This is a genomic window from Nocardiopsis sp. FR4, from assembly GCF_009830945.1.
Lineage (GTDB): Bacteria > Actinomycetota > Actinomycetes > Streptosporangiales > Streptosporangiaceae > Nocardiopsis.
This window is the reverse complement of the sequence record NZ_VWVV01000034.1, coordinates 1-57671: the sequence shown is the minus strand read 5'-3', so window position 1 is coordinate 57671 and position 57671 is coordinate 1. Positions and strand designations below refer to the sequence as shown.

48 protein-coding genes, 1 pseudogene and 1 riboswitch (1 of these 50 running past the window's edge) are annotated in these 57671 nt (G+C 73.2%); of the genes and pseudogenes, 15 read left to right on the top strand and 34 right to left on the bottom strand.

Annotation, left to right across the window (positions count from 1 at the left end):
- A protein-coding gene (gene ppgK, locus FYW95_RS24005; RefSeq protein ID WP_159942447.1) for a polyphosphate--glucose phosphotransferase crosses the window boundary here: on the top strand, nt 1–241 show its 3' portion. Its footprint begins 524 nt before the window's first position; the window shows 241 of its 765 coding nt (coding positions 525–765); the start codon falls outside the window, past its left edge; it ends in the stop codon at nt 239–241.
- A gap of 36 nt (nt 242–277) precedes the next feature.
- Here the strand turns inward: ppgK and FYW95_RS24000 are convergent, their stop codons facing one another.
- Nucleotides 278–688, bottom strand: coding sequence for a DUF2000 domain-containing protein (locus FYW95_RS24000; protein WP_159942446.1), 411 nt, complete (start codon nt 686–688; stop codon nt 278–280).
- Nucleotides 689–769: 81 nt separating this feature from the next.
- Here FYW95_RS24000 and FYW95_RS23995 point away from each other — a divergent pair, with 81 nt between their 5' ends.
- Nucleotides 770–1600 carry an AraC family transcriptional regulator gene (locus FYW95_RS23995; RefSeq protein WP_236567760.1) on the top strand — a complete coding sequence of 277 codons (831 nt, stop codon included), beginning with the start codon at nt 770–772 and terminating at the stop codon, nt 1598–1600.
- A gap of 81 nt (nt 1601–1681) precedes the next feature.
- Here FYW95_RS23995 and FYW95_RS23990 read toward each other — a convergent pair whose 3' ends face one another.
- On the bottom strand, nt 1682–2044 hold the full coding sequence (locus FYW95_RS23990; protein WP_159942445.1) for a hypothetical protein: 363 nt from the start codon (nt 2042–2044) through the stop codon (nt 1682–1684).
- Between the two features lie 202 nt (nt 2045–2246).
- Between FYW95_RS23990 and FYW95_RS23985 the strand changes: the two genes are divergently transcribed.
- The gene (locus FYW95_RS23985; RefSeq protein WP_159942492.1) at nt 2247–3521 is read left to right on the top strand and encodes a helix-turn-helix domain-containing protein; all 1275 of its coding nucleotides are present in this window, start codon (nt 2247–2249) and stop codon (nt 3519–3521) included.
- A 29-nt stretch (nt 3522–3550) separates the two neighbouring features.
- On the top strand, nt 3551–4024 hold the full coding sequence (locus FYW95_RS23980; RefSeq protein ID WP_159942444.1) for a DNA-processing protein DprA: 474 nt from the start codon (nt 3551–3553) through the stop codon (nt 4022–4024).
- A gap of 53 nt (nt 4025–4077) precedes the next feature.
- On the opposite strand, the gene FYW95_RS23975 is transcribed toward FYW95_RS23980, so the two are convergent.
- Nucleotides 4078–5169, bottom strand: coding sequence for a site-2 protease family protein (locus FYW95_RS23975; RefSeq protein ID WP_236567770.1), 1092 nt, complete (start codon nt 5167–5169; stop codon nt 4078–4080).
- Nucleotides 5170–5326: 157 nt separating this feature from the next.
- Here FYW95_RS23975 and FYW95_RS23970 point away from each other — a divergent pair, with 157 nt between their 5' ends.
- The 4 genes from FYW95_RS23970 (at nt 5327) to FYW95_RS23955 (ending at nt 8889) form a co-directional block, all read left to right on the top strand.
- Nucleotides 5327–6163: a RecB family exonuclease gene (locus FYW95_RS23970; protein ID WP_160050860.1), complete on the top strand. Its 837-nt coding sequence runs from the start codon at nt 5327–5329 to the stop codon at nt 6161–6163.
- A gap of 34 nt (nt 6164–6197) precedes the next feature.
- Complete coding sequence (locus FYW95_RS23965; protein ID WP_159942441.1) at nt 6198–6887, top strand: response regulator; 690 nt, start codon at nt 6198–6200, stop codon at nt 6885–6887.
- A 200-nt stretch (nt 6888–7087) separates the two neighbouring features.
- Nucleotides 7088–8518 carry a threonine/serine exporter family protein gene (locus FYW95_RS23960; RefSeq protein ID WP_236567758.1) on the top strand — a complete coding sequence of 477 codons (1431 nt, stop codon included), beginning with the start codon at nt 7088–7090 and terminating at the stop codon, nt 8516–8518.
- Nucleotides 8519–8700: 182 nt separating this feature from the next.
- Complete coding sequence (locus FYW95_RS23955; RefSeq protein WP_159942440.1) at nt 8701–8889, top strand: DUF5999 family protein; 189 nt, start codon at nt 8701–8703, stop codon at nt 8887–8889.
- Nucleotides 8890–8920: 31 nt separating this feature from the next.
- Here the strand turns inward: FYW95_RS23955 and FYW95_RS23950 are convergent, their stop codons facing one another.
- From FYW95_RS23950 to FYW95_RS23905, 10 genes are all read right to left on the bottom strand, one after another.
- Nucleotides 8921–10156: a tetratricopeptide repeat protein gene (locus tag FYW95_RS23950; protein ID WP_159942439.1), complete on the bottom strand. Its 1236-nt coding sequence runs from the start codon at nt 10154–10156 to the stop codon at nt 8921–8923.
- Nucleotides 10157–10397: 241 nt separating this feature from the next.
- On the bottom strand, nt 10398–13292 hold the full coding sequence (gene gcvP / locus FYW95_RS23945) for an aminomethyl-transferring glycine dehydrogenase (RefSeq protein ID WP_159942438.1): 2895 nt from the start codon (nt 13290–13292) through the stop codon (nt 10398–10400).
- Between the two features lie 95 nt (nt 13293–13387).
- A riboswitch (glycine riboswitch) is annotated at nt 13388–13478 on the bottom strand.
- Nucleotides 13479–13690: 212 nt separating this feature from the next.
- Nucleotides 13691–14179 carry a MerR family transcriptional regulator gene (locus FYW95_RS23940; protein WP_159942490.1) on the bottom strand — a complete coding sequence of 163 codons (489 nt, stop codon included), beginning with the start codon at nt 14177–14179 and terminating at the stop codon, nt 13691–13693.
- 468 nt (nt 14180–14647) lie between these two features.
- The gene (locus FYW95_RS23935; protein ID WP_159942437.1) at nt 14648–15121 is read right to left on the bottom strand and encodes a bifunctional nuclease family protein; all 474 of its coding nucleotides are present in this window, start codon (nt 15119–15121) and stop codon (nt 14648–14650) included.
- Nucleotides 15122–15291: 170 nt separating this feature from the next.
- Nucleotides 15292–15834: an FHA domain-containing protein gene (locus FYW95_RS23930; RefSeq protein WP_159942436.1), complete on the bottom strand. Its 543-nt coding sequence runs from the start codon at nt 15832–15834 to the stop codon at nt 15292–15294.
- A gap of 624 nt (nt 15835–16458) precedes the next feature.
- Nucleotides 16459–18960 (bottom strand): mannose-1-phosphate guanyltransferase, encoded by a 2502-nt coding sequence (locus FYW95_RS23925; RefSeq protein WP_159942489.1) that lies wholly within the window; start codon nt 18958–18960, stop codon nt 16459–16461.
- Between the two features lie 200 nt (nt 18961–19160).
- Complete coding sequence (locus FYW95_RS23920) at nt 19161–19916, bottom strand: cardiolipin synthase ClsA (RefSeq protein WP_159942488.1); 756 nt, start codon at nt 19914–19916, stop codon at nt 19161–19163.
- A 274-nt stretch (nt 19917–20190) separates the two neighbouring features.
- On the bottom strand, nt 20191–21126 hold the full coding sequence (locus FYW95_RS23915) for an ArsA family ATPase (RefSeq protein ID WP_236567757.1): 936 nt from the start codon (nt 21124–21126) through the stop codon (nt 20191–20193).
- Complete coding sequence (locus FYW95_RS23910) at nt 21123–21437, bottom strand: cory-CC-star protein (RefSeq protein ID WP_201295010.1); 315 nt, start codon at nt 21435–21437, stop codon at nt 21123–21125. Before FYW95_RS23910 ends, FYW95_RS23915 begins: the two co-directional genes overlap by 4 nt.
- A gap of 13 nt (nt 21438–21450) precedes the next feature.
- On the bottom strand, nt 21451–23247 hold the full coding sequence (locus FYW95_RS23905) for a carbon starvation CstA family protein (protein WP_159942435.1): 1797 nt from the start codon (nt 23245–23247) through the stop codon (nt 21451–21453).
- A gap of 120 nt (nt 23248–23367) precedes the next feature.
- Here FYW95_RS23905 and FYW95_RS23900 point away from each other — a divergent pair, with 120 nt between their 5' ends.
- Nucleotides 23368–24159 carry a hypothetical protein gene (locus FYW95_RS23900; RefSeq protein ID WP_236572297.1) on the top strand — a complete coding sequence of 264 codons (792 nt, stop codon included), beginning with the start codon at nt 23368–23370 and terminating at the stop codon, nt 24157–24159.
- Between the two features lie 24 nt (nt 24160–24183).
- Here the strand turns inward: FYW95_RS23900 and FYW95_RS23895 are convergent, their stop codons facing one another.
- The 6 genes and pseudogenes from FYW95_RS23895 to FYW95_RS23870 form a co-directional block, all read right to left on the bottom strand.
- Nucleotides 24184–25569: a flavin monoamine oxidase family protein gene (locus tag FYW95_RS23895; RefSeq protein ID WP_159942433.1), complete on the bottom strand. Its 1386-nt coding sequence runs from the start codon at nt 25567–25569 to the stop codon at nt 24184–24186.
- A 177-nt stretch (nt 25570–25746) separates the two neighbouring features.
- A pseudogene (locus FYW95_RS23890) lies at nt 25747–26528 on the bottom strand (PRC and DUF2382 domain-containing protein).
- 316 nt (nt 26529–26844) lie between these two features.
- Nucleotides 26845–28503 (bottom strand): RICIN domain-containing protein, encoded by a 1659-nt coding sequence (locus FYW95_RS23885; protein ID WP_201295009.1) that lies wholly within the window; start codon nt 28501–28503, stop codon nt 26845–26847.
- 305 nt (nt 28504–28808) lie between these two features.
- On the bottom strand, nt 28809–30062 hold the full coding sequence (locus tag FYW95_RS23880) for a right-handed parallel beta-helix repeat-containing protein (RefSeq protein WP_236567756.1): 1254 nt from the start codon (nt 30060–30062) through the stop codon (nt 28809–28811).
- Nucleotides 30063–30210: 148 nt separating this feature from the next.
- Nucleotides 30211–30927 (bottom strand): DUF4386 domain-containing protein, encoded by a 717-nt coding sequence (locus FYW95_RS23875; RefSeq protein WP_159942430.1) that lies wholly within the window; start codon nt 30925–30927, stop codon nt 30211–30213.
- A complete protein-coding gene (locus FYW95_RS23870) occupies nt 30924–31622 on the bottom strand; it encodes an NAD(P)-dependent oxidoreductase (protein ID WP_236567755.1) in 699 nt (232 codons plus the stop codon). Before FYW95_RS23870 ends, FYW95_RS23875 begins: the two co-directional genes overlap by 4 nt.
- A 167-nt stretch (nt 31623–31789) precedes the next feature.
- Here FYW95_RS23870 and FYW95_RS23865 point away from each other — a divergent pair, with 167 nt between their 5' ends.
- On the top strand, nt 31790–32464 hold the full coding sequence (locus FYW95_RS23865; RefSeq protein ID WP_159942428.1) for a TetR/AcrR family transcriptional regulator: 675 nt from the start codon (nt 31790–31792) through the stop codon (nt 32462–32464).
- 474 nt (nt 32465–32938) lie between these two features.
- On the opposite strand, the gene FYW95_RS23860 is transcribed toward FYW95_RS23865, so the two are convergent.
- The 9 genes from FYW95_RS23860 to FYW95_RS23825 all read right to left on the bottom strand — a co-directional run bounded on the left by FYW95_RS23860 (nt 32939) and on the right by FYW95_RS23825 (nt 44350).
- Nucleotides 32939–34213, bottom strand: coding sequence for a class I adenylate-forming enzyme family protein (locus FYW95_RS23860; RefSeq protein ID WP_236567769.1), 1275 nt, complete (start codon nt 34211–34213; stop codon nt 32939–32941).
- Between the two features lie 1047 nt (nt 34214–35260).
- Nucleotides 35261–36055: a Gfo/Idh/MocA family oxidoreductase gene (locus FYW95_RS23855; protein WP_236567754.1), complete on the bottom strand. Its 795-nt coding sequence runs from the start codon at nt 36053–36055 to the stop codon at nt 35261–35263.
- Nucleotides 36056–36341: 286 nt separating this feature from the next.
- Nucleotides 36342–36563, bottom strand: coding sequence for a hypothetical protein (locus FYW95_RS23850; protein WP_236572295.1), 222 nt, complete (start codon nt 36561–36563; stop codon nt 36342–36344).
- 619 nt (nt 36564–37182) lie between these two features.
- Nucleotides 37183–37686 (bottom strand): esterase/lipase family protein, encoded by a 504-nt coding sequence (locus FYW95_RS23845; RefSeq protein ID WP_201295008.1) that lies wholly within the window; start codon nt 37684–37686, stop codon nt 37183–37185.
- Between the two features lie 312 nt (nt 37687–37998).
- Nucleotides 37999–38796, bottom strand: a complete 798-nt coding sequence (thyX, locus tag FYW95_RS23840) for an FAD-dependent thymidylate synthase (protein WP_159942427.1) — start codon at nt 38794–38796, stop codon at nt 37999–38001.
- A 325-nt stretch (nt 38797–39121) separates the two neighbouring features.
- Nucleotides 39122–39262 (bottom strand): GPGG-motif small membrane protein, encoded by a 141-nt coding sequence (locus FYW95_RS27850; protein ID WP_201295007.1) that lies wholly within the window; start codon nt 39260–39262, stop codon nt 39122–39124.
- A 177-nt stretch (nt 39263–39439) separates the two neighbouring features.
- Nucleotides 39440–41665, bottom strand: a complete 2226-nt coding sequence (locus FYW95_RS23835; protein ID WP_159942426.1) for an anthranilate synthase component I — start codon at nt 41663–41665, stop codon at nt 39440–39442.
- Between the two features lie 272 nt (nt 41666–41937).
- Complete coding sequence (locus tag FYW95_RS23830) at nt 41938–42696, bottom strand: response regulator (RefSeq protein WP_255459333.1); 759 nt, start codon at nt 42694–42696, stop codon at nt 41938–41940.
- Between the two features lie 40 nt (nt 42697–42736).
- Nucleotides 42737–44350: a sensor histidine kinase gene (locus FYW95_RS23825; RefSeq protein WP_159942425.1), complete on the bottom strand. Its 1614-nt coding sequence runs from the start codon at nt 44348–44350 to the stop codon at nt 42737–42739.
- Nucleotides 44351–44519: 169 nt separating this feature from the next.
- Here FYW95_RS23825 and FYW95_RS23820 point away from each other — a divergent pair, with 169 nt between their 5' ends.
- The 5 genes from FYW95_RS23820 (at nt 44520) to FYW95_RS23800 (ending at nt 51341) form a co-directional block, all read left to right on the top strand.
- A complete protein-coding gene (locus FYW95_RS23820) occupies nt 44520–45572 on the top strand; it encodes a tripartite tricarboxylate transporter substrate binding protein (RefSeq protein ID WP_159942424.1) in 1053 nt (350 codons plus the stop codon).
- The gene (locus tag FYW95_RS23815; RefSeq protein ID WP_159942423.1) at nt 45569–46225 is read left to right on the top strand and encodes a tripartite tricarboxylate transporter TctB family protein; all 657 of its coding nucleotides are present in this window, start codon (nt 45569–45571) and stop codon (nt 46223–46225) included. Before FYW95_RS23820 ends, FYW95_RS23815 begins: the two co-directional genes overlap by 4 nt.
- A 19-nt stretch (nt 46226–46244) precedes the next feature.
- Nucleotides 46245–47795: a tripartite tricarboxylate transporter permease gene (locus tag FYW95_RS23810; protein ID WP_159942422.1), complete on the top strand. Its 1551-nt coding sequence runs from the start codon at nt 46245–46247 to the stop codon at nt 47793–47795.
- Nucleotides 47796–47839: 44 nt separating this feature from the next.
- A complete protein-coding gene (locus tag FYW95_RS23805; protein ID WP_159942421.1) occupies nt 47840–48829 on the top strand; it encodes a Bug family tripartite tricarboxylate transporter substrate binding protein in 990 nt (329 codons plus the stop codon).
- A gap of 163 nt (nt 48830–48992) precedes the next feature.
- Nucleotides 48993–51341 (top strand): HelD family protein, encoded by a 2349-nt coding sequence (locus FYW95_RS23800; protein ID WP_159942420.1) that lies wholly within the window; start codon nt 48993–48995, stop codon nt 51339–51341.
- A gap of 212 nt (nt 51342–51553) precedes the next feature.
- Here the strand turns inward: FYW95_RS23800 and FYW95_RS23795 are convergent, their stop codons facing one another.
- From FYW95_RS23795 to FYW95_RS23770, 6 genes are all read right to left on the bottom strand, one after another.
- Nucleotides 51554–53812: a hypothetical protein gene (locus FYW95_RS23795; protein ID WP_159942419.1), complete on the bottom strand. Its 2259-nt coding sequence runs from the start codon at nt 53810–53812 to the stop codon at nt 51554–51556.
- Nucleotides 53813–53978: 166 nt separating this feature from the next.
- On the bottom strand, nt 53979–54956 hold the full coding sequence (locus tag FYW95_RS23790; RefSeq protein WP_159942418.1) for an aldo/keto reductase: 978 nt from the start codon (nt 54954–54956) through the stop codon (nt 53979–53981).
- Nucleotides 54956–55354 carry a MerR family transcriptional regulator gene (locus tag FYW95_RS23785; RefSeq protein ID WP_159942417.1) on the bottom strand — a complete coding sequence of 133 codons (399 nt, stop codon included), beginning with the start codon at nt 55352–55354 and terminating at the stop codon, nt 54956–54958. The genes FYW95_RS23790 and FYW95_RS23785 overlap by 1 nt, the downstream gene beginning before the upstream one ends.
- Nucleotides 55355–55412: 58 nt before the next feature.
- Nucleotides 55413–56093, bottom strand: a complete 681-nt coding sequence (locus tag FYW95_RS23780) for a TetR/AcrR family transcriptional regulator (protein WP_370462378.1) — start codon at nt 56091–56093, stop codon at nt 55413–55415.
- A gap of 55 nt (nt 56094–56148) precedes the next feature.
- Entirely contained in the window at nt 56149–56928 is a 780-nt protein-coding gene (locus tag FYW95_RS23775; RefSeq protein ID WP_159942415.1) for a hypothetical protein, read from the bottom strand.
- Entirely contained in the window at nt 56925–57509 is a 585-nt protein-coding gene (locus FYW95_RS23770) for an SRPBCC family protein (protein ID WP_236567752.1), read from the bottom strand. Before FYW95_RS23770 ends, FYW95_RS23775 begins: the two co-directional genes overlap by 4 nt.
- Nucleotides 57510–57671: the final 162 nt, after the last annotated feature.

The following is a 57671-nucleotide window of genomic DNA, read 5'->3' as shown; positions in this document are numbered from 1 at the left end:
CAAGGACGCCGAGGGGCTGTCCTACCACGAGTGGGCGACCCAGCGGCTGCAGCGCTACTACCGCGTCGTGGAGGACCTGCTGTGGCCGGACCTGATCGTGGTCGGCGGCGGGGTCAGCCGCAAGGCCGACAGGTTCCTCCCCCTGCTGGACATCCGCACCCCCGTCGTGGCCGCCGAGCTGCGCAACACGGCGGGCATCGTCGGCGCCGCCCTGGCCGCCGCCGCGACCGAGACCGTCTGACGCCCCGGCCCCCGGACCCGCCGGGGGCCGGGCCCCTCACGGGTGCAGGCGCAACCCCTTGAACACCTTGTCGACGTCCCCCCGCGGACCGTAGACGGCCAGGCCCACCAGGTCCAGGTCCTCTGCGGCCACGGCCAGCACCGCGGCCCGGTTGTCGTCGTCGTTGTCGGTGGCGAACAGCTCCCGGGTGTACAACGCGGTGGACAGGTCCCGCGAGCGGGCGCGGGCCAGCGTGCGGGCCAGGGACCGCGAGTCCGCCGCGTAGACCATCACGGGCTCGCGGAACATCGGCAGGTAGGCGTGGGAGGAGGCGTCCTCGTAGGGCTTGCCCACCGCCCCCGGGTGGGCGGAGGCCACGCCGCTGCTGAGGAAGGCGGTCACGTTCAGCTTCTGCCAGACGGCCAGGTCCTCGTGCACCGCCACGGCGATCTTGGTGTCGAAACGCATGTCCCGAGGATGGCCGGTCCCGGGCCCGGCGGTCTTGAACGCTGGTGCGCGGACCCGGGCGGGCCGGGCCACAATGGTTCCGTGAGCGAGGACTGGGCCAGGTACTGGAGATCGCCGGAACGGCCGCTGGAGGCGATGCACGCCCACTTCCGCGGCCACGCCTACCACCGGCACAGCCACGACTCCTACTCCTTCGGGGTGACCGAGTCGGGGGTGCAGGCCTTCCACTGCCGGGGCGGTACGCACGCCAGCGTGGCCGGAACCGTGCTGGCCTTCAACCCCGACGACCCCCACGACGGACACTCCGGCGCCGAGGCCGGGTTCACCTACCGGATCGTGCACATCGGGCCGGACCTGGTGCGCGAGGTCCTCACCGACGCCGCCGAGGGACCCGCGGGCCTGCCGCTGTTCGCCGAACCCCTCGTCCACGACCCCGCGCTGGCCGCGGCGCTGGGCCGGCTGCACGGGGAGCTGACCCGCGGCGGCTCCCGGCTGGCGCTGGACGAGGCCCTGCGCGGCACGGTGCTGTCCATGGCCCGCCGCGGGGCGACCCGGCCCGCGGCGGTGGCGGCGGTCTCCGACCCCGACGCCGCGGCGGTGGCGGCGCGGGCGGCCGCCGTGCTGCGCGAGCGCCTCGCCGAGGACGTGGGCGCCTCGGAGCTGGCCGCGGCGGCGGGCCGGAGCCGGTTCGCCGTCTACCGGGCCTTCCGCGCGGTGTGGGGCATGGCACCCAGCGACTACCAGCGCCAGCTGCGGCTGCGCCGGGCCCGGGACCTCATCGCGGCCGGGGTCGGGCTGGCGGAGGTCTCCGCCCGGGTGGGGTTCGCCGACCAGAGCCACCTGACCCGCTGGTTCTGCCGCTACTACGGGATCACCCCCGGAGCGTTCCGCGAGGCGGTGCCGGGGCCCTGACCCCGGTCGGCGAACAGGACGACCACAACGGCCACGGGTCCGCCGGGGACGGCCCCGGCCCGGACGCGACGCCCCGCGCGCTCAGAGCTCGGCGGACAGGGACAGCGCCCCCGCGATCCGCCGCGCGGCCTCGGTGGTACGCGTGACGGGCGAGATCGGGATCCCGGCCATCGCCGCGGGCACCCCCTCCTGGAGCGGCCAGCGCATCCACCACCACAGACCGCCCCGGTGGGGGCGCAGCAGGGCGCGCTGGGGCCGGGACCGGGGACCGGCGTCGACGGCGCCGCAGGCCCCGTCCTCACGCACCTCCACCCCCCGCGAACGCAACTCGGCGGCCAGCCCGCGCAACGCCAGTCCGGTCGACTCCGCCCGGTTCACCGCTTCCGCCGGTCCGTCCTCACATCTGAGGCTCGGATTTCCCGCAGGCGAGGTCTCAACGGTCACGGGGCTTCCCCTCCCAGGCACTACCGGGACCAACGACCCTTGCACTGTGCCCTATCGGGGGCGTGAGCGGATGGACCTATGCGGATCACGCATGGGGCCTTCTTTTTCCCACATAGCCACCAAGGACGTCCGGAATCCCTAATCTAAGCTCATGCCCCAACCAGACGGCGTTCTTCCACCGGACCTGTGGACACGGCCCCGCATGGCCAGGGCCCTGGCCACCTGTGACATGGCCGCGGTCCTCGAAGGCGTGCGCACGGCCCGCGGGTGGTCCCAGGGCGACCTCGCCCGCGCGATCGACTACTCCCAGAGCTGGGTCTCGCGCGTGGTCAACGGCCAACAGTCCCTGACCATCAGCCAGGTGCACGACCTCGCGCGGCGCCTGGGCATCCCGTTGCACCTGCTGCGCTTCGGAGGCGACCCCAACCAGTCCGGTCCCGTAGAGAAGGGGGTGAACACCACGAAACGCCGTGACTTCGGACGTGTGGTCGCCGCGAGCGCCCTGCTCACCACCGCCGCCGTCCCCGCCGAACCCGCTCCGCCCACCGGCGACCACCACACCGTCAACGAGACCACCGCACCCGCCCTGCGCGCCATCACCGGGGGCCAGCGCCGCATGGAAGCCACCTCCCCTGCCCGCCACCTGCTGCCCAGCGCGTCCGCGCACGTGCATCTGACCGAGCAGATGCTTACGCAGGCGCACGGGACACCGTTTCATCCGGAACTCAGCGCCGCCGCCAGCGAAGCCTCCGGCTTCGCCGCCTGGCTCCACGCCGACCGGGGCGACATGGGCTCGGCCCGCGCCCACTACCGCACGGCCGTCACCCGCGCCCGCCAGGCCGACATGCGTCTGCTCGACGCCTACATGCTCGGCTCACTGGCCGCCTTCGAGGCCGACACCGCCGAGGACCCCCACCTGGGCCTGGACCTGGTCCGTGAGGCCGAACACATCCTCGGCCCCCAGGCCCACCCCACCGCCCGCGCCTGGATCTCCTGCGTCGGGGCACTCGCCCACGCCGCGGCCGGGGACAGCCACGCCGCCGCCCGCGCCCTGGGGCAGGCCGACCATGAGGTGGCCCGCTCGGTCAACACCGACCCGCCCTGGCCCTGGGTGTTCGCCTTCAACGAGGCCAAGGTCGCCGGGTACCGGGCCCTGGTGTACGTCCGGCTGTGCCGGCCCCACGACGCCCGGCGCGCCTTCACCGAGGCCTTCACCCCCGGCACCGGCAGCGCCAAACAGGCCGCCGTCCTCCAGGTGGAACTGGCCACGGCCCACGCCGAGGCCGGCGACGTGGACGAGGCCTTCCGGCTCGCCCAGCAGGCCCTCACCACCGGAATCCGCTTCGAGTCCGAACGCGTCATCGGCCGGGTCCGCTCCTTCCGGCGCCGCTACTCCGGACCCCGGGCACGCTGCGTCAGCGACCTCGACGATCGACTCCTGTCACTGGTTACCGGTATGACCGCTTCCGGGTACTAAAGCCGCGAAGCGAGCACCAAGGAGGTTTCGTGATCCGTATCGGAGTCACCGGCCACCGGGCCCTGACCCCGCAGGTGAGCGACGACGTCACCCACCTCATCACCACCCACCTGGCCCCCCACGGCCCCCACATGACCGGCGTGTCCTGCCTCGCCGACGGCGCCGACACCCTCTTCGCCCAGGCGGTTCTGGCCGCGGGCGCCCGCCTGGAGGCGATCATCCCCGCCCGGGGCTACCGCGAGGCCCTGCCCCCCGAACACCACCCCGTCTACGACCGGCTCCTGGCCCGGGCCGCACGCGTCCGCGAGTTACCCCACACCGAGTCCACCTCCAGGGCGCACATGGCGGCCGGACGCCTGCTCGTCGAACACTGCGACCACCTCGTAGCCGTCTGGGACGGCAAACCCGCACGCGGCCCCGGCGGCACCGCCGACGTCGTCGCCTACGCCCGCGCTCTCTCCCGCCCCGTCACCGTGCTCTGGCCCGAGGGCACCAGCCGCTGAGGCCACGCCCGCGCACCGCCCCGGGCACCCCCGCGACGCCACCGACCGCGCGCTCAGACCCCGCGCGACATCGCCGCGTTGACGTCCGCGGCCCGCAGCACCCCGCACACCTCACCGTCCTCCCCCACCACCAGGTACTCCGGCAGCGGATGACCCGTGAGCGCGTTCAACAACTCCTCACCCCGCAACCCCACCGACACCCGGGAGTGCTCGGTCACCGCCCGGGACACACTCGACACCGGCACCCAGGCCCGGCGCCGCTCCGGAATCGCCCCCGCCGCCTCCGGGTGCACGATGGAGGTGGCCGTACCGTCGGCATCGGTCACCACGATCTCCGCCGCGCCCGCCTCCCGGGCCCGGCGCTCGGCCTCCGCCAGCGGGGTGTCGGCCAGCACCGTCACCGCCCGCCGCAGCAGGTCACGGACGCTCAACGCCGGAATCCGCTCCCGCACCCGGGCCGCGCGCAACGCCTCCGTCGCCCCCGTCCACATGAAACCGCCCAGGACCAGACCCCACACGACCGCCCACGGGCTCAACCGGCCACCCGCCGACCAGGCCAGCAGGAACGGCATCGCCACGACCCCCAGCGCCAGCACCCGGCCTCCCCAGGCCGCGGCCACACTGCCCGCGAAGGGGCGGCCCGTCGCCTTCCACACCGCCGCCCGCAGCAGGCGCCCCCCGTCCAGGGGCAGCCCCGGCAACAGGTTGAACACCCCCACCAGCAGGTTGGCGATCCACAACTGGAACAACAACTCACCGACGACACTGCGCGGATCCGAGAACAGGTACAGGCCGAACCCGCCCACCGCCAACAGCAGCGAGAACAACGGCCCCGCGAAGGCGATCCAGAACTCCCGCCCGGGCGTGGGCGCCTCACGCTCGATCTCCGAGACTCCGCCCAGCACGTACAGCACGATGCGCCGCACCGGCAGCCCGTACCCGCGCGCCACCACCGAGTGCGCCAACTCGTGCACCAGGACCGACGCGTACAACAGCACCGCGAAGACGAACGCCAGCAGGTAGGCCGAGGCCCCCAGCCCCAGACGCCCCTGGACGACCCCCCCGTACACCAGCGTGATCAGCACCGCCACGATCCACCACGAGGAGGTCACGTAGACGGGGATGCCGAAGGGACGGCCGATCAACAGCCCCGGCCGGGAACGGACACGGGAACGGGACGCGGAGGGCTCACTACCGGTGGTCACGCCCCCAGCCTACGGGCACCGCGCCCGGATCCGCCCGCCGTCCACAGCCGCATCCACACCCTCCCCGACCGTCACGTCCTTCTCATAGGCTCGTACCATGACCACCGCGCCCCTGCCGTCCGCCCTCTCCCCCTCCCGGGCCTCCGACTTCCTGCAGTGCCCCCTGCTGTTCCGCTTCCGCACCATCGACCGCCTCCCCGAGGCGCCCAGCGCGGCGGCACTGCGCGGCACCCTCGTCCACGCCTGCCTGGAACGCCTCTACGAACTCCCCGCCGAGTCCCGCACCCCCCGCAACGCCCTCAGCCTCGTCGAACCTGAGTGGAAACGCCTGCGCGAACGCACCCCCGAGGTCGAGGACCTCTTCGGCGACGAGACCGCGCGCGACGCCTGGCTGGAGTCGGCCCGCGCCCTGGTCCGCCGCTACTTCGACCTGGAGAACCCCGCCGCGCTCGAACCCCGCGACCGCGAACTGCGCCTGGAGGTCGCCCTCCCCACCGGGCTGCGCCTGCGCGGATACGTCGACCGCATCGACGTCGCCCCCTCCGGCCAGATCCGCGTCGTCGACTACAAGACCGGCAAGTCACCCCACCCCCGTTTCGAGGACAAGGCCCGCTTCCAGATCTTCTTCTACGCCGTCATGATCTGGCGCGACCTCGGCGTCGTCCCCACCCGCCTGCAACTCGTCTACCTCGGCGGCGACGGCGCGGTGCGCTGGTACGAACCCACCGAGGACGAACTCCGCGTCGCCGAGACCGAGATCTCCGACATCTGGGCCCGCATCGAGGCCGCCGGACGCGCCGGGGTGTGGGAGCCCAGGAAGAGCAGGCTCTGCGGGTGGTGCGAGCACCAGGCCCTGTGCCCCGCCTTCGGCGGCACCCCGCCGCCCCTGCCCGCCCCGACACCGCACACCCCCGACACCACCGCCGGCGGATGACCCGCGCCCTCCCGCGTACGGCACAATTCCCCCTGTGCCCGTCTCAGTCCTGCTGGTCGACGACCAGCCCCTCATCCGCGCCGGCTTCCGCATGATCCTGGAGTCGGCTCCGCACGTGTCGGTGGTGGGCGAGGCCTCCGACGGACGCGAGGCGGTGAGCGCGACCCGATGCCTGCTCCCCGACGTCGTCCTCATGGACGTACGCATGCCCGGCACGGACGGCGTCGAGGCCACCGCGCAGATCACCTCCTGGGCCCGCCAGGGCGGCCACCGCGTGCGGGTCCTGGCCCTGACCACCTTCGACCTGGACGAGTACGCCGTCGGAGTCCTGCGCGCGGGCGCCGCCGGCTTCCTCCTCAAGGACACCCCGCCCGCCGAACTCCTCACCGCCGTGCAGGTGGTCGCCGACGGGGCCGCCGTCATCTCCCCGCCCGTCCTCGGCCGCCTGCTGGAACGCTTCGCGCCCCTGCTCCCCCCGCCCCGGGAGCACACCGGCCAGGACCCGCTCAGCACCCGCGAACACCAGGTCCTGCGGCTGCTCGCCCGCGGGTGGTCCAATGCCGAGATCGCCGAGCACCTCGTCCTGGGCGAGACCACCGTCAAGTCCCACGTCGGCAGCATCCTCACCAAACTGGGCCTGCGCGACCGCCTCCAGGCGGTGGTCCACGCCTACGAACACGGCCTGGTCCGCCCCGGGGAGAGCGACACCGATCCCCCGCGCTGACCCCGACCCCGCCCCCGCACGGCCCCGGCGCGTCGCTGTCGGAGGACCGCGGGCCTTGACAGGATTGGCCCGGTGACCGAACTCACCGGCGACCACCCCCGCCCCGGGCGAACCCGGCCCCCGTGGACCGCGTCCCCTCAAGGGTTTGATCATCGCGCCGACCACCACGGGGTACAGGCGAGGAGGGAACGGAGACAGGGATGCCAAGCAAGCGGGAACGGCCCGTGCCCCCCGGCGAGGACCGCCTGCTCAGCAGGATGCGGGACTGGCGGGCCGCACACGAGAGCGAACTGACCCCCGACGGCCTCGACGAGGACGAGGAGGTCGCACTCCCCGACGCGCGCGCCATCGACCTGGTGCTGCGCGTGGGAGAACTCATGCTGGCCAGCGGCGAGGGCACCGAGGCGGTCAGCGAGGCCATGCTCAGCCTCTCCGTCGCCTTCGACCTGCCCCGCTCCGAGGTCTCGGTCACCTTCACCACCATCACCCTGTCCACCCACCCCGGCGGCGACCACCCCCCGATCACCGGCGAACGCGTGGTCCGCCGCCGCACCCTGGACTACTTCCGTGTCGGCGAACTGCACGCCCTGGTCCAGGAGGCCGCGCTGGGCCTGCTGGAACTGGAGGACGCCACCGCCCGCCTGGCCCGCATCCGCCGCGCCCGCATGCCCTACCCCAACTGGCTCATCGCCGTCGGATTCGGCCTGATCGCCTCCAGTGCGAGCATGATGATGGGCGGCGGCGTGATCGTGGCCACCGTGGCCTTCCTCGCCACCGTGCTCGGCGACCGCACCGCCGTGTTCCTGGCCAAGCGCGGCGTCGCGGAGTTCTACCAGATGGCCGCCGCGGCCGTGGTCGCCGCGACCATCGGCGTGGCCCTGCTCTGGGTGAGCAACACCCTGGAGCTGGGCCTGCAGGCCGGAGCCATCATCACCGGCAACATCATGGCCCTGCTCCCCGGACGCCCCCTGGTCTCCAGCCTCCAGGACGGCATCAGCGGCACCTACGTCTCGGCGGCGGCCCGCCTGCTGGAGACCTTCTTCATCCTGGGCGCGATCGTCTCGGGCGTGGCCGCCGTCGCCTACACCGCCCAGCGCCTGGGTGTGCAGATCGACCTGGACACCCTGCCCTCGGCGGGCACCTCCACAGAGCCCCAGGTCCTCATCGGCGCGGCCGGGATCGCGATGGCCTTCGCCATCTCCCTCGCCGTGCCGCCCCGGATGCTGCCGATGATCGGCGCCCTGGGCGTGATGATCTGGCTCATCTACGCCAACCTGCGCGACCTGCTCCAGGTGGCCCCGGTGGTGGGCACACTCGCGGGCGCGGTCGCGGTCGGCGTGGTCGGCCACTGGCTGGCCCGGCGCACCCGCAGACCGGTCCTGCCCTACCTCGTGCCCTCGATCGCGCCGCTGCTGCCGGGAAGCATCCTCTACCGGGGCCTGATCGAGATCACCCAGGGCAACGCGGTGCTGGGCCTGCTCGGCCTGGCCGAGGCCGTCACGGTCGCCCTGGCGCTGGGCGCCGGGGTCAACCTGGGCGGCGAACTCGTCCGGGTCTTCCAGCACGGTGGCCTGGCGGGGGCGGGCATGCGCAGCCGCCCGGCGGCACGCCGTACGCGCGGCGGGTACTGAGGGCCCGCGCCCGGACCGAGGAGGCGAGAACCTCCGCCCGACCGGGAGCGTCTCACCGGACGCGAGCGGACGACAACGACACGGCCACCACATCCGCCCCAAACCACAACACACATGTGATGTGAGCCACTATTCTTGGCGTCAGCTCAACGACGAGCCCTTTGGACCGAAAGGCCTGTCCCATGTGCAGCCACGAACCTCCCTGTCCGTCCTTCGAGGACACCGACCGCGAGGCCGCCCGCGTCGTCTCCAGCCACCCCGAGCAGGGATGGAGCCTGCTCTGCAACGGTGTCGTCCTCTTCGAGGACACCGGTGAGCTGCTCCCCGACGGGGCGGTCGTCGCCCCGCACCGGCCCCGCGTGGCCGCCTGAACGCCCCCGGGATCCGCCCGGCCGGGGCGCCTCAGCCCCGGTCGGGCCAGCCCTCGGGCAGCACGTCCCGGCCACCCATCGCCTCACTCAGCCGACGCCGGAAGTCGGCGTGCACGTCCGGGCCCCATACCAGCTCGCTCGGGGTGCGCAGGGCCTGCTCCATCGCGGCCCGCAGCACCGCCGGGCGCGACTCCCCCTCCACCACCGGCACCGCCAGCAGAGCGTGCATCTGGGTGACCACCGCGAACAGCTCCCCCGCCAGCGCGGGCGCGCTCGCGCTGGCCGCGGCCTCCTCCAGGTAGGGCTCCCACCACGGACCCCGCCCGTCCTCCTCCTCGGGCGAGGCGAACCCCCGGTGCAGCCGCCCGCGCACCCGGTCCGCGGTCTCGGGGCCGGAGGCCTCCAGGCCCAGTCGCCAGACCCGTTCGGCCTCGGCGGGGTCCCCTCTCAGCGCGAACAGGCCCGCCAGGACCTCCACCGCGGCGGCCGAGGTCTCCGGCTCCGGCGCCTCCCCGTCCTCCCTCCCGGCGCGCTCGACCACCGCGCCGGCGTCGGCGATGGCGTGTTCGAGGTGGGCGGCGGCGCGCAGCAGGCGCAGCCGGGGGTCGTCGGCCACCGCCAGGCCGCGCTCGACGGCCGCCGCGGCGGCGCCGGGCAGCCCCCGGGCCAGCAGGCGCTCGGCCAGGTCCCGGGCCGCGTCGACCACCGTGGCCGCGTGCAGGCGGCTGATCTCCCGAGAACCGGCCGGAAGGGTCAGGGCCGCCTCCCAGTGCTCCTCGGCCCCGCCGGTGTCACCGCGCTCCTCGGCGGCGCGGGCCAGCCCGTAGCGGGCCACGGCGGCATAGGCGGCCCCGCCCAGGTCCAGCAGCCCGCGCCAGACGCGTTCCGCCTCCTCGGCCTGCCCGTCCTCCTCCAGGGACAGCGCCAGGTGGTAGGCGGCGCGCGGGGCGTGGCGCGCGTCCCCGGTCTCCAGGGCCGCGCGGGCCGCCTCCCGGGCGGCGGGAAGGTCGCCGCCGCGGTCCCGGACCACGGCCAGGCCCAGGAGGGCGCGGGCCCGCGTGCCCGGGTGCGGGGCGGCGGCGGCCTGCTGGTAGAGCGCGGCGGCGCGGGCGAGGTGGCCGCTCTCGGCGAGGTCCTGGGCCTGGTCGCACAGGTCCTCGGCGTCCCCGTCGGGGACCGCGGCCGCCTCCTCGGTGTCCCGGGGGTCGGTGGCCTGGGGCGGTTCGGCGGAACCGGAGCGCGGGGAGGGTCCGGACGTCGTGGTCATGGTCGAGCTTTCCATGGGGGCGTCGGTTCGCGTGGTGGGAACGCGACCCGTGTCGCCGCAACTCTAACGCGGAAGGGGTCGCTGGCCGGGTCGGGATCCGCCCGGGTGTTCCCTCCCTTTCCCCTGCCCTCCGGAAGGGTTCGTCAACACGAGCTCTGCTTTACGATGTAGATTCGCAATTGGGCGCAGGCGGGGCGCCGACCCGGAGGCCGACGCCCCTGCCGTGTCCCGCTCCCGTGCCCTAGAGCTCGAAGGCCTCCGGCGGCGGGCAGGAGCAGACCAGGTTGCGGTCACCGTAGGCCTGGTCGATCCGGCCGACCGGCGGCCAGTACTTGTCCGTGCGCAGCGAGGCCAGCGGGTAGGCCGCCTCCGCGCGCGTGTAACCGTGCTCCCACACGTCGGCGGTCACGGCCTCGGCGGTGTGCGGAGCGTTGCGCAGCGGGTTGTCCTCGGCGTCCCACTCCCCCGACACGACGCGGTCGATCTCGCCGCGGATGGCGATCATCGCCTCCACGAACCGGTCCAGCTCGGCGAGGTTCTCGCTCTCGGTCGGCTCCACCATCAGGGTGCCGTTGACCGGGAAGGACATGGTCGGCGCGTGGAAACCGTAGTCCATGAGCCGCTTGGCCACGTCCTCGTTGCTGATGCCGCTGGCCTTCTGCAGCGGGCGGATGTCGATCACGCACTCGTGCGCGACCAGCCCGTTGGCGCCGGTGTAGAGCACCGGGAAGTACGGCTCCAGCCGCCGGGCCAGGTAGTTGGCCGAGAGCACTGCGACCTCGGTGGCCGAGCGCAGGCCCTCCTCGCCCATCATCCGGATGTAGGCCCAGGAGATGGGCAGGATGCCCGCCGACCCGAACGGGGCCGCCGAGACCGGTCCCACGCCCGTGTGCGGGCCCGCCTCGGGCTGGCCCGGGTGGTTGGGCAGGAACCCGGCCAGGTGCGAGCGGACCGCGACCGGGCCCACACCCGGACCGCCGCCGCCGTGCGGGATGCAGAAGGTCTTGTGCAGGTTCAGGTGGCTGACGTCGGCGCCGAACTCGCCCGGCTTGGCCCAGCCCAGCAGCGCGTTGAGGTTGGCGCCGTCCACGTAGACCTGGCCGCCCGCCTCGTGCACCAGGCGGCACACCTCGGTGATCGTGTCCTCGTAGACCCCGTGCGTGGAGGGGTAGGTGACCATGATGGCCGCCAGGTCCGCGGCGTGCTCGGCGGTCTTGGCGCGCAGGTCGGCCAGGTCCACGTTGCCGTTGTCGTCGCAGGCCACGACGGCCACCCGCATACCGGCCATGACCGCGCTGGCGGCGTTGGTGCCGTGCGCGGAGCTGGGGATCAGGCACACGTCGCGGTGGGCCTCCCCCCGCGAGCGGTGGTAGCCGCGGATGGCCAGCAGGCCGGCGAGCTCGCCCTGGGAGCCCGCGTTGGGCTGCAGGGACACCGCGTCGTAGCCGGTGACCTCGGTCAGCCAGGCCTCCAGGTCGCGGATCAGGGCCACGCTCCCGGCGGCCTGCTCCAGGGGCGCGAACGGGTGCAGGCCCGCGAACTCCGGCCAGGTGACCGGCTCCATCTCGGTGGTGGAGTTGAGCTTCATGGTGCACGAGCCCAGCGGGATCATCGTGCGGTCCAGGGCCAGGTCGCGGTCGGACAGGCGGCGCATGTAGCGCAGCAGCGAGGTCTCGCTGCGGTGGGTGGTGAACACCGGGTGGGTGAGGTAGTCGACCTCGCGGACCAGGGCGGCGGGCAGGCGGTCGGCCTCCCCGTCCACGCTCAGCCGCACCCGGGAGGAGCCGCGCTCGGCCTCGCCGAAGGCCGCCAGGACCCGCTCCAGGTCGGCCGGGGTGGTGGTCTCGTCCACGCTCACGCCCACCGTGCCCTGGTCGACGGCCAGCAGGTTGTACCCGGCCGCCAGGGCGGACTCCACGACGCGCGCGGCGCTGGGCACGCGCACGCGCAGGGTGTCGAAGTAGGCGGAGTGGACCAGCTCGAAGCCGCGCTCGGTCAGGGCGTCGGCCAGGGCCGCGGTGCGGGTGTGCACCTGGCGGGCGATCGCGCGCAGGCCGTGGGGGCCGTGGTAGACGGCGTACATCCCGGCCATCACGGCGAGCAGGACCTGGGCGGTGCAGATGTTGCTGGTGGCCTTCTCCCGGCGGATGTGCTGCTCGCGGGTCTGCAGCGCCAGCCGGTAGGCGGGCTTGCCCGCGTTGTCCACCGAGACGCCGACCAGGCGGCCGGGCAGCTGGCGGCGCAGCTTCTCTCCGACGGCCATGTACCCGGCGTGCGGACCGCCGAAGCCGAGCGGGACGCCGAAGCGCTGGGTGGAGCCGACCGCGATGTCGGCTCCCAGGTCGCCGGGGCTGCGCAGCAGGGTCAGGGCGAGGATGTCGGCGGCCACCACCGCCAGGGCGCCGCGCTCGTGCGCCTGCGCGATGAGGTCGCCCGGGTCTCGGACGAGACCGCTGGAGGCGGGGTACTGCACCAGGACGCCGAAGGCCTCGCCCTCGGGCAGGCCCCGGGACAGGTCGGCGACCACCACCTCGATGCCCAGGGGTTCGGCCCGGGTGCACAGCACCTGCAGGGTCTGCGGGAAGACGTCGGAGTCCACGACGAAGACGTCGGCCCTGCTCCGGGAGGCGCGGCGGGCCAGGGTCATGGCCTCGGCGGCGGCGGTGGCCTCGTCCAGCAGCGAGGCGCCGGAGACGGGCAGGCCGGTCAGGTCGGCGACCATCGTCTGGAAGTTGAGCAGGGCCTCCAGGCGGCCCTGGGAGATCTCGGGCTGGTAGGGCGTGTAGGCCGTGTACCAGGCCGGGTTCTCCATGATGTTGCGCAGGATGACCGGCGGGGTGAAGGTGCCGTAGTAGCCCTGTCCGATCAGGGAGGTGCGCACGTCGTTGCGCGCGGCCAGGTCGCGCAGTTCGGCCAGGGCCTCCTCCTCGCCGATCGCCGCGGGCAGGTTCAGCGGTGCGCTGCGGCCGGGGCCGGTGAGGATCGACTCCGGCACGGCGTCGGACATGAGTTCGGCGGTGGAGCCGTAGCCGACGGTCTTGAGCATCTCCTGGGTCTCGGCCGGGGTCGGGCCGATGTGGCGGTCGGCGAAGACCCGGGCGGGCGCCCCCGGGGTGTGCACGGGCTGATCTGGCACGGAGACCTCCTGGTGACAGGGCCGATGGTCGGCGGTGTTCCTGACGGTCTCCCCCTCTGTCACCGGGCACGGCGGTGCCCAGGCTCCAGAGCGGCCTCCTCCACACGATCCGTGGTGCCTGAGAGGTTACTGGGGAGTATTGCCCCGTCGGCGCCCCGTTCCCGGGGTCTCTCTCGCGCGGTATCGACAGCCAACTCACAGTCTGTACATGTGTACAAGCAGGGTGAATGTCGGTTTTCATCCCTGTTGTGACTACGACCGTACTCGATCGCCGACACGGACACCGCCTCCGGGCAGGCGTTTCCCCGGACCGGCCCCACCGGTATGGCGGATCGCACGAACACGCGCTGGTCCCAGGGCCCGGCACGGTGTGCGCGACCCGCAGCGGTGCGGAGGGCTCAGCCGGTGCGCCGCTCCCTGCGGCGCCTGGCGAGCTCGTCCACGGGTTGGGGGGCGGCGGCGGGCAGGTCGGCCCGCTCCTCGGCCGGGACCACGCCCAGCGCCTCCTCCAGCTCGCGCCAGACGTTGGCCAGGGCCAGGCCGAACATGCCCTGGCCGCGCTGCATGAGGTCGACGACCTCCTCGGGCGAGGTGCACTCGTAGACGCTGACGCCGTCGCTCATCAGGGTGATGCGGGCCAGGTCGGGGGCAGCGCGTCCGCGCAGATGGTCGACGGCGGTACGGATCTGCTGCAGGGAGATGCCGGTGTCCAGGAGTCGTTTGGCCACCTTGAGCAGCAGGATGTCCGGAAGGCTGTACAGGGGGGCGTTGTGGGCTCCGGCGCGCACGCTCGGCTCCACCAGGCCCGTTCTGGCCCAGTAGTCGAGCTGGCGGTAGCTGATCCCGGCGGCCGTACACGCCGCGGGGCCCCGATACCCGACGTCCATAGGCAGCGCCACCACGTCCTCTTCGCACAGTAGGCCCTGCTGCCCCGCTAGCCGCAGCGCGGACCGCCTGTCATGGGGATCCCGCTTGCCGCCCGCTACCGCCACGCCGACCTCCGGCTCCTCGTCCCACGGCGGTCTTGACAGGGGATGTCCACTCAGGGATGGGGTGCGCCGCGGGTTCTACTGCACTGACGGTAGGACGGCCGACCGGCAGCGTCAACGACACCGCACGGCGCGTCGCCAAGTGCGCGCGGCGGCGGAGCCGCGGAGCCGCCCCGGAGGCGGGCGAGGAGCCCGCCGGGGGTTCGGCCCGGACCGTTACGGCCATTCCCGCTCCCAACCTATCACCGGCCATCAAGGAGAAGCCGCAGGTCACAGCATGCCACCCGCGGCCGTGCCCGAACACCGCACACGCGCCTGGGACCCGCCGTCCGCACGGGTCCCGCGTACGACAGCCCGCACGGGCGCCTACTCGGTACGTCTGCCGAAGTCCTCGGGCGAGATGTTGTCCAGGAACTCCCGGAAGGCCTCGACCTGGTCCTCCTGCTCGTCCGGAATGGGCATCCCCGCCTCGGCGATCACGTCCTCGTGCGCGTAGATCGGCGTTCCGGTGCGCAACGCCAGCGCGATCGAGTCGGAGGGCCGCGCACTGACCTCCACACCGTTGCTGAAGACCAGTTCGGCGTAGAAGATGCCGTCGCTGAGGCCGGTGATGTTCACCGTGGTGAGCGCGGTGTCCAGGGCGTTGAGCACGTCCCGGAACAGGTCGTGCGTGAGCGGCCTGGCTGGTGCGACACCCTGCTGGGCCAGCGCGATCGCGGTCGCCTCCACACCGCCGATCCAGATCGGCAGGTAGCGGTCCCCATCGGATTCCTTGAGCAGGACTATCGGCTGGTTCGAGGGCATCTCAACCCGGACGCCGACGACCTCCATGTGCTTCACAGCGTCTCCGTCCCACGAGTCATCATGCCGGATGGGCGCTCGTCCCTGCTCACCCCGTGGATCAGGACCCGAGGGCGAAATCGGCACCCTTCGTTACAAAGTTCTCCGGCGGCGGGGGGCCGCAAACCTCTTCGGCCCGCCCGCCGCTCCCGCTCGAGGCCGTCCGCTCCTCAGCGGCGCGGCTTGGTCAGCAGGACCATGCGGAACTTACCGATCTGGATCTCGTCCCCGCCGCCGAGCTGGGCCTCGTCGACCGGCTCGCGGTTGACGTAGGTGCCGTTGAGGCTGCCCACGTCGCGGACGCCGAACCCGTCGCCGCGGCGGAAGAACTCCACGTGGCGCCGGGAGACGGTGACGTCGTCCAGGAAGATGTCGCTGTTGGGGTGGCGGCCGGCGGTGGTCACGTCACTGTCCAGCAGGAAGCGGCTCCCGACGTTGGGGCCGCGCTTGACCACGAGCAGCGCCGTACCCGGCGGCAGCGCGTCGGGGTTGGCGGGGTCGTCGCCGCCCAGCTCCTCACCGGACTCCTCCTCCTCCAGGGCCTGTATGCCCGAGAGGGAGATCGTGGAAGTGACGTCTCCGCCGGACTCCCCGCCAGCGCCGGGTCGGGGGCCCTGCTGTTCGGCCCTGCGGAGGGGGGTTCCACAGTGGGAGCAGAAACGGGCATCATCCGCAACGGCGTGACCGCACTGCGTGCAGTAAACGCTCGACATAGGTCGGCTCGGCCTCCTACCGCACGGGGCGGTGCTTGATTCGGCTGATCGGTGACACGTGCCGGGCACCACGCGGGCGCTGGGCCCGCCCACCGCCCGGAACGCGGCGAGACGTTCCGCTGTCGTGCCAGCGGTGCGCCTCGCACGGTCGGTCGCTAGGTCTCATCCCCCGCGTCGTCCTCCTTGTCACCCCCGGTGAGGGTATCCGCCGTTGCCGGGACACCCGATCCGGTGGGCCACGAGGCCTCCGGGGAACACTCGACTTTAAACCATATCCCTGTCCAGGAAGGGTTTCGCTCCTCCTCGGCCTGCCGTGGACACCCCACCGCGAACGCGCCGGACGACGGCGGATCCGGCATCCCGGAGCACTACCGGGTGTCGGGGTCCGACCACGTGGGGGAGCGATACCCACCCTGGTGGTGATGCCCCGCGGAGGAGTTTGGTTCTACGCGGATCGCCGCGGATTCGCATCGCCTTCACCGAACCGCCACGACCTGCGTGTATGTCCATTTTATCCGCTAAGTCGGGCTCGCGGGGAGTTCGCGACCGGACACGTGGAGCGACCGGGCGAGCGCCCGAGGTGCGGGCGCGGACGGTCCCCCGCCCGCGCCCGCACCCCCGGACTCAGCCCTCGGCGCGCTCCACGACGGCCGCCCACTCGTCCAACAGCCGGTGCGCGGTGTCGGAGTCGGGACCTTCGGCCCAAAGATGGGTCACGGCCTCCGCGGTGTCGGGGAGGACCAGGGCCCAGCTTCCGTCCGGCTCGATCACCCGGACGCCGTCGGTGGTGTCGAGCTCGCGGCCGCCAGCCGCCTCCACGACCGCGCGCATCACGCTCCCCTTGACCGCCCACGGGGTGGGCACCGAACGGCGCAGCAGGTGCGCCTGGGGGATCGTGCGGTCGATCTGGCTGAGCGACCGGCGGGTCCGGGCCACCAGGGCCAGCAGCCGCACGAAGGCGGCGATGGCGTCACTGGTGGGGCTGAAGCGCGGCACGACGAACCCGCCGCGGCCGTCAGCGGCGAAGACGATGTCCTCGTCGGCGCGGACCGCCTTGGTCAGCTCGTCGGTGGCCGTGGCCGTCCAGCGCACCTTGACCCCGTGCGAGGCGGCCACCGTCTCGGCGACCCGGGTGGTGGTCACCGGCAGGGCGACCGTGCCGCCGCCGTACTCGGCGCAGACCAGTTCCAGGACGACCAGCAGGGCGCGCTGGTTCTCCACCAGCGCACCGTTCTCGTCCACGATGGACAGCCGCTCGGCCACCGGGTCGAACCGGACCCCGAAGTCGGCTCCCGACCCCGAGACCAGCTCGCCCAGCCGCTCCAGGTCCCGGTTCTGCTTGGCGACGGTGTCGGTGGGCGAGGCCTCGTCCAGCCTGTTGTTGACGGTGAGCACGTCCACGCCGATCCGGCCCAGCAGGGAGGGCAGGATCAGCGAGCCGCTGCCGCCCGCGCAGTCGACCACGACCTTGAGCTCGGCCTCGGCCACGCCGGAGGTGTCCACCCTGCGCAGCAGCTCGTGCGAGTAGCTCTCCACGTTGCGCGAGGGGAAGGTCAGCTCGCCGATCTCCCCCGGGAAGGCCCGGCGGTACTCGGCGCGGGAGAAGACCCGGTCGAGCTTGCGCTGGGCGGCCGGCGACAGGTCGGCCCCGTCGCCGTCCAGGAACAGGATGTCCACCGACTCCGGGTCGCCCGGGCTGGTGCGCACCGTGATGCCGCCGCTGACCCCGCTCTGGGAGGTGTGGAAGCGGGCCACCGGCAGCGGCACCACCTCCAGGTCGCGGACCTCGATGGCGGCGGCGGTGAGCGCGCTGATGATGGCGCGCTTGAGCGTGCGGGCGGCGCGCGAGACGTCACGCGAGGTGGTGACGATCGCGCCCTTCTTCAGGGTGGTGGCGTAGGCGTTGGCCAGGCGCACCGCCAGTTCGGGGGTGATCTCGACGTTGATCAGGCCCGACACGCCCCGGGGGCCGAAGAGCGAGCGCTGCCCGCGCGACTCCCAGATGACGTTGGTGCTGACCACCGCCCCGGCCTCGATGGTCTTGAACGGGTAGACCTTGACGTCGTTGTGCAGGTAGGCCTCGGACTCGATGACGCAGTCCTCGCCCACGACCGCGCCCTCCTCGATCCGGGCGGCGGCCATGACGTCGGTGTTCTTGCCGACCACGGCGCCGCGCAGGTTGGCGCCGCGCCCGATGAAGACGTTGTCGTGCAGGACGGTGCGGTGGGCGAAGGCCTCGGCGCGCACCACGGCGTTGCTGCCCACCACGGTGAACTCGCGCAGTTCTGCGCCCGCCTCGACCTTGGCGTAGTCGCCGATGTAGAGCGGGCCCTTGAGGACGGCCTCGGGGTGGACCTGGGCGCCCTCGCCGACCCACACGCCCGGGGAGACCTCGAAGCCGTCGATGTCCACGTCGACCTTGCCCGAGAGCACGTCGGCCTGGGCGCTGAGGTAGCTCTCGTGGGTGCCCACGTCCTCCCAGTAGCCCTCGGCGATGTAGCCGTAGATGGGCTCGCCGTCCTTGAGCAGCTGCGGGAAGACGTCACCGGACCAGTCGACCACCTCGCCCTCGGCGACGCGCTCCAGGACCTCCGGCTCCATGATGTAGATGCCGGTGTTGACGGTGTCGGAGAAGACCTGGCCCCAGGTGGGCTTCTCCAGGAAGCGCTGGACGCGGCCCTGCTCGTCGACGATGATGATGCCGAACTCGAGCGGGTTCTCCACCCGCTTGAGGCCGATGGTGACCTTGGCGCCGCTCTCGCGGTGGAAGCGCACCATGTCGGTCAGGTCGATGTCGGTGAGCGCGTCACCGGAGATGACGATGAAGGGTTCGCCGCGAAGGTGCTCCTCGGCGTTCTTGACGCTGCCCGCGGTCCCCAGCGGGACCTCCTCGGCGACGTAGTGGAGCTTCATGCCCAGCTCCTCGCCGTCACCGAAGTAGTTGCGGATGAGGGTGGCCAGGAACTGGACGGTGACCACGGTCTCGGTGAAGCCGTGCTTGCGCAGCAGGCGCAGGACGTGCTCCATGATGGGCTTGTTGACCACCGGCAGGAGCGGTTTGGGCTGGTTGGCCGTCATCGGGCGCAGGCGGGTGCCCTCGCCGCCCGCCATGACGACGGCCTTCATGGGAGGCGCGGTGTCCTCCGGTGCGGCGCCTTCGGTCTGGCTCATCGCCGGTACCTCCGTACGGCCGCGTCGCCGGGGAGGGCGGTGGCGGAATGCTGTGCGGCGAGCGCGCGGTGGCCCGCGGTGGGACATGTTCTCATGCGGAGACGACACTCCCTTTCGATCCGACAGGACTCACGGTGAGCCGGTCCGCCGGGGGATCAGGGGCCGGTTCGTCCCTGGTCCGGGCGGCTCGACCGGTCCGAGCTCTCGGCGACCGCGCCGGGGTCCCCCTCAGCGGTCGCCGGTGTGGCTGGATCGGGTCGATCCGTGGTGCCCCCGCGCACGGGGTCGCTGTCCCCGACGGCCCGCTGGCCTCCGGTGTGATCAGCGCGTTCGGCGCGGCGGGTCTGGGCGATCAGGCGCAGTCCCTGTACGGCGTAGAGCAGTCCGGCCCACCAGTACAGAGCCGTTCCCCAGAGTGCGAACGCCCAACCTATAATTCTCGCCACATCCGCGACGATCGAGGCGTAACCGGCGATGAACAGCAGGGGGAACGAGTAGAGAAGGCAGAGGGTGGCGGCCTTCCCGGCGAAGTTGACCGGCAGGGGTCCGTAGCCGTAGTGGCGCAGCAGCGGGATCGCGCCCAGGATGAGGACGTCGCGCAGGACCAGGATGGCCATCAGCCACCAGGGCACGATGCCGCGCACCACCAGGCCGAGCAGGGCCGCGAAGATGTAGAGGCGGTCGGCGAGCGGGTCCAGGACCGTGCCCAGGCGCGAGGTCTGGTTCCAGGCGCGGGCGATCTTGCCGTCGAGCCAGTCGCTGAGCCCGGCCAGGGCCAGCACGAGCAGGGCCCACCAGTCGGCCTCGGGCACCAGGACGAGCCACAGGAACAGCGGCACACCCACCAGGCGGAGCATGCTCAGTAGGTTGGGAACCGTCCAGATGCGGTCACTGACCGCCGGGCTGGCCACATCGCCCCCCGCCGTGAGTCTGCCGTCTTCCCCGGATCGCCCCATGGCGCCAACGATAACGGGCGGGAGCGTCGGTTCCCGCCATCCAGGGGCCCACCTGCCCTGACGTGGTCGAAGGGCGGTCGCGGGTCGATCGTACCCCGCACGTTCTCCCGTTCCGCACCGCGCGCGCCCTCCTCCGACGTCGTCCTTCTCACGGTCCGACGTCGGAGGGCGCCCCAGGGTTCCCGGGGCGCCCGGGGGCCGCCCGGAGGGTCTGGCGCGCCGCCGGTGGTCAGTCCCGGGGCGGCGCGAGGTGGGCGACCAGGCGGCGCAGGCGTTCGGGGCCGGTGGGCTCGGTGTCCTGGAGCGGGATCTCCACGGTGCCCAGGGAGGCGAAGCGCTCGCGGGTGGCGGCCAGCGCCTCGGCGGTGTCGGGCCCGGCGGCGTCCGCGGGCGGGATCTGGTTGACCACCACGGGGGCGAGCCGGAACCCGGCCTCGGTGAGCTGTTCCACGGCCCGGGCGGTCTCGGCCAGCACCATGCGGCGGGGCAGTGTCACCAGACGCACGACGGCGTCCCGGCGCATCCGGTCGGCGGCGCGCTCCAGGCGGTGGCGCCGGGCGTGCAGGCGCTCGGTGAGCGGATCGGCCTCTTCTCCGTCCCCTCCGACCACGTCGGCGAAGGCCTCGGCGCGCCGGGCCCGTTCGCGCTGGCGGGTCAGGCCCTCCACCCAGGGCGTCAGGAGCGTGGGCAGGTGGAGCAGACGCAGCAGGTGGCCGGTGGGCGCGCTGTCCACGACCAGGGCGTCCCACTCCGCGCCGACCTGCTCCATGCGGTCCACGAGCAGGTCGGCCAGCGCGGACTCGGCCATGCCGGGGCTGGAACCCGCCTGTTGGAGGTGGCGGCGCACGGCGGGCATGACCTCGGGCGGAACCGCCCGGTAGGCGTCCTCGACCACCTGGTCGACGCGGCGGCGCACGGCGGCGTCGGCGTCGGGTTCGGCCGCCCACAGGTTCGGGGCGACCCGGACCGGCTCGTCCTTGAGCGGGGTCTCCAGGGCGTCGCCCAGCGAGTGGGCGGGGTCGGTGGAGAGGACCAGCACCCGGTGTCCGGCTTCGGCCAGGGCCAGGGCGTGGGCGGCGGCCAGCGTGGTCTTGCCGACCCCGCCCTTGCCGCCGACGAAGGTGATCGCGGGGCTGGGGGCGGCGCCGGCGGCGGGCTCGGTCAACAGCAGCCTCCGGGTGCTCCGAAGTCCCTGCGGCCCATTCTGCGGTGCCACTCGTGCAGGTCGGCGACCATGTACGGGATCAGGTCCAGGGTCTCGTAGGCGACGGGGTTGTCCACCCCCAGGGTCTCCAGCATGAGCAGGGCCCGCAGCGTGTCCTGCTGGGTGCGGGCCTCGCGTCTGCGCGCGTGGCCCCAGCGCGCGTCGAAGACCGCCTGGTGGAAGTCCTCGAAACGGCGCCAGGCGGCGACGGCGCGCCGCCAGGCCCGTCCCAGCTGGGCGGGCCCGGCGGCCTTGCGGTGGTCGTCGTGCATCGGTCCGGACAGACTAGCCGTCCTCGCCGCCCTCGGCGGTCTTCGCGGCGGGGGCCTCCTCGGCGGAGGGGGTTCCCGCCTTACGGGCGGCGAAGGCCGCGCGCAGGGCCAGGAAGGCCTCCACCGTCATCCAGACGGCCAGGACGAAGATGAGCACGTCCAGCGGCGCCAGCACGTAGGTCTGCATGGCGTCGCCCGACTGCACGAACTTCAGCAGCTGGGTGATGAGCGCCCAGGAGGTCATCGCGACCAGGAAGACCAGCGGGACGAGGATCGCGATGGGGTTGCGGCCGCGCTTGGTCACCCAGACCGCGATCACCGAGAGCGCCAGGCCGGCGGTGAGCTGGTTGGTGGTGCCGAAGAGCTGCCAGAGGGTTCCGGCGGCGAAGTTGCCCGGCACCATGGCCAGGGCGAAGGGCACGCCCACCGCGATCAGGGTGGCGACGGTGATGTTGCGGGACAGGAAGACGAAGACCCGGTTGACCGCGCCGCCCTCGGACGCCTTCTCCGCCGCGATGGTGCTGATCTCCTGGATCGTGTAGCGCTGCAGGCGCACCGCTGTGTCCAGGCTGGTGGCGGCGAAGCTGACCACGACCACGGTGGCGAAGACCAGGCCGACGCTCTCGGGGATGCCGATGTTGCCGGCGAACCCGGCCACGCCCTGGACGAAGGTGCCCGCGGGGCTGGCCCCGGCGGTGGCCCAGTCGGCGTACAGGTCGGTCCAGGCGGCGTTCTCGTTGGCGGAGAAGACCATGATCCCGGCGGTGCAGGCCAGGATCGAGCAGACGGCCAGCGTGCCCTCGCCCAGCGAGCTGAGGTAGCCCACGTACCGGGCGTCGGTCTCCTTGTCCAGCTGCTTGGAGGTGGTGCCCGAGGCGACCAGGCTGTGGAAGCCGGACACCGCGCCGCAGGCGATGGTGATGAACAGCAGCGGGAAGATCGAGGGCGAGCCCTCGGGCAGGTCGCCGCGGAAGGCCGGGGCCTCGATGGTGTTCATGCCCACGACGATGCCGACCATGATGATGAGCAGGCCCAGCACCATCTGCTGCTGGTTGATGTAGTCGCGGGGCTGCAGGAGCATCCACACGGGCAGGCGCGAGGTGAAGAAGGTGTAGGTGAAGATCAGCACCAGCCACACCATCGCGGGCTCCACGCCCAGCGCCCCGGCGATCGGGTCGACGGTGATGGGCAGCATCTGCCCCAGCGGGATGCAGGCGTAGACGATGGCCAGGGAGACCAGCGAGGGCACCAGGGCGGCGGTGCGGCGGCGGTAGATGAGCTGTCCGACGCCGATCGCCAGCGGGATCGTGACCAGGGTGGGCAGGACCGCCTCGGGGTTGGCGATGAACAGGCCCGCGATGATGACCGCGAACACCGCGTTGACCATCGTCACCAGGAAGAAGATGATCAGCAGGAACAGGATCCTGGCCCGGGTGCTGATGACGTCGCTGGCCAGCGCGCCGATGCTCTTGCCCTTGTGCCGGACCGAGACCACGATCGAGCCGAAGTCGTGGGCGCCCGAGGCGAAGATCGTCCCCAGCACGACCCACAGCAGCGCGGGGCCCCATCCCCAGAAGACCGCGATGGCCGGACCGACGATCGGCGCGGCCCCGGCCACCGAGATGAAGTGGTGCGCGAAAACGATGTGCTTGTTGGTCGGGACGAAGTCCACGCCGTCCTTGTAGGTGTGCGCGGGCGTGACGAAGGCCGGGTCCAGCGCGTACACGCGCTTGGCCAGATAGGCCGAGTAGAAGCGGTAGCCGAGCGCGAACAGCGCCAGGGCCCCGAGGAGGACGGCTACGGCAGGCATGGGGATTCCTTCACTCTAAGCACCTCTGGGGGATATCGCGGCTGGTGGGGTGCTGCGTGCGGTCTTGGAGTACAGTCCCGAGAAATTAACATGAGGCGTACATCACGGAAAAGGATGAATGTGAACGATTTGGCCACAGCCTGGCGCGGCGCCTCCACGGGTGAACTGTGCTGGCTGACCGCCGACGGGCCCGCCGCCGTACCGGTGGTACCCCTGATGGTGGACCAGCCCTGCCTCGCCCTGCCGCTGGCCCACCTGTCCGCGGTCGACTCGCTGCCCGGCCGCGCCGCCTTCTGCGTGAGCGCCCCGGCCGGTCCGGACGGGCCGACCCTGGTGGCCACGGGAACGATCAGCGTGCGCCTGGACGTGCGGGGCGAGGAGTTCGGCGGGGACCTGGTGGAGCAGGAGGTGCTCAAGCACCCCCCGAGCCGGTTGCGGGTGGGCAGCCTGATGGCCCGCAAGGAGAACTGGTGGTGGATGGCGCGCGCCCTGGTGAGTCTGGTGGAGGTCGACGAGGTGCGCGCGCTGCCCGCGCGCACCCGCGCCCAGGACGCCGTGCTGGTGCGCGAGGAGGCCTCCGACGCGCGGGTGGACGTGGTGACGGCCGAGGACTGGTCGGCCGGGCCGGGCCGGGAGGTCGAACTGTGGCCGCGCGACGGCGGCGACCTGGCCGGGGACGGCGGCCGGGCGCTGGTGATGGGCCACCAGGCCAGCCCCGACCTCGAGCGCTGGGAGCGCTGGACGCGCACCGGGACGCTGTGGGGCCAGACCCTGCGGGTGGAGGCGGCCGACGGCGCCCCCGACCCGGACCCGCGCCCGTACCGCCTGCTGGAGCGGCTGCGCAACCACCGTGAGGTGGAGCGCGCCTGCAAGGCGGGCGTGGCGGCGGTGGAGCGGCGCCTGGGGCGCTGACCCGCGCGGCGGACCGCCGCGACCTCAGAGCGTGAGGATGCGGTCGGCCTCCCGCAGCCCCGACAGCATGGCGCCGTGGACGGTTGCCGTGTGCTCGATCTCGGTGGCCTCCCCCCCGAAGAACACCCGCTCGCCGATCGGGGCGCCCAGAGCCACCCGGTCGCCGTCCCCCGAGCCCACGGCCGTGTAGGAGAAGCCGCCCCGGGCGAAGGGGTCGTCCATCCAGCGCGTGACGTAGTGGCCGACCGGATCGGGCGCCTTGCGGAACACGCCGCGCAGCGAGGCCATCGCGTGCTCGACCACGTCGGCGTCGTCCATCCCGGCCAGGAACCGGGCCGGGCGGCCGCCGTTGCGGCTGACCAGGATCGGCGCGCCCAGGACACGCTGCCCGGCGTACCAGTGGAACCAGGCCCCCTCCTCGGTGCCCAGGTGGACGAGCACCTCGGCGTCCCCCCAGAACACCTCGTCGAAGCGCAGGAACAGCTTCTCCAGGCGCCCGCTGCCCAGACGCCGCACCGCCTCTGCCTTGTCCTCGGGCAGGGGCGGGTCGAACTCCACCTCTCCGGCCTTGAGCACGCCCAGCGGCAGGGTCACCAGGACGCGGTCGGCGACCAGGGTGTCCTCACCCCGGGGTGTGTCCACGCGCACGCGGACACCGTCCTCGTCGTGGGCCACGGCCAGCACCACGTGTTCCAGGCGCACGTCCAGCCCCCGGGCCAGGTGGTCGGTGAGCTGGCCCATGCCGTCGGGGAAGACGACGTCGTCGCCGCTGAACTCGTGCAGGGCGCCCACGGCGGAGAAGGCCACCTCCTCGGCGTCGGCGCCGTGGTCGGCCTCCACCAGGCGGTGCACGATCTCGTTGGCGTCGCGCGCCCGGGCCCGGACCAGGTTGGCGTCGTAGAGGGCCTGCTTGATGCCGTCCTCCATCGACTGCTGCTCTCCGGCGCCGACCTTGTCCCAGTACATGTGCTCGTTCAGGAGGTGGACGTCCTCCATGTTGCGACGGTGGCGGTCGAAGAGCAGCCGCCTGCCCTTGGGGTCGTAGGCGGTCTCGGTGGAGCGGTTGAACACGGCCGTGCGCACGCCGGCCTCGCGGACCAGCCGGGCGAGCGGGTTGTTCTCCTCGCCGCGCATCCAGGAGGCGCCCGCGTCCAGGGTGACCCCGTCGTCCCAGTCGCGTACCGAGTGGATGCGACCGCCCAAGCGGTCGCGGCCCTCCACGACGGTGACGCGCTCACCCGCCTCGGCGAGCCGGTCGGCCGCGGCCAGCCCGGCCATGCCGGCGCCCACCACGACGGTGTGCCCGCGTCCGGGCGCGGCCTCGCGCCCTCGGGGTCCGGGCTCCGGGGTCTGGGGCGCGTTCTCCTCGTCGGACTCGGTCTGCTGGCTGAGGCCCTCCGGGTCACTCATGTGCGCCTTCCCCTCTGTTTCGGTGACCGGCAGTGCGACCCTAAGCGCCGCGCGCGGCCCTGCCCTGGAAGGACACCCCGTCCGCGCGGGCGGGGTGCTCCACCGGCGGGGTCCGCCCGCGCCGACCGGCGCGGGCGGACCCCGCCGGACCGCTCGGGAGCGGTCCGGCGCCGGGTGTCAGACGCTCCGGGGCGGGTCGCCCTCGTCGTCCTCCAGCTCGATCCGCTCGCGGCGGCGCTCACCCTGGACGTGCTCCTCGCGGGTGACGTCGCGCTTGCGCACGTGCACCTCCTCCACGGGGACCTGCTCCTTGGAGACCACCGGCCGCTCCTCGTAGAGCGTGAAGGTCTCCTCCTCCTCGCCCATCTCCCCGGTGTCGCGCACCGCGTCGGGGTCCTCGATGCGGCGGCGCTCCACCTGGAGCTCGTCGTGGTGCAGCGGGACCGACTCGTCGAACTGCTCGGACTCGACGTACTTGTGCAGCCGGGCCCGGCCCGCCTCGCGCCGTTCCACGCCGATGTCCACGCGCTCCTCCGAGCGCGTCACCGCCGCCTCGTCGGCCAGGTCGTCGTCACTGGTCATGTCGGGGCGCCCGGTGGTCTGCGGGCCCGGGCCCTGACCGGGAACGGCCCCCTGGGCCATGGGGCCCCGTGCCGGGCGTAGTACTCGCGGACGGTCTGCTCCTCCTCGGGGGAGATGTGCCGGTCCGCGTCGATGTGCGGCGCGTCCTTGACGGTGTCCTTGTCATAGGGGATGCGGATGTCCTCCTCCGCGGGCTGGGAGCCCTGGAGCGGGACGAGGGTCTCGTGCCTGCCGAAGAGGCCGGTGTTCACCGAGACCCAGCTCGGCTGGTCCGTGTTGTCGTCCAGGTAGACCTGGTTGATCTTGCCGACGTTGTTGCCGTCCCGGTCCAGGACGTGGTGTCCGATCAGGTCCGCGGGTGTGCGTTCACGTGCCACGGTCTCCCCCTTGGTGCTTGGGTGCGTAGGGGGCGCCCGAGCGCCCCAGCGCTGTCCGCCCACTGGCCTACCCGCCATGAACTGGGAGGACAACGGCTCAGGGCAGGCGCTAACCGGCCGTGGGCGAGTGTTGACGGGGTTTTTCCGCCGGGGTGCGCCCGTTGGGGCGGGCCTTGCTCGGCGTTGGCCTCGCGTGGAGACCACGCCGCGAACGCGAACACTTTCGGTCATTATCCGGAAGCCCGCGGTGACGGACTTGCGCCCCGAGGGGCCGGGGCCCGGCCGAGGGGTGCCGGGCCCCGGGTCGGGGGCGGGGTCAGCAGGTGTTGTCGCGGCTGTTCTGGAAGGTCACGTTGCGGACCACGGTGTTGACCGCGCACGGGTTCTCGGTGAGCGCGGTGTTGACCAGGGTCAGGTTCTGGAACGTGATGCCCGAGGTGTTGGCGAACTCGCTGCGGGCGGCGATGCGGACGTCGCCGGGACCCGCGATCGTGCCGCCCTGCTGGGCGATGGTGACGTTGTGGCAGTTCTCGATCAGTACGGCGTTGTTGCCGGTCTGGGCGATGTCCACCCGCTCGATCACCGCGCCGCCGCTCTCGGAGACGCAGAAGATCCCCCGGCCGCCGCCCCGGGCCCGCACCTCGCCGACCCGGATGTTGGTCGGGTAGCCGCTGCCGACGCGGCCGTTGCGGTTGGCCATGCGGAAGGCGGCGTACCCGGTTCCGGTTCCGGCGCCCTCGGCGTCCACCCGGCCCACCGTGGCGTTGACGGTGTCGTTGAGCAGCAGGCCGGAGTAGCCGGTGTCGCGGGCGGTGACGGTGCCGATGGTCAGCCCGTCCACGCCGTAGGTCTCCACACCGTGGTTGCTGGTGCCGGACACGTACACGTCGTCGATGCTGATGTTGCGGGCCTCGCGGACGGCGTCGTTGTCGCGGCTGTCGATGCGCATGCCCAGGCCGCCGGACAGGCGCAGGTCGATCTGGCCGAAGTGGACGTTCTGCGAGGTACGCACGTAGACGCCGAAGTAGGGCGCCCCGGTGACGCGCAGGTGGGGCACGGAGACGTTGGTGGCGTGCCGGATGCGCACGGGGGCGTTGCTCCCGCTCGCGGATCCGGTGACGTTGATGGTGCCGCACACCTCCAGCGAGGTGTGGCTGGGCAGGTCCAGGGAGGCGTTGCCCGGCATCGATCCGGAGCCGCGAACGACCACGCGCTCCTGGGCGGTGCGGCCCGGGGACAGGCTGTTCACGGCCGCGCGCATGGCGGCGAGCATGTCACCGCCGGTGTAGACGGTGCTGTTGCCGTTGCGCGCGGTCCAGGTTCCGCCGTTCTGGACGGCCTCGGCGTGGTAGGAGCCGCCGCCGCACTCGTCGGAGGAGTCGCCGCCGTCCACGCGGACCAGGTCCCAGACCTGGTTGGCGCCGCCCAGGGAGTCGTACTGGGACAGGCGTCCGCCCGCGGCGGAGTTCCACTCCCACACCTCCAGGGCCTTGCCGCTGTTGCGGTTGATCAACTGGACGCCCGAGCCGGTGTCGACGGGGCTCCACTGCTGGTTGGCCGAGCCGTGGTCGGTGTACTGGCGGATCTCGGCGCCGTTGGCGGTGGAGTGCTCCCACACGTCGATGGCCTTGCCGCTGTTGCGGTTGACGATGCGGTAGTAGCCGTCCCCGGCGGGGACGAAGCGGAACTGCTGCCAGGCGCCGTCACTGCGGTTCCACTGGATGAGCTGGGCGCCGTCGGCGGTGGAGGCGTTCTCCACGTCGGCGACCAGGCCGCTGTGCTGGTTGCGCAGGACGTAGTAGGCGCCGGTGTCGATGTCGGCGGCCCGCGCGGAGGTCACCGCGGCGGCGGACAGGCCGCCCGTGCACAGGACCACGGTCAGCGCGGCGTACAGGAGGCGCCTCAGGCCGAGGGGCCGGGCGCGGCGGGGTCGCGGCGCGGCCGTGGCCGTGCCGTCCGGGGGGTTGATGGGCACTGCTGCTCCTCATGTGCGATTTCCGGACAGCGGTGTCCGGAAGGACGGGGGGTTAGGGAGCGCTCCCATGCCACCGGAAGTTAACACAAAAAACGTTTTTACGGTAGCCGTGCGACTACGGACGGAAAGGTACCGGGTGCCGGTGGAACCTCCCTCCCGTCGTCCGCGCAGGTGAACCGCACTCGGGCTCCGCGCCTCCTCAGCGACCGTGCGGTGAACGGCCCGGCCCTCCCCCGCGCGGAGGGCCGGAACTGGAAAACCGTTTTCCCCGACGGCGTGCCCGAAACCGGGCAGCCCGGAAGGCGTCAGCAGGAGTTGTCCTGGCTGTTGTTCCAGGTGATCTCGCGGACGACGGTGTCCACGGCGCACGGGTTCTCGTTGAGCGCCGTGTCGGTCAGGGTGAGGTTCTCGAACGTGACACCCGAGGTGTTGGCGAACTCGTCGCGGGCGGCGACACGGACGTCGCCGGGACCCGTGATCGTGCCGCCCTCCTCGCCGATGGTGACGTTGTGGCAGTTCTCCACCAGTACGGCGTTGTTGCCGGTCTCGGCGATGTCCACCCGCTCGATCACCGCGCCGCCGCTCTCGGAGACGCAGAAGATCCCCCGGCCGCCGCCGCGGGCGCGGACCTCGCCCACCCGGATGTTGGTCGGGTAGCCGCTGCCGACGCGGCCGTTGCGGTTGGCCATGCGGAAGGCGGCGTACCCGGTCCCCGTACCCGCCCCCTCGGCGTCCACCAGGTCGACCGTGGCGTTGACGGTGTCGTTGAGCAGCAGACCGGCGTTACCGGTGTCGCGGGCGGTGACGGTGCCGATGGTCAGCCCGTCCACGCCGTAGGTCTCCACACCGTGGCCGCTGGTGCCGGACACGTACACGTCGTCGATGCTGATGTCGCGCGCCCCGCGCACGGAGTCGTCGTCGCGGCTGTCGATGCGCATGCCCAGACCGCCGGACAGGCGCAGGTCGATCTGGCCGAGGTGCACGTTCTGCGAGGTACGCACGTAGACGCCGAAGTAGGGGGTGCCCGTCACCGACAGGTGGGGCACGGAGACGTTGGTGGCGTGCCGGATGCGCACGGGGGCGTGGGCGCTGGGGGAGCCGCCCGTCACGTCGATCGTCCCGCACACCTCCAGCGAGGTGTGGCTGGGCAGGTCCAGGGAGGTGTCGGCGGCCATGGAGCCGGACCCGCGAACGACCACGCGCTCCTGGGCGGTGCGGCCCGGGGAGAGGCTGTCGACCGCCGCGCGCATCGCGGCGAGCATGTCAGCACCCTCGTAGAGGACGTCCTCCCCGTTGCGCGAGGTCCAGGTGGAGCCGTCCTTGACGGCCTCGGCGTGGAAGTCGCCCTCACCGCAGGCGTCCGCCGCGGCCTCGGGGTCGATGACCAGGAGGCCCTCCTCGCGCTGGATGTCGGAGGAGTCCACCTGCCCCGACAGCTGCGCGCCGGCGGCCGTACCCAGGCCCAACGCGGCGGCGAGCGACGCGGCCACCAGGGCGTAGCGCGAACGCCGACGCGCCCTCGCCGGATCCCGGCCGGTGTCATGCTCTGCGGAACTCACGCTCACTCCTTCGGGGCAACCCCGGGACGGGGCCCCGGGGACGGACGCGGGCCCTTGTGAGCGTTCACAAGGGCCCCGGAGCCTGAAAAGCTAGCATGTGTCAGGTTTTCCGCTACCGGCGGGTTACCCGCCGGTAGCATCAGCGGCCTCAGGCCGAGCGCGCGGTCTCCGCCGGGACCGGCCGCACCCCCCGGACCACCAGCCACAGGGCCAGGAGCAGTTCGGAGAATCCCAACATCGCGAGCACGGGGGACGCGTTCGCCTGGAGCACGGGCCAGGCGAAGAGCAGCACGCCGTCCAGCACGTAGGCCAGACCGCCCAGGCCCACCAGCACGCCCAGGAGCGCGGGGACCAGACCCGAACGCCGCAGCAGCGGGCCCAGCAGCACGAGGTGGACGCCGAAGAACACCAGCGCCGCGCCGAAGCCGAGGGAGAACACGTCGAGGTGGAACGAGACGAGGGCGTGCGCCTGGTCGGGCCCGAGCGCCGACAGGTGGTCCTCCCCCTCCAGCAGGAGGGCGGCCTGCGCGTAGTGCAGTAGGAAGGCGCTGACCACGGCGGTGTAGACCAGCCGGAAGCTCGCGGCCAGCAGGGCCCAGGTTCGGTTCACCGGCCGCAGCAGCACGTAGAGGAGCACCGCGACCGGCACGTCGCACAGGAAGGCGAGGAGGTAGCCGAGGAAGCCGAACCGGAACAGCTCCGGCGAGGCCTGGATCCGCTCGGCGGTGGCGAGCGCGTCGCCCGGGACCACCAGGCTGGAGCGGATCGCCTCGGCGCACAGGGCGCTCACGGCCATCACCAGCAGCAGGGCGCCGGTGGCGCGGGCCAGGCGCGGGGCCGCGGTGTCCGGGGCTGACACCGTCATGAGGCGTCCTCCCGCCGCTGGGCGTGCGCGAGCGCCGAGGGCGTGTCTCGGCCGACGATCGCCGGGGCCTCATGGACCAGCGTGTCGTCGGTGATCGCCTCCACCATGAACAGCGCGAAGTCGGTGCGCCGGGTGATGTTGCTGGCCAGCACCGGGGCGCCGACGTGCCTGCTCCACACGGGCAGGCCCTGGCTCTCCCCCTCCTCCAGGTCGCTGCCACGCACGACCGTCCACCGCGTGCGGCTCTCGAAGATCCGGCGGCACGCCTCCACCTGGTCGTCGACGTCGGCGACGCGGACCAGCCGCAGCAGCACGGTCAGCGCTCTGCCGGACGCGAGGAACCAACGCGAGTACACGTCCTTGCCGTCGCGGGTGATGTGCCAGCCGCAGGAGAACACCAGCCGCGCCCCCTCGGGCGCCAGGTCCATTACCGCCTGGGCCGTTCCGGAGGAGTAGCCGCGCACGCCCCACGGGACCAGGACGGTGAGCACCGCGTCGCATCCGGCGACCGCGCGCCCGATGACCTCGCGGTCGTCCGTCTGGCCTGGGACCACGGTGATGCGGTCGCCGAAGTCGGCCAGCTTCGCCACGCTCTTCTCCCGGCACACGCCCACGACCTCGTAGTCGCGGTCCAGGGCGTGCTGGACCATGTACCGGCCCAGCTTGCCGGAGGCCCCGACGACACAGACCCGCAACCGGCGCCCGCCTCCCTCTCTTCCCTGCCCCGTGTCCATAGTCCGTCCCCTTTCCACCGCGAGTCGCCGCCTTACACTTGTAAGGCTGCACATGGAGGCTAACCTTACGGATGTAAGGCCGTCAAGGAGAGGCGGCGGAGCACCGACGTAGTTTCCGGAGCGTTCACGTGGCACCAACCCCAGAACGGCAGCGCCCCTCGCTGAGCCGGGAGCGCGTCCTCCAGGCGGCCGTGAGTGTGGCCGACGAGCGCGGCGTGGCCTCGGTGAGCATGCGCAAGGTGGCCGAGCACCTGGGGGTGGAGGCGATGTCGCTGTACCACCACGTGGCCAACAAGGACGAGATCCTGGACGGGATCGTCGACCTGGTCTTTCGCGAGATCGAACTGCCGGACGAGGCGGCCGACTGGCGCGGCGCCATGCGCGTGCGCGCGTTCTCGGCCCGCGCGGCGCTCTCGCGGCACACCTGGGCGCTGGGGCTGATGGACTCGCGGCGCAACGCCGGTCCGGCCACGCTGCGCCACCACGACCGGGTGATCGGGTGCCTGCGGCGGGCGGGTTTCTCCATCGCGATGGCGGCCCAGGCGTTCTCGACCCTGGACAGCTACGTCTACGGGTTCGTCCTCCAGGAGTCGAGCCTGCCGTTCCAGACGTCCGAGGAACTGGAGGACGTGGCGGACGCGCTCCGCCGGAGCTTCCCGGCCGACCAGTACCCCCACCTCACCGAGATGATGGTCGACCACGCCCTGCGCCCGGGCTACGCCTACGCCGACGAGTTCGAACTCGGCCTGGACCTGATCCTCGACGGCCTGGAGAGGGCTCTCTCCGACCCCGCCTCGCCGTGACCGCTGGCCATGCCCTGGAGGCGAACGCGGCTCCGGTGCACGCGTAAGCCCCGGGAACCGAGCGGTTTCCGGGGCTTCGTGGTCAGTTGAGGTGGAAGGAGGGAGGAAGGTCAGGACTCGGAGCGGGCCGCCTTCAGCGAGGAGGGGAAGGGGCCTCGTGCCGGGCGCGAGGGAGGCTCTCAACCCCGGGAGGGAGGCATGCCAGAACCGAGGTAGGCCAGCACCGTGCGGTACCCGCCCCCGGGCCGGAGATCGAAGCGGTCGGCCCGGCTGGCCATGCCCCGCGGCGGCAGCCAGGCCGCCAGCGGCTCCGGGCCGGTCGTCGCCCGGTAGGCCGCCTCGGCGCGGGCCCGGACGGCCCTGCTGGCGCGGTCGGTGCGCAGCGGCCGGAAAGGCGCGCCCCACCCTGGCGTTCTGCGCGTGACCTTGTGCTTGTAGCGGGTTCGGGCGCCCGGACTCGCTGTGAGTAGAAGGTCAACGGGTCAGGTGGCCCGCGGCCATCCAGAGCGCGACGCTTCCCCCTCCGGCGCCCACTTCGAGGCAGCGCCAGCCGGGGGCGATTCCGGCCTGCTCCAGGCGCCGGGTGGTCATGGGGGCGTAGGCGGCGGCCAGGAGGCGGTGCTGGTCGCCGGCGTGCTCGCTGTGGTTGTCGAAGACGTAGCGCGAGCCCGGGGTCCGGGTGGCGGTCACGGGTTCCTCCTTCGCGGGTTGGCTCGGACCGACGGCCCGGGCGGCGACGCGGGTCAGGGTGGCGGTGCACACCTTGCCGGTCGGGCCGAGCGGCAGTTCGGGCAGGACGAGGACGTGTTCGGGGAGCGCGCGGATGCCCGAACCGCGTACGCGCAGGAAGGCGATCAGCTCCCCGGGGTCGGGCGGGGCGGAGTCGGGGGCGGGGACCACGCAGGCGCACATGCGCTCGCCCAGGTCGGGGTCGGGCACGGGCACGCAGTGCGCCTCGACGAGGCGGGGGTGCGCGCTGAGGGCGCGCTCCACCTCGGCCGGGTAGAGGTTGACCCCGCCGCGGATCACCGTGCGGCGCAGGCGGTCCACCACGTTCAGGGCGCCGTCGGGGTCCAGGCGGCCCAGGTCGCCGGTGCGCACCCACCCGCCGGGGGCGCGCCGACGGGCGTCCAGGTGGGGGCGGCGACGTGGCACAGGGGGGTCATTCGGGCCCCGGGCCCAGATCTCACCGGTCTCGCCGGGTGGAACCGGAACGCCCCGAAGACCGCGGACGCTGATCTCGGCCACGTCGGGGGCGGGGTGTCCGGCCAGGCCCGGTTCCCAGGCGTGCGGGGCGCGGGCGGTGTGGCAGTTGACCCCGTCGGTGGACCCGTACACGTTGACCACCGGTTGGCCGAAGCGGGTGGCGCAGGCGTGGTGGACCTCCCGGTGCAGCGGTGCCCCGCTGGCCACCACCAGGCGCAGTGAGGAGGTGTCCGCGGTTCCGGGGTGCTGGGCGATGCGCCGCAGCATGGTGGGCACCCCGATGAGGTGGGTGGGGCGGTGGCGTTCGATCGCGTCCAGTGCGGCGGCCGGGTCGAACCGGGGCAGCAGCACCAGGGTTCCGCCGTGCCGGGCCAGGGTCACCACGCCGAGGGAGCCGAAGGAGGAGGCCAGGGAGACCAGCAGGAGGTTGCGCATGGGGTCGGCCCCGGCGCGCAGCGCGCCCAGGTAGTTGCCCCGGCCGCCCGCCATGGCGTTGTGGGAGTAGGCGACCATCGACGGGACGCCCTCGGTGCCGGAGGAGATGAGGATGCGGGCCGGGGACTCCGGGTCGGCGGGGGTGGCGGTCCAGGTCGGCGGGGTCGGCCGGCGCGTGGCGCACCGTGTGGAAGCCCGGGTCCGCGGCGGCGCGGGCGTAGCGTTCCTGGGCCTGGCGCAGGAGCGGCGGGGCGGCGCCCGGTCCGGTCTCCAGGGGGCCCGCGGTGGGCAGGTCCAGCAGGCGCAGCAGCAGGACGTGGTCCTCGGTGCTCAGTGCGGCGCCGAGGGCGGGGCGGCGGAGTCGGCGGCATCGGACCCCCTTCCTGGGGTGAGGGGCGGAGGCCGCGGGCCAGAGGTCCTCCAGGAGGCGTTCCAGGGTGCGGCCGTAGGTGACGAATGCGGCCGGGTCACCGCGGCCGGGGTCGGCCCCCTCGGCCAGCAGGTGCGGTCGCAGGTGCAGGTGGGGCTCGATGGACAGTGCCCCGGTGTAACCGTGCGCGGCGAGCAGGCGCAGGCTGTCGGCCACCACGGCCACGCCGGTCCCGGGGAGCACGTAGCCGACCCGGCCGCCGGGTCCGGTCACCGCGTCCTTGACGTGCACGTGGACCACGTGGTCGAGGAGGTCGGGCAGCAGGTCCGGGGCGTGGTAGCCGTGGGCGGGGCGGGACCAGTTCCCGATCACGGAGGCCACGGCGACCACGTCGGTCCCGCTGGCGCGGAGGCGCTCCGCGACCGCGGCGAAGGCCCGGTCCTCCAGCGCGGCGACGGGGACGCCGTCCACCGAGCGCAGTTCCAGGCGGTTCCAGCCGAGCGCGGCCAGGGCCCCCAGCTGCGTGCCGAGGCCGGGCGCGGCCTCGTCCCCGATGCCGGCCAGCGGAGGTCGCTCAGGCGCCGACGGCACTGTCCACCTCCCGGTTCCGGACGGAAGCCGCGCACAGGCTCTTGGCTTCGGTGAGCAGGCGGACCACCTCGACCTGGGCGGGGAGCGTGCCGGGCGGGCGCGGCGGTCGCGGGCGTAGGCCGAGCGCAGGAACGCGGGGAGCGCGTCGTCGTCGAAGACCGAGCGGGTCGGTCGGCGGCCGAGGGCGTCCACCGTCAGCTGGGCGGTGTGGTCGGCCCCGCTGCACGGGTAGTGGCCGGTGACCAGGACGCGGTCGAACTCCAGCGTGATGCGGCGCTCGCGTACGGGCGGGGCAGGTCCGAGTCGATGCGGCTGCGCACCCCGCAGTGGTGCGCCGAGTCCAGCCGGGCGCGGCCCATCCGGGGCAGCCGGATCCGGTCGGTGACCGTGTCCTCCAGGGCTGCCGAGGCGATGTCGGCGCCTCCGGCGAGGGAGACCACCACGGCCAGCGCGTGGGGCAGCTCGACGTCGAAGGCGGTGGGGCGGCCCGGCACCCGCTCGGTGCGGGTGAAGCGGGGCTTGTGCTTCAGGACGGTGACCGAGCGCAGCTCGCCGAAGATCCGGCCCCGCCGGGCGGCGCGCAGCCGCCGGGTGAGCGCGCTGTCCAGCCACTGGGTGGTGACGGTGATGTCCGGGCCCCAGCGCCGCCGCAGCCGGGCCACGGCCGCCAGTCCGACCAGGTCCGGGGCGAGCGGCTTCTCCACGATGAACCGGCGGTAGCCCGGCCGCGCCAGGCGCTCCAGGGGACCCGAGCGCAGGCGCGGGGGCGTGCACAGGTGGACGACGGTGCTCGCGGGCGGCGCGTGGCGCACCGCCTCCTCCGGGGAGTCGACCGTGAGCACCCCCTCGACCGGGTCCCGGAACGGGTCGAACCCCACCACCGGTCCCGGTGCGAACAGGGCGGGGTCCTGGGCCCGCGCCGTGGCGAGCGAGGGCAGGTGCAGCCCCTCCCCCGATCTGCCCAGACCGACGACGAAGGTGTGCAGCATACGAACGAACACCTTTCCGGTTCTTTCCCCTCGACACGCGGCGGACCCCCTCGGACACACCGCCAGCGTGTTTCCCGCCCAGCGTCGGCCACCCCGCCAGAAGCGCCAAAAAAGAGAACAAGTCCCCGCAACCAAAACCACGGAAATGGACAGGATGAGGACCGTGGGCAAGCAGGAGAAATATCAAGTACATCCACTATGCGGCTTTTGCCGCCCGACGCGCCGGGCGGGACCGCACGCCGAGAGGTCCCGCGACCGACGGGGGGCAGGCGCGGGACCTGACCGGTCAGTCCACCGAGAAGCTGAACTGCCCGCTGGGCGGGGCGTGCCAGCCCCGGTCGGGCGGCACCGCGGCCGAGGGCCCGAAGCAGACCCGACCGGCGTACATACGCACATTCGAGTCGGTCAGGTTCACCAGCACGTGCGCGGTCACCGGCAGCGTGTGGCAACTGCCCGACGCCGGGTCCCGGTAGCGGTCCAGGTCCTCGAACCCGGTCTTGAACACCACGACCTCCCCGGTCGCCGCGTACGCCGGAACGGCCCCCCAGCACGGTCGCGCCCACCGTGAACGCGAGCGCCGCCGCGGCGTACGCCAGAGCCCTCATGCCCATTGCCCTCGTTTCCCTTTCGTGGTTCTCACACCAGTCCGACCCGCCAGCATCACCGACACAGCGGGGCATCCGAAGTAATCCTTGCGCCAACCGGCCACAAAGACCACCCCCCAGAACAAGCGGGCAGGGAATTTCGGAACGCCTCTACTACGGACATATCGAAGAAAAGAACGAAAAAGGGTAAGATTAGAAAATATAATTTCCCGGGGGAAAGTCCTGTTTTGGAAACACGCGAGAAACCCTAGGGGGCGTGGGAGGACACGCCCCGCCTCCCGTACGCGCGGAGGGGCGGAGGAGGTCCTCGTGGCCTCCCCCGCCCCTCCGGGGCCGTCGGCTCAGGGGTTCACGAAGTCGCGCACCTGAACGTAGACGGTCGCGTCCGTGGTCAGCGCCGTATGGGACAGGCAGGTGGTCCGCGTGTTCTGCGCCCCCCTGAGCACGGTGCTGTCGTCGGGGTTGATGAACGTGTCGCACGGCGACCACCAGGTCCCGTAGCGGGGAGGGCCGGGCGTCTCGTCACCGGAGTTCAGGGCGGTGAGGAAATCCGACCCGGGCCGCATCTCCGTGCAGGAGGTGTCGAGACAGGAGTTCGCCGCGGTGGTGCCGTGGTCGGGGCCTCCCAGGGAGACCCACGCATCGATCCGGTCGTCGCCGTCGAGGGTTCCTGGCGTAGTAGCGCGACGACAGACCGCCCATGGAGTGGGACACCACGGCCACGCGGGAGGCAGCGGTCTGGCCCAGCAGCCGGTCCACCTCCTGTGAGAGTTGTCGCGCGGTGATCGCGTTGGACTGCCGGTAGTCGTAACTCCACTGGTCGAGGTGGGTCGTGGGCCACCCGTCGGCCCCGAAGCGGGCCGCCATCGTGTTCCACACCGATCCGTCGGAGGAGCAGCCGTGGACGAGGAGGACCGGGTTGCTGGTGGGGCCGAAGGCCGAGCCGCCCTGGGCGTGCGCGAGACCGCCGGGTGGTGCGACGAGGAGGAGGGTCAGGAACGCGGCGAGGGCGTTCGTCCTCTTCACGGGGACTCTCGTTGGGGGGACGCCCCCGGTCGCCGACGCGGCCGGGGGTGCGGGGGAGACTCGAACTCCGACCGCGGGCGGGGTGGGACGCGGTCGTTCGAGGAAGGCTCCGGTACCTGGGAGGAAGGGGCGCCGCGATTATTACTGGCCGGTAAAAACCTGTCAAGGTCCCCGTGGCGGGCCCGGAACCGGGCTGGAGCACAGCCGTCCAGACCGGGGTGGGCCGTCGGGCGCCGGGCGGAACGGGGCCGGGTGCGGCCGCGGACACCAGGGCGCCCGCCCCGAGGGGGCGGGCGCCGGTACCCGAGGAGGTCAGACCTTGCGCCAGCGCGGAACCCAGGCGCCGTCCTGGACCTCGTAGTCGCCGAAGAGCGCCGGGGCCTCCTCCTGGAGCGTCCGGCCGATGAGGTCGAACAGCAGGCGGATCTCCTCCTCCGCGCCGGGCGCGGTGCGGGCCTCCAGGGTGTGGCGCAGGGTGCGCACGTTCGCGGTCCACACCAGGCCGGTCGCCACGCCCTCGGGGGCGAAGCGGCGCATGAACGAGGTCCGGTGCTTCTTCTCGGCGAACTTCACGCCCTCGTCGTCGAGGCCGAAGTGGTCCGCCATCCAGAGCTGGAACTCCTCCATCTGCTGGAGCATCGCCTCGGCGCGCTCCATCAGCTCGGGGTCCTTCTCCGCCCACTCGGGGAACCAGAACGGCAGGTCGGTCAGGCGCACGAAGCGCAGCGACTCCTGGGAGACGGCCACGCCCGGGCGGTGCCGAATCAGTTCGTGGGTCAGCACTCTTGACACATTGTGCAGTACAAAACTGAAGCTGATGTGCTCCAGGACCGAGCCGTGCAGGCTGGCCAGGATGTTGCCGAGGTAGGCGTCCTGGTCCGTGCGCACCCGGGTGACGTTGGGGTTCAGGCCCGGTTCCCAGGAGCGGTAGCACAGCCGCCCGGCGAACTCGGCGAGGTTCTGCGGGTCGTTGAGGTGGGCGTCGAGCTCACCGCGGTCGAACCGCTCCAGCCAGGCCTGTCCCCCGACCTCCTCGAGGTAGTCGGCGACGGCGTCGTAGTCCACCTGCGGACGCGCCACCAGACGTACCTGCGGCTCGACCCTCTTCACAGCATGCCTCCCGTTCGTGTGTCCCCGGCTCCCCGGCGCACGCCTGAGGGCCGTGACCAGGGGGTGTCCGGGCCACGGGGGCGTGGGAGGGGGCGGGGGGCTGACCAGCCCTCCCCGAGGGTACACGGGGCCGACACCGGGCGGCGGGGGCGAGCGGGCGCGCCCCGGTCGGCGAGTGCGTCCGGAGCGGCGGACACGTCAGCACGGCGGAAGGGCCGGGGGCCCGACCGGGGTGACCCGGCGGGCGCCCGGCCCGTAGTCCGTCGTACTCGCGCTCGGTCGTGCTCGTTGTCCGCGGTTCTCCGGAGGGGTCAGCCTCCACGGGCTAGAAGCCGTAGAAGTAGCCGGGCGCGATGAAGAGTCCGACGACGATGGCGATGATGCCCCAGAGGAGCTGTCCGCGCAGCACTCCGAGGACGCCGGCGACGATGAGAATGATCCCGAGGATTGTAAGTAGAATACCCATACACAACCACTGTCCCGTAACGGGTTGATCAAACTTTCTGATTGGCCGTGTTTTGGGAAAAGGGCCTTTTGCACAGGTCAGTAACCGTATGGGGTCCTCATTTGGTACACCCGGATCCGCACACTCCGGGCGGAACGCACGGATCCGGGTAAAGAAGGGGCCTGGGTACCAGGTGCCTCAGCCGCGGGCCAGGCGCAGGGCCCGGGCCACGACGCCCTCGCCGACGCTCGCGGTGAGGATGGACTCGGGGTGGAACTGCACCGCGTACCACCGCGCGGCGGGGTCCTCGATCGCCATGACGACGGGCTCCTCCCCCGCCTCGCCGTCCAGCACCGCGGTGACCTCGAAGTGCTTGACCAGATCGGGCACGGTGTAGGTGGAGTGGTAGCGGGCCGCCTGGAAGGTGCCCTCCTCCACGCCGTCGAGCAGCGCCCCGCCCCTGACGCGCACCCGGCCGGGCTTGCCGTGCACCGGGTGCTCCAGGGTGCGCAGCTCCCCGCCCGCGTGCTCCACCATCGCCTGAAGCCCGAGGCAGACCCCGAACACCGGCAGGCGCCGGGCGGCGAGCTCGTCCAGCAGCGCCGACATCGCGAAGTCCACGGGCAGGCCGGGTCCGGGCGAGAGCACGACCAGGTCGGGGGCCGTCCGGTCCAGCAGCGCGGGGTCGAACCCGTAGCGGACGGTGGTGACCTCGGCGCCGTGGCGGCGCACGTAGTCGGCCAGGGTGTTGACGAAGGAGTCCTCGTGGTCCACGAGCAGCACCCGCATACCCGCACCCGGCGGTTCGGCGGGACCGGCGGCCTCGGCGGCGCTCTCCGGGACCGGCTCCCCGGAGGCCTCCTCGCCCAGCGCGAGGGTCTCCAGCAGGGCGCGCGCCTTGAGGAAGGTCTCGCGCTCCTCGGCCTCGGGGTCGGAGTCGTAGAGCAGGGTGGCTCCCGCGCGCACCGCGGCCACGCCGTTCTGGATGTGGGCGGTGCGCAGGGTCAGTCCGGTGTTCATGGAGCCGTCGAAGTTGAGCACGCCCACGGCACCGCCGTACCAGCGGCGGGGGCTGGTCTCGTTCTGCTCGATGAACCGCATCGCCCAGGTCTTGGGCGCGCCGGTGACGGTGACCGCCCACATGTGGGTGAGGAAGGCGTCCAGGGCGTCGAACTCGCGGCGCAGGGTGCCCTCGATGTGGTCGACGGTGTGGATCAGGCGGGAGTACATCTCGATCTGGCGGCGGCCGATCACGCGGACGCTGCCCGGTTCGCACACCCGGGACTTGTCGTTGCGGTCCACGTCGGTGCACATGGTCAGCTCGGACTTCTCCTTGACCGAGGAGAGCAGCTCCTGGATGTTCTCGGCGTCGCCCAGGGCGTCCTCGCCGCGGCGGATGGTGCCCGAGATCGGGCAGGTCTCCACCCGCTGGCCGGTGCCGGGCTCGCCGGAGACGCGCACGAACATCTCCGGGGAGGCGCCGACCAGGTACTCGCCCTCGCCGAGGTTGAAGAAGAACTCGTAGGGGGCGGGGTTGCGCTCGCGCAGCAGCTCGTAGAAGCGGGCGGGCGAGGAGCAGCGGGCGTAGGTGCGGTGTCCGGGCACGACCTCGAACAGGTCGCCGCGCCGGAACTTCTCCTTCGCCTTGGCCACGATCCTGGCGTAGGAGCCGGGCTCGGGCCCCTCGGGCACCTCGGCGGCCACCACCGGCGGGGTGGGTTCGGTGCGGCGCTCCAGCCCGAGGGTGGTGGCCTCGGCGCGGCCGGCGTCGGCGGGGACGGTGAAGTCGTAGGTGTAGCGCACGCAGGTCTCGCGCTTGCGGTCGCGCACGACGAGGGCGTCGGGCAGGTGCAGCACCAGGTCGCGGTCGCCGGGGTCGCGTGCGATGTGCGGCTCGACGGGCTCGAACTGGAAGGCGAGGTCGTAGCCGAAGGCGCCGTACAGGCCCAGGTTGGCGTCCTCGGGGCTGCTCAGGGCGGCGATGACGGCGCGCAGGGCGGTGAAGACGCTGGGACGGCGGCTGCGCTCCTCCTCGGGGAAGAACTCGTCCGGATCGGGCTCGGGGACGGTGACGCGGACACTGCCGCGGCTCACCTCGTCCAGCGTGCTGTCGGGGTCGGGGACCCCCGCGGAGTACAGCGCCTCGGCTACGACCGGGAGCAGGACGCGCCCGCGTTCGTTGAGGGCGGTGGCGGCGACGCGGCGGCCGCGCGTGGTGATCTCCAGGCACGGGTCCACGTAGCCCAGGTGCCAGCGGTCGTAGCGGCCCGGATACTCCATGCCGGAGGAGAGGACGCCGCCCCGGCGGTCCTCGACCGAGCGGACGAGGTCGGTGAGGACCTCGGGGTCGCAGGGGGTGGCGCTGCGGTGGACGGTCACGCCGCCCTGGGTGCGGTAGGTGGTCTGTGCGTCGCTGGAGTTCACGGCCGGTCCTTTGGCGCTGCGTCGGTCGGGGTGGGCCACACCTCGGCCGGGGCCGTGAAACGCAGGAACGACCGCCGGTCCGGGGCGGTCGTTGCGTGGGTATGCGCACTCGGAGCACCGCCTAGAGGCGGCGCCACCACTGGGCCTGGGTGCTCGTGTGTCGCATGGGCACGAGTGTAGCGGGTGTCGGGGGCGCTGGGGAGCCCGACGCGGAGGTTTCCCGTGACCGGTCCGTGCGGGGGCCTGTCCGCACCGGGAGCGCTCGGAGCCGTTCACCCCGACCAGTGGTAGCGCCGCTCCGGGCGTCCGGCGGTGCCGTAGCGCAACCGCACCTCCACACGGCCGGACTCGGCGAAGTACTCCAGGTAGCGGCGGGCGCTGACCCGGGAGACCCCGGTGGCCTCGGCGCACTCGGTCGCCGACAGGTCCTCGGACCCCTCTCCCCCGCCCCGGGCGGCGTGGTCGCGCAGCGCCCGCTCCACGAGTTCGGCGGTCTGCCGGGTCAGCCCCTTGGGCATCGCCCCGCCGGTGCGGGCCACGGGGCGTACCGCGCCGAAGGCCCGGTCGACGGCGTCCTGGTCGGCGGTGCGGTCGGCCTCCAGGGCGCGGCGCAGCCGGACGTAGTCGCGCAGCCGCTCGGTCAGGGCCGCGGGTTCGAACGGCTTGATGAGGTACTGCACGGCGCCGCCGCGCAGGGCGCGGCGCACGGTCGCGCTGTCCCGCGCCGCGGTGATGACCAGGACGTCCACCTCTGGCGGCTCCTCGCCCTCCCGGGGCCCGCGCAGCGCCCGCAGCACGTCGATTCCGTTGATGTCGGGCAGGTAGATGTCCAGCAGGACCAGGTCGGGGCGCAGCCGGGCGACCATCTCCAGGGCCTCGGCCCCGGTCCCGGCCTCGCCCACGACGGTGAAGCCGGGAACGCGTTCGACCAGGCCCCGGTGCACCCGGGCGACCATGAAGTCATCGTCGATGATCAGGGTCCTGACCTGCGGCGCCGTGTCCTGTACGGGGGCGGGCTCTGGCGCGTTCAACGGGTACCTCCGGTGTGGTCCTCTGGGGTGCGGCCTCGGGTCATCGGCGGTCCTCCTCAGCGGCGGGCGGGCTCTCGTACAGGACGGCGGTGAACCGCGAGCCGGTGACGGTGGCCGTTCCGCCCCGGCGCGCGCAGACCAGGCCGACGATGGCCAGGCCCAGGCCGCGCTTGCGCCCGGCGCCGCCCTTGGTGGTGTAGCCGTGCTGGAACACCTCTCCGGCGAGTTCGCTGGGCACCCCGGGGCCGGAGTCGCGCACGGTCACCTCGACCGGCGCGCCCCCGCCACCGACCACCCCGACCTCCACCCAGGGGCGTTCGGGGCCCGCGGCGGCCGGGGCGACCGCGTCCAGGGCGTTGTCGACCAGGTTGCCCACGACCGTGACCAGGTCGTCGGAGAGCTCCTCGGAGACCGGTTCCAGGCGGGTGTCGGGGCAGACCCGCAGGTGGGTGCGCTGTTCCTCGGCCAGGCTGGTCTTGGCGATGAGCAGAGCGGCCAGCGAGGGGTCCTCGACCCGGGCCGTGACGTCGGCGCTGAGCTGGGCCCGGGCCCCGCCGACCTGGCTGACGTACTTGGCGGCCTCGTCGTACTCGCGCAGTTCCAGCAGTCCGGAGATGACGTGCAGCCGGTTGCTGAACTCGTGGGCCTGGGCGCGCAGGGTCTCGGTGGTGGTCTGGCTGGTGTCCAGTTCGTGCTGGAGCTCGACCAGGTCGGTGCGGTCGCGCATGGTCGTCACCGAACCGGCCGGCCGTCCCCCGGTCTCCAGGGGCATCCGGTTGAGGGCGACCAGGCGGTCGCCCAGGGCGACGACGGTGTCGCGGCCCCGGACCGTGCCCAGGAGCACGTCCCTGAGCTCCCCGCCCACGCCCAGGTCGGCCAGGGTGGCGCCGACGCTGTCGGTCGGCAGGCCCAGCAGGCGCACGGCGGTGTCGTTGACCAGGGTGACGCGGTGGTCGGCGTCCAGGCCCAGGACGCCCTCCTTGATGCCGTGCAGCATGGCCTCGCGGTGCTCCACGAGCCGGGTGATCTGGTCGGGCTCCAGGCCCAGGGTCTGGCGCTTGACACGGCGCGAGAGCAGCAGGGACCCGGCCACGCCGATCACGCTGGCGATGCCCAGGTAGACGAGGAGGTTCGGGGTGGCCAGGACCAGGAGCTCCCCGGTCCCGGGGTAGTCCATGGCGGCGACCACCACGCCGAGGATGGTTCCGCCCTCGCCGATGACGGGGACGGCCGCGGCCACCGCGCGCTCTCCCCCGACCCGGGCCACCCCGGTCCAGGAGCGGCCCCCCAGGGCGGAGGAGACGCCGGGTTCGCCCTGGGCGCCGGTGGAGGCGGGGCCGGGGTCCAGGGTCAGGGCCCGGCCGTCGCGGTCGTGGATCACCAGGTGGTCGGCGCCGGAGAGCACGCGCACACCCTCCGCCGTGGGTGCGAGCACCTCCGGGCTGCCGAAGGTCTCCAGTCCGGCCCGGACGGTGTCGCGCGCGGCCGTGCTCTCGGCGACCGAGAGCATCCGGCGGCTCTCGGTCTGGCGCAGGCGCGCGTCGGACTGGGCCAGGGACACCGCGGCGACCATGACCAGCACGGTGACGACGATGGCCAGCTGCAGGGCGAGGAACTGCCCGGCCAGCGTGGTGCGCGGGGCCGCGAACCTCATGCGCGTCCCGTTCCCGGACCGGCCGTGAACACTACGACCACAACCTTCCTTACCACCATTGCCCGCACAAAAGACACAACACTTCCCACGCGTGTTTCCTTCTGTTTGCCTGTGCGTTGCATCACAAGCCAACCGGAACATACCCGGACGTATCCCCTACGGAGAAATCATGCTCCGCGTGACGAAGACGCACGTCAGTCCCAGTGTCCCCGCTCCGGGCGCCTTCCGCCGCCTCCCCGGCGTCCGCGCGGCCGCCGCCGGCGCGGCCCTGCCGCTCCTGCTCGCCGCCTGCGGAACCGCCGAGGGCGGCACGGCCGAGGACGGCACCTGGACGCCGACCAAGCCGATCGAGATCACCGCCCCGGCCGCCACCGGCGGCGGCTGGGACACGCTGGCCCGCACCAGCGCCCGCCTCCTGGAGGAGGAGGAACTGGTCGACCAGTCCGTCCAGGTTGTCAACAAGCCGGGCGCGGGCGGTGCGATCGGCTGGGCCTACGTGGCGGGCCACGCGGGCGACCCGCACAAGCTGTTCGTGACCAGCCCGCCCATCCTGCTGGTGCCGATGGCCGGGGACTCCGACCACGACCACGACGACTTCACCCCGATCGCCCGCCTGGCCACCGACTACATGGTCTACCTCGTGGCCGCCGACTCCCCGGTGGAGACCTTCGAGGACCTGGCCGCCGAGGCCGGGTCCGGCGGCTACAGCGTCGGCGGCGGCTCCGGTCCGGGCAGTATGGACCACGTCGCGCTGGCCGGGGCGCTGGAGGCGTCCGGGGCCGATGCCACCCGGGCCAACTACATCCCCTTCGACGGCGGCGGCGAGGCCATGACCGCGCTGCTGGGCGGCCACGTGGACGCGGCCGTGGTGGGCGTGGGCGAGGCCCTGGGCATGCTGGAGTCGGGCGACATGCGCGCGGTGGCCGTCTCCTCGCCCGAGCGCGTGGACGCCGTCGCGGACGTGCCGACCCTGGTCGAGCAGGACGTGGACTTCACCTTCGACATCTGGCGCGGCGTCATGGCCCCGGCGGACCTGGAGGAGGCCCAGGTGGCCTACTACGAGGAGCTGTTCGCGGACCTGATGGAGACGCGGGCCTGGCAGGAGGAGTCCGCCCGCCTCGGCTGGACCGACGCCTACCTGGACAGCGAGGAGTTCGGGGCGTTCCTGGACGACACCCGCGAGGAGTTCTCCGCGATCCTGACCGAGGTCGGTCTCCAGTGAGCGGGCCGACGACGGAGCACCCGGGCGGCGCTCCCTCCGGGGGGAGCGCCCGGCGGGCACGCCGCTGGAACCCGCTCTCCCCGGTCGCGCCGGAACGGGCGTTCCGGTTCTCCCCGCGCACCCTGGGCGTCGCGATCGGGCTGTTCGCGCTCGGCTACCTCGCGCTGGCCTTCCAGATGCCCGACTACACGGCGGTGAGCGTCCCGGTCCAGCCCTCCACCCTGCCGCGCTGGCTGGGCGTGGCGCTGCTGATCCTGGCGGTGCTGCTGTTCTTCCAGCGCGCACCGGAGGAGGAGGCACCGGCCGGCCCCGCCGCCGGGACGGCGCCCGGCTCCGGCGACGCGTCCCCGGCTCCCTCCGAGGCCGCCGACGGCGGCGCGCCCGGGGAGGAGGGGGCCCGGCTGGGCCGCCTGGAGGACCCGCGGCTGGAGACGGGCCTGTTCGTGGCCGCCCTGTGCGTCTACGTCGCGCTGTTCGAACCCCTCGGGTTCGTGCTCTCCACCGCCCTCTACCTCGGGTCGATGACCTGGTACCTCGGCTACCGCCGCCACCTGGCCACCGCGGCCGTCGCCCTCGGGCTGCCCTTCGCGCTGTACGCGGGCATGACCTGGGGCCTGGGTGTGGTGCTGCCGAGCGGCCCGCTTCCGTTCTGAGACCAAGGATCCCTTCCTCATGGGCATGCTCGACCAACTCCTGCACGGGTTCAGCATCGCGCTGACCCCGCAGAACCTGCTCTTCGTCTTCGTCGGCGTCCTGGCCGGGACGATCATCGGCATCCTGCCCGGCCTGGGGCCGATGAGCGCGATCGCGCTGATGATCCCCATCGCCTACGGCATGGAGCCCACCTCCGCGATCATCATGCTGGCGGGGGTGTACTACGGGGCGATCTTCGGCGGGTCGACCTCCTCCATCCTGCTCAACGCGCCCGGGGTGGCCGGGACCGTGGCCACCTCCTTCGACGGCTACCCGATGGCCCTGCGCGGCAAGGCGGGCAAGGCGCTGGCGATCGCGGCGATCTCCTCCTTCGTCGGCGGCACGATCGGCGTCGTGGGCCTGATGGCGATCGCGCCAAGCCTGGCCTCCTTCGCGGTCAGCTTCGGCCCCACGGAGTACTTCGCGCTGATGGTGCTCGGCCTGACCGCCGTGGTCTCCCTGGGCGGGCGCAACCTCGTCAAGGGCCTGGTCGCGGCGGTGATCGGCGTGATGGTCGCCCTGGTGGGCATCGACTCCCAGACGGCCATCGTCCGCTTCACCTTCGACCTGCCCGAGCTGTACGAGGGCGTGGAGTTCCTCATCGTTGCGCTGGGCGTGTTCGCGCTGGCCGAGGTGCTGGTGATGCTCAACCGGCGCGGCCGGGGCGGTGCCCGCGGCGGCGTGACCTCGCTGCGGCTGTCCGGCGGCGAACTGCGCCGGATCACCCCGCCCACGCTGCGCTCCTCGGTGCTGGGCTTCTTCACCGGCGTGCTGCCGGGGGCCGGGGCCACCGTGGCCTCGTTCCTGTCCTACTCCATGGAGAAGAAGCTGGCCCGCGACGGCGACACCTTCGGCCAGGGCAACCCCAAGGGCGTGGCCGCGCCCGAGGCGGCCAACAACGCCGCCGCCGTGGGGTCGTTCGTGCCCCTGATGACGCTGGGCGTGCCGGGCTCGGGCACGACCGCGATCCTGCTGGGCGCGCTGCTGGTGCTCGGTGTGCAGCCGGGACCGATGATGCTCACGGACAACCCCGACATGTTCTGGGGCGTGGTCGCGTCGATGTACGTGGGCAGCCTGGTGCTGCTGATCCTCAACCTGCCGCTGATCCCGGTGTTCGCCAAGGTGCTCAACACCCCCAAGGCGGTGCTGGTCCCGCTGGTCGTCGTATTCTGCGTGGTGGGGGTGTACGGGCTCAGCTTCAGCGTGTTCGACCTGGGCCTGCTGGCCGCGTTCGGCGCGATCGGGTTCCTCATGCGGCGCAACGACTTCCCGGCCGCGCCGCTCATCCTGGGGCTGATCCTGGGCGGACTCATGGAGACGTCGATGCGCCGGGCGCTGCAGATCTCCGGCGGCGAGTGGTCGGTGTTCGTCACCGAGCCGATCTCGGCCGGGCTGCTGGCGGTGGCGGTGCTGTCCCTGCTGCCGGCCGTGGTGCGCGCGCTGCGCGGACGGCGCCGCCCCGGCCCGGCGGCCCCGGCGCCCGCCGCCGAGGAGGAGGCGCGCGACCGGGCCCCGACGCCGCGGGGCTGAGCGGGAACGGGACCGACCGGAGAACACGGGGAGGTGACGGACGGGTGGACGGGTACGGCACGGCGGCACGGACGGGGGGTCCGAGCCGCCGTGCCGTTCTGGCCTGCGGACTGGCCCTGGCCCTGGCGGGCTGCCAGGGGAGGGAGGGCCGGGACGCGCTGCGGATCATGGTGCCCACCCCGCCCGGGGGCGGGTTCGACCACACCGCGCGTACCGTGGCCGCCGTGATCGAGGAGATCGGCGCGGTCCCCGACGTCACCGTCTTCAACCTGCCGGGGAGCACGGGCACCGCCGCGCTGGCCCGTCTGGTGTACGAGCGGGGCGCGGCAGACCTGCTGTTGCAGATGGGGTTGGGTCTGGTCGCCAACACCCACGTGGGCTCCGCCTCCGGTCCGGTCACCGACGCCACCGCCCTGGCCCGGCTGTTCGAGGAGCCCGAGGCCCTGCTCGTCCCGGCGGACTCGGAATGGCGGAGCGTGGACGACCTGGTGGACGCGTGGCGGCGGGACCCGGGGGCGATGCGGATCGCGGGCGGCTCCACCCCGGCCGGACCGGACCACCTGGTGACCATGCTGCTGGCGGAGGAGCTGGGCATCGGGGTGGCCGACGTCAACTACCGCTCCTACGACGGGGGCGGGCCGGTGCAGGCCGCGCTGCTGGACGACCAGGTGGACTTCGCCGCCGCGGGGCCGAGCGAGCAGCGCTCGGCGATCGACTCCGGCCAGCTGCGGGTGCTGGCCGTGACGGGCCCCGAGCGGGACCCGGGGATCGACGCGCCCACCCTGGTGGAGGCGGGGATCGGCCTGGAGTTCATGAACTGGCGCGGGCTGGTGGCCCCGCCCGGGCTGGCCGGGGAGGACCTGGCGTGGCTGCTGGACCTGGTGGAGCGGGTGCACGCCTCGCCGGAGTGGGCCGAACGGCTGGCCCGCAACCGGTGGCGGGACGCCTACCTGGCCGGGGAGGAGTTCGGCGCGTTCCTGGCCGAGGAGGACGAGCGCACCGGACGCACCCTGGAGCGGCTCGGACTGTCGTAGGCGGCCCGGGCCCGGCGGGCGGAGCCCGCGGATGCGCCCGCACGGGAGGAAGGGGAACCCGCGAAGGGGCTCGCCCGGGAGCGAAGGGCTGTGCTAGGCTACGGAACTCGTTAATTTCAGCATTAGCATAAAAAACCCCTACACTACGGAGCTTAGCAAGCTGATGGAGTTCTGTCAAGCGGACGCCGCTGAGGCGTCATCAGCCGCCCTGGACGCGGAGCAGGTCCGGGTCAGCGAGATGTACGAGCGCCTGGACACCCTGCGGGAGCGGACCGCCCAGCAGCTCGCCGCCGCCCACCTCCAGGAGCGCGCGGGGTTCGCGGCCTCCGTGGAACGCGAGACGCGCTCCTACGAGCAGGCCCGCCGCCGGGCCCAGCTCGGCTCGGTCGAGGAGGGGCTGTGCTTCGGCCGGATCGACCTGGCCCCGGACGGGGGGACCGGTCCCGGGGACGGGCACGAGACCCGTTACGTGGGCCGGATCGGCCTGCGCGACGCCGAGTACGAGACCATCCTGGTGGACTGGCGGGCACCGGCCGCCCGGCCCTTCTACGCCGCCACCCCCGGCGACCCGAACGGCGTCGCCCGCCGCCGCCACCTGCGGGTGCGCCGCCGCCGGGTGGTCGGGCTCGACGACGAGGTGTTCGACCCCGACTCCCTGACCGAGGGCGACCGCCGCCAGCTGGTCGGCGAGGCCGCCCTGCTCGACTCCCTGCGCCGGGGGCGGACCGGGCGGATGGGCGACATCGTGGCCACCATCCAGACCGAGCAGGACCGCGTCATCCGCGCCCGGCTGGCCGGAGTGCTCGTGGTCCAGGGCGGGCCGGGCACCGGCAAGACCGTGGCCGCCCTGCACCGCGCCGCCTACCTGCTCTACACCCACCGCTCCGTGCTGGAGCGGCGCGGGGTGCTCGTGGTCGGGCCCAATCCGGCGTTCCTGCGCTACGTCGGCGACGTGCTGCCCTCCCTGGGGGAGACCGACGTGGTCATGCGCACGGTCGGAGAGCTGTTCCCGGGGGTGGCGGCCACCGCGCACGACGCGCACGGGGTCGCCGGGGTGAAGGGCTGCCCGGGCATGGCCGACCTCGTGCACGCCGCCGTGGCCGACCGGCAGCGCACACCCGCGGAGGCCTTCGGCGCCGAGGACCTGCGCGTGGAGACCGACGCCGGGGTGCTCCGGGTGTCCGGCGCGCTGTGCGAGCACGTGGTTCGCACCGCGCGCTCCCTGCGCCTGCCGCACAACACCGCGCGCAAGTACGTGGTGCACCACCTGCTCGCGGAACTGGCCCGGGCCGAGTCCGCGCTGCTGGGCCGGGCCGTGGACGAGGAGGACCTGCCCTTCGTGAGCGAACGCCTCTGGCACGAGGACCCGGTGCGGCTGGCCCTGGACGGGCTGTGGCCGCACCTGACCCCGCGTCGGCTGCTGCGCGAGCTGTTCGCCGACCCCGGGGCGCTGCGGCGGGTCGGTGAACGGGCCGGGCTCGACGCCCGGGCGTGCGCGGCCCTGGCCCGCTCCCCCGAGTCGCCTTGGACCGTGGAGGACGTGCCGCTGCTGGACGAGGCCGCCGAGCTGCTGGGGCACGACGACGGGGCCGAACGTGCGCGCGAGCGCCGCGCCGAGGCCGAACGCGCCGAGGAGGAGCGGTACGCGCGCGGCGTGCTGGAGCTCGGCGGCCTGTTCGACGACCAGTTGTTGCAGGCCGACGCGGTGGACGTCGCCGCGATGGCGGCCCGGCACCGCGACACCGGGCCGGCCCGCACCACCGCCGACCGGGCGGGCGGGGACCGGGAGTGGACGTACGGGCACGTGATCGTGGACGAGGCCCAGGAGCTGTCGCCCATGGCCTGGCGCACGGTGATGCGCAGGGTGCCCACGCGGTCGCTGACCGTGGTGGGCGACGTGGCGCAGAGCGGCAGCGCGGCGGGGACCCGGTCGTGGCTGACCGCTCTGGAGCCCTATGCCAGGGGCAAGGTGCACGTGGAGCGGCTGCGGGTGAACTACCGCACGCCCGCGCCGATCATGGAGGTGGCCGCCGACGTGCTGCGCGCGGCGGCTCCCGGCGAGGAGCCGCCGGAGTCGGTGCGCGAGGAGGGCGACCCGCCGCGCGCGGTTCGGCTGCCGTCGCTGGCGGAAGGACTGCCCGCCCTGGTGGCCGAGGAGGCCGCCGCGATCGGCGAGGGCAGGGTCGCGGTCGTCACCGCCGACCGGGACGCGGACGCGGTGGCGAGGGCGCTGCCGACGGCCGCCCGGGCGGGCTCCGGCGGTTCCGGGCGGGGCCGGGACGCCCTGCGGGAGGGGGTGGTGGTGCTGACCGCGGCCGAGTCCAAGGGGCTGGAGTTCGACGCGGTGGTGGTCGTGGAGCCGGACGCGCTCCTGGCCCAGCCGCGCGGCGCCAACGACCTGTACGTGGCGCTCACCCGGGCCACGCGCCGGTTGGCGGTGGCCCACACCGGCCCGCTGCCGGAGGTGCTGGACCGTCTCGCCGAGGGTTCCGGGGCCCGGCCGAGGGGGTGACGGCCTGCCCGCGGACGTGTCCGGTGCGGCGCGAGGGGTTCGGTCCCCGATGGTCCCGTACCCGCGGCGGGTCCCGGGCGCCGAGCTCCGCCACGGGTACGGGACCGTGCGTGGAGCGCCGGACCGGCGGGCCTTCCCCGGCCCGCCTCAGGCCCGGCCGGGGGGACGCGGGAACCCCTCGCCCGGCTCCGCCGGTCCGCGCGGCCTCCGGCTCAGGGGGTCCGGCCCAGCAGGGCGCCGAGGAGGTCCGTGGTCCCCCAGCCGAAGCGGGCTCCCGCCTCCAGGCCGGTGGCCAGGAAGGCGACCAGGAGGACGAGGACCAGGACGCGGGCGGGCCAGCGGCGGGGACGCCGCTCGGGGGGAGGCTCCTCGTCCGCGCCCGGCCCCTCCAGCCAGGAGCGGTCCAGGCGGGCGACCTCGCGCCGCAGGTCCTGGACCTCGGCGTGGTAGCGGTCGCGCTCCTCCCGGACGCGTTGGAGTTCGGCGCGCTCGGCCCGCACGGCGGCGCGCGCGTCGGCGATGTCGGCGCGCGCGCCCTCGGGTCCGCGCCTGGCGTGCCAGCGCTCCAGCCGGGACAGGGGCAGGTCGACGTACTGGGTGGGCCAGTTGTCGCTGTCGTCGGTCCCGGCGGGGGCCTCGTCGGGCCGGGTCTCGACCGCGTAGTCCGGTTGCTCGCCCGGCGGGACGGGGACCGACGGGGCGTCGGCCGCGCTGTCGGGCGCCACCGGCAGGGGCGGGGCGTCGGCGGGCGTGCGGTCGTCGGGGCCGTCGGTGAGGTCGGGCCCCGGCGCGGGTTCCGTGTCGCCCTCCGCCCGGTCCGGGCGGGGGGAGGCGGAGATGGTCCACTCCTCCCCGGGTAGCGGCGGCTCCTCGGGTTCAAGGGACTCGGGGGGCGGTTCGGGCTCCGCGCCCACCCGGACCGGCCCGCCCGTGCCGAAGGTGTCCTGCGAGGGCGCGGGCGGCACCTCGTCGGGGGCCCCCTCCGGGGAGGCGTCCCCGGGTTCGGCGGGAAGGGGTTCGGCACGGGTGTCCGGTACCGGTTCGTCCGGCGGGGTCCGGGGCTCCTCGTGCGGGGGCTCCTCCTCCGGGGGGAGGTCGGCGACGATGCGGGGCCTGCGGGGGTCGCGGTGGGGTTCGGGCGCGGCGAAGATCCCGGAGGGGGCGGGGGTGCGCGGCGTCTCCTCCGGTGCGCCCGGTTCCGGCAGGGGTTCGGGCCACAGCGCCTCACGGCCCCTCTCCCCCGCCTGGCGCGTCGGCGCGGCGGCCGCGCCCGGGTCGGTGCCGGGGTCCCCGCCGCCGCGGCCCGGCTCCCCGTCCGTGTCCGGAGGCCACTCGGTGACGCCCTTCAGGGAGGGTTGGCCGCCGGGAACCGCGCCCGGCGTCCGGGGGGCCGGGCGCACGGGGGGCAGCGGCCCGGTCTCCTCCTCCCCCGGGGTTTCGGCCTCGGGCAGGTCGTCCAGCGGCTCGGCGGCCTCCGGGAGGGGGTCGGGGACGGGAACGTCGCGGGCGGACCCGCGGGTGCGGCGGGGCACGGGGGCGAGCCAGTCGTGCAGCAGGTCGCGACGGTCGGCGAAGGTGGGGGCCTCGGGTACGCCGCGTTCGCCCAGATGGGCGGCGAGGGCGTCCCCTCCCTCCTCGCGCAGCACGGCCACGAGCCCCTCGGCGACGCGGCGGTGGTCAGGGGGTGGGGGGTTGAGGAAGGGGGCGGCTCCCGGGGTCGGCGGGCCGAAGGCGAGGTGCTGTCCCTCGGCGGCGCCCAGGACCGGGTCGTAGGTGGAGAAGGACCAGTTCCATCCGGCCGCGGGAATCGCGCGGGGCGGGGTGAGCACGTCGTGGAGGATGCGGTGCATGCCCCACAGGAAGCGCAGCTGCACCGCCTGCCACAGGTCGGCGCGTTCGGGGACCAGGGCGATGTGGACCGGCAGGTCGGGGCGGTCCAGGGCGGCGGCCACCGCGCCGATCAGGATCGGCTCGTCCCCGACGGTGGTCTCGGCCGCCCGGCGGTCACGGGTGCGCACGGCCCCGGGGGCGGCGGTGCTCTCCCAGGGCTCGGGTACGGGCAGGGTCCGCATGGTCGACCAGCCGGGCGCCGGCGGGCGGCGCTCGGCCGGACGGGTGTGCGGGTTCTCGTGCAGGGACAGCACCCGGGGCAGGGTGAGGCCGTAGGCCGGTCCCACGATGGCCCAGGCGTGCGCGGAGCGCACGTCGCCGGGCCACCGGTAGACCAGGGCGGCCTGGCCGTCGGGGTAGGCACGGGCCCAGAGGGTCTCGGGATAGTCCGCGGGGTCGGTGCCGGGCAGCGCGGAGCGGTAGTCGGCGGTGAGCGCGGGGAGGAGGCGGTCACGCCAGGAGCGCAGGACGGGCTGTTCCGCCTCGGGAAGGGAGGAGGCGGCCGGGCCCGGGCCGACGCGGCCGAGGAGGGTGGGTTCGGCCCAGGCGAAGTGGATCTGGTGGTACGTGCTGTCCGGCAAGTCGCCCCTCCCACGGGTTCGCGGACCGAGGCGGCGCGGCCGTCCCGCCGCCACTAGGAAGGTATCCGGTCAAAGGATGGTGAAAACCGTGCATGCCCATATATGGGGCACTACACGTGCTTTGTCCGGATTCGCTGTCCGACCCCGGCCATCCTCCCCCGCCGGGTCACCCCGCCTCGGCCAGGCGCGTCCACTGGTCCCGGGTGAGTTCGAGGTCGGTGGCCTCGATCGCCTCGTCGAGCTGCTCCAGGGAGCTCACCCCCACCAGCGGCACCACGGCGGGGTCGCTGTCCAGCAGCCAGGCGAGCACGACCTGGTTGCGGGTGGCGCCGGTTTCCCGGACGACCTCGTCCAGGACGGCCAGGCGGGCGGGCGTGCCGGGGTGGTCGTAGACCGGGTCGAGCGCGGCGGCCTTCTCCGGACGGGTGTAGGCGCCCCACAGCAGCGGTGTGTAGGCCACCAGCGTGGAGGGGCGGCCCTCGGCGGCCTCCGAGCGGACGAAGTCGAGCAGCTCGGGGGTGACGTGCATGTGTCCCCCGGCCTGGAGCGGTCGGTCGAAGCGGGGCTGCAGGTAGCTGTAGCGGTACTGGAGCACGCGCGGACGCGGCCAGCCGTTGGCCTCGGTGACGGCGCGGGCCCGCTCCAGCTTCCAGGTGCGGTGGTTGCTCAGGCCGACGTACTCGGCGTGGCCCTCGGCGACGAGCTTGGCGAAGGCGCCCAGGGTCTCCGGCAGCGGGGTCGCACGGTCCTCCTGGTGGGCGTAGAGCACGTCCAGGCGGTCCACGCCCAGGCGCTCGCGGCTGCGCTCGGCGGCCATGGCCACGGTCGCGGCGGACAGGCCCTCCTTGGTCTCCAGGCCGGTGCCGGGGACGGTGGGCTGGGCGCCGAGCTTGGTGGCGATGACGACCTCGTCGGTGATCCCCCGCTCGCGGCGCCACCGGCCGAGGAAGGTCTCGCTCTCGTGGCCCTCGAAGCCCTCCACCCAGAACTGGTAGCAGTCGGCGGTGTCCACGAAGGTGCCCCCGGCCTCGACGAAGCGGTCGAGCAGGGCGGCGGAGGTGGCGTCGTCGGTCTCGCTGCCGAACTTCATGGCGCCCAGGCACAGGGCGCTGACCCTGCGGTCGCCGATGGCGGTGTAGCGCATCAGGGGGTCTCCTTGAGGGGGTCGGGGGAGCTCTCGGCGAGCACGCCCAGGTAGTAGTCGATCTTGTGCTCGATCACCGCCTGGCACGCGCGCATCTCGGCGATGCGCTCGTTCAGCCGCTCCTGGTGGCTCTGGAGCATGCGCAGGCGGTCGGGGACGGTGTGGTCGCCCTCGCGGATGAGCTCGGCGAACTCGCGCAGCCGGGCGATGGGCATGTCGGTGTCGCGCAGGCACCGGATCATGTTGAGCAGCTCGACGTCGTCGGAGCGGTAGCGGCGGTGCCCGCTGGGCGACCGGTCCACCCGGCGCAGCAGGCCCGCCTTCTCGTAGTAGCGCAGGGTGTCCAGGGTGAGGTCGAAGCGCTCGGCGACCTCACCCGGCGTGTAGTAGTTCCTCATAGACAGCAAGCATGGGACCTGGAGCGCGCTCCAGGTCAAGCGGGAACGGAAAAAGCCCTCAGGCCCCGCTGCCGCGGATGGCGCCGACCACCGCGTCGGTGAGGTCGTCGATGATCTCCTCCTCGCCGACCTCGGGGTGTTCCAGCCACCACTCCCCCGCCGCCTGCACCATGCCCACCACGGCGTGCGCGACGATCTGGGAGCGCAGGCGGTCGCGGATGCCCAGCTCGCTGACGAGCTGGTCGGCGAGCTCCTCGCCCAGGCGGCGCACCATCATGCCCAGGTCGGCGCGGGTGCGCGAGTCCTCCGAGGTGGCCCGGTCCATGAGGAACCGGTAGAGGTTGAGGTTCTGCGAGATCATCGACAGGTAGGCGCCGACCGTGGCGCGGGCGCGCACCTCGAAGCCCGTGTGCTGGTGCAGCTCGGCACGGATGCGCTCGATGAGCGGGTCGACGTGGCGGCGGGCCAGCGCCCGGTACAGGCCGCCCTTGTCCCCGAAGTGCCGGTACAGGATCGGCTTGCTGATCCCGGCCTCGGCCGCGATGGCCAGCATCGAGGCGTCCGGGCCGTCGCGCTGGATCACCCGGTCGGCGGCGTCCAGGATGGCGCGGCGCCGTTCGGGGTCGCGTCCGCGTCCGCTCCGTCCGCCGCGGGAGGGGGAACCCTCCGGCACGGCCGTGCCGGAGGGTTCTCGGCTGGTGTCCATGGGCGCGGTCGACCGCGTGTGTTCGAGTGCCACAAGGGATCACCGTAGCGGTTCGGAGCGGTCCGGGGGCGCCGTTCCGGGACGGTGATCAGCCCTTGAGCGCGATCCAGGTGGCGTGGGCTCGGGCCAGGAGGCGGCCCTGGGAGTCGTGGACGGCGCTGCCGGTGTGGATCTTGCGCCCGTCGACCGCGGCCAGGTGGCCCATCACCACGTGGGGCTCGCCGACCCGGGGCGCGTGGTCGACGCGTACGGTGATCCGTCCCAGGACCGCGGGGCGGCCGGAGACGTCGCTGGACCAGCCTCCGGGGCAGTCCAGTGCGGCCCAGACCTGGGCCAGGCCGACCGTGCCCGCGCCCTCGTCCAGCACGGGGTGCGGGGTCCAGGCGCAGGCGACGGTGTTGCCGGCCCCGTCGGGGCCGCTGCCCGGGCGCACGGACCCGGCGAACAGGCGCAGGCCCTCGCCCTCGGCTCGCTCGGGACCGCAGCTGTAGCAGCGCGGGAAGGGGTGCGCGGCCAGGCCCGGGTAGCGGCCCTGGGCCTCCTCGGCCTCGGGCAGGCTGACCGGCCCCCCGGGCACGGCCGGGGTGTCGGGGAGTTCGGTGACGGCTGCCTCGGCCACCAGCCGCGAGCCCTCCGGCGCGTCGGGGTCGGTCAGGGTCAGCGGGCCCCCGGGGTCTCCCTCCACCGTGAGCGGGTGGTCCAGGGGCGGCGGAACGCGCAGGGTGACCTGGACCGCCGGTCCGCCGACGGAGGTGAGCCGGGCGGCGAGCAGGCCCGCGGTGTAGCCGCCGTTGCCCGAGCCGTCGGGCCCGTTGTACCGCGCGGGGATGGTGAGGGTGGGGGCGCCGTTGCCCGTGGTGGTGTTCATGGGGCCAGGGTAGATCCCGTGCCCTCGGGCCGACCAGTTCCGCCCCCGCCGCTCGGGGTCGCGGAGCGCCCCGGGGGCCGCCCGCCTCCCCCGGTCACCGCCGCGGCCAGGCTGCGCAGCAGGCGCGTGCGCGCGCTCCAGCGGGCGGGGGCGCGCACGGTTCCGGTGAGCTCGTGTTCGGCCCGGTCCAGCGCGTCCTCCAGCAGGGCGTCGTGCAGGGGGCGGAAGAGCAGCGGCCAGGTCAGCAGGGCGGGGCCGCGGGTGCGCATGGCCAGCAGGTGGCGCAGGACCGTGCCGCCGTCGGGGCCGGGGTGGACGGTGAGCTCGTGGAAGCCGTCGAAGCCGCGCGGGGCCCGGAAGCGGAAGCGCACCCGGCGGCCCGGGGCGTGGTCCTCCACCGTGTAGCGGACGGGCCCGTGCCCGCCCGAGGCGCCTTCGGCCAGGGGGCCGTCCAGGCGCATGGCGGGCCAGCGGTGGTGCGGCCAGAGCCGGTCATCCCCGCCGGACAGGGTGTCGATCAGTGCTCCCACGCGCTCCGGTCCGACCGGGAAGCGGCGTTCGTGGAGGCTGTACACGTCCATGCCCACTCCTTTTAGAGAGGTGTCTCTAAAATCCAGTGGAGCATACGACGTGGTGCGCGATAGCTGACATCCCGGCCTGAGCATGCGAACGGCCGTGCGGGACGATCATGATTGTGACGTCAAAATGGGCCCGCACGGCCTTGAGCCATCGTATCTGCACCG

Excerpts from the sequence above, each read along its gene's own strand:
- FYW95_RS23855 (WP_236567754.1), bottom strand. The coding sequence starts at position 36,055 with ATGCTGCACACCTTCGTCGTCGGTCTGGGCAGATCGGGGGAGGGGCTG.
- FYW95_RS23970 (WP_160050860.1), top strand. The coding sequence starts at position 5,327 with ATGACCACCGCGCCCCTGCCGTCCGCCCTCTCCCCCTCCCGGGCCTCC.
- FYW95_RS23950 (WP_159942439.1), bottom strand. The coding sequence starts at position 10,156 with ATGACCACGACGTCCGGACCCTCCCCGCGCTCCGGTTCCGCCGAACCG.
- FYW95_RS23770 (WP_236567752.1), bottom strand. The coding sequence starts at position 57,509 with ATGGACGTGTACAGCCTCCACGAACGCCGCTTCCCGGTCGGACCGGAG.
- FYW95_RS23800 (WP_159942420.1), top strand. The coding sequence starts at position 48,993 with ATGGAGTTCTGTCAAGCGGACGCCGCTGAGGCGTCATCAGCCGCCCTG.
- FYW95_RS23895 (WP_159942433.1), bottom strand. The coding sequence starts at position 25,569 with ATGAGTGACCCGGAGGGCCTCAGCCAGCAGACCGAGTCCGACGAGGAG.
- FYW95_RS23940 (WP_159942490.1), bottom strand. The coding sequence starts at position 14,179 with ATGGACGTCGGGTATCGGGGCCCCGCGGCGTGTACGGCCGCCGGGATC.
- FYW95_RS23820 (WP_159942424.1), top strand. The coding sequence starts at position 44,520 with ATGCTCCGCGTGACGAAGACGCACGTCAGTCCCAGTGTCCCCGCTCCG.
- FYW95_RS23825 (WP_159942425.1), bottom strand. The coding sequence starts at position 44,350 with ATGAGGTTCGCGGCCCCGCGCACCACGCTGGCCGGGCAGTTCCTCGCC.
- FYW95_RS23925 (WP_159942489.1), bottom strand. The coding sequence starts at position 18,960 with ATGAAGGCCGTCGTCATGGCGGGCGGCGAGGGCACCCGCCTGCGCCCG.
- FYW95_RS23930 (WP_159942436.1), bottom strand. The coding sequence starts at position 15,834 with ATGTCGAGCGTTTACTGCACGCAGTGCGGTCACGCCGTTGCGGATGAT.
- FYW95_RS23905 (WP_159942435.1), bottom strand. The coding sequence starts at position 23,247 with ATGCCTGCCGTAGCCGTCCTCCTCGGGGCCCTGGCGCTGTTCGCGCTC.
- FYW95_RS23810 (WP_159942422.1), top strand. The coding sequence starts at position 46,245 with ATGGGCATGCTCGACCAACTCCTGCACGGGTTCAGCATCGCGCTGACC.
- FYW95_RS23785 (WP_159942417.1), bottom strand. The coding sequence starts at position 55,354 with ATGAGGAACTACTACACGCCGGGTGAGGTCGCCGAGCGCTTCGACCTC.
- FYW95_RS23910 (WP_201295010.1), bottom strand. The coding sequence starts at position 21,437 with ATGCACGACGACCACCGCAAGGCCGCCGGGCCCGCCCAGCTGGGACGG.
- FYW95_RS23960 (WP_236567758.1), top strand. The coding sequence starts at position 7,088 with ATGCCAAGCAAGCGGGAACGGCCCGTGCCCCCCGGCGAGGACCGCCTG.
- FYW95_RS23955 (WP_159942440.1), top strand. The coding sequence starts at position 8,701 with ATGTGCAGCCACGAACCTCCCTGTCCGTCCTTCGAGGACACCGACCGC.
- FYW95_RS23985 (WP_159942492.1), top strand. The coding sequence starts at position 2,247 with ATGGCCAGGGCCCTGGCCACCTGTGACATGGCCGCGGTCCTCGAAGGC.
- FYW95_RS23875 (WP_159942430.1), bottom strand. The coding sequence starts at position 30,927 with ATGACGGTGTCAGCCCCGGACACCGCGGCCCCGCGCCTGGCCCGCGCC.
- FYW95_RS27850 (WP_201295007.1), bottom strand. The coding sequence starts at position 39,262 with ATGGGTATTCTACTTACAATCCTCGGGATCATTCTCATCGTCGCCGGC.
- FYW95_RS24000 (WP_159942446.1), bottom strand. The coding sequence starts at position 688 with ATGCGTTTCGACACCAAGATCGCCGTGGCGGTGCACGAGGACCTGGCC.
- FYW95_RS23775 (WP_159942415.1), bottom strand. The coding sequence starts at position 56,928 with ATGAACACCACCACGGGCAACGGCGCCCCCACCCTCACCATCCCCGCG.
- FYW95_RS23790 (WP_159942418.1), bottom strand. The coding sequence starts at position 54,956 with ATGCGCTACACCGCCATCGGCGACCGCAGGGTCAGCGCCCTGTGCCTG.